This is a genomic window from Vogesella alkaliphila, assembly GCF_014652475.1.
GTDB classification, from domain to species: Bacteria; Pseudomonadota; Gammaproteobacteria; order Burkholderiales; family Chromobacteriaceae; genus Vogesella; species Vogesella alkaliphila.
Genome location: NZ_BMYW01000004.1, coordinates 107,129 through 163,160 on the forward strand (window position 1 = coordinate 107,129; position 56,032 = coordinate 163,160).

The 56,032-nt window shown below is 64.9% G+C and carries 53 protein-coding genes and 1 tRNA gene (1 of these 54 only partly in view); 22 read left to right on the forward strand and 32 right to left on the reverse strand.

Features of this window, described 5'->3' with window-relative positions:
* The 6 genes from pgi to IE100_RS07740 all read left to right on the forward strand — a co-directional run.
* A partial coding sequence (gene pgi, locus IE100_RS16420) for a glucose-6-phosphate isomerase (RefSeq protein WP_229800278.1) occupies nt 1-956 on the forward strand: 956 nt, incomplete at its 5' end.
* Nucleotides 949-1,434 carry a CinA family protein gene (locus IE100_RS07720; protein ID WP_189373528.1) on the forward strand — a complete coding sequence of 162 codons (486 nt, stop codon included), beginning with the start codon at nt 949-951 and terminating at the stop codon, nt 1,432-1,434. The genes pgi and IE100_RS07720, both read left to right, overlap by 8 nt.
* Nucleotides 1,435-1,723: 289 nt before the next feature.
* A complete protein-coding gene (locus IE100_RS07725) occupies nt 1,724-2,677 on the forward strand; it encodes a BMP family lipoprotein (protein WP_229800279.1) in 954 nt (317 codons plus the stop codon).
* A 131-nt stretch (nt 2,678-2,808) separates the two neighbouring features.
* Nucleotides 2,809-4,332 carry an ABC transporter ATP-binding protein gene (locus tag IE100_RS07730; protein WP_189373530.1) on the forward strand — a complete coding sequence of 508 codons (1,524 nt, stop codon included), beginning with the start codon at nt 2,809-2,811 and terminating at the stop codon, nt 4,330-4,332.
* Nucleotides 4,329-5,426: an ABC transporter permease gene (locus IE100_RS07735; RefSeq protein ID WP_189373531.1), complete on the forward strand. Its 1,098-nt coding sequence runs from the start codon at nt 4,329-4,331 to the stop codon at nt 5,424-5,426. The genes IE100_RS07730 and IE100_RS07735 overlap by 4 nt, the downstream gene beginning before the upstream one ends.
* A 12-nt stretch (nt 5,427-5,438) precedes the next feature.
* Complete coding sequence (locus IE100_RS07740; protein ID WP_189373532.1) at nt 5,439-6,386, forward strand: ABC transporter permease; 948 nt, start codon at nt 5,439-5,441, stop codon at nt 6,384-6,386.
* 65 nt (nt 6,387-6,451) lie between these two features.
* Here the strand turns inward: IE100_RS07740 and IE100_RS07745 are convergent, their stop codons facing one another.
* Nucleotides 6,452-7,414 (reverse strand): site-specific integrase, encoded by a 963-nt coding sequence (locus IE100_RS07745; RefSeq protein WP_189373533.1) that lies wholly within the window; start codon nt 7,412-7,414, stop codon nt 6,452-6,454.
* Between the two features lie 386 nt (nt 7,415-7,800).
* Between IE100_RS07745 and IE100_RS07750 the strand changes: the two genes are divergently transcribed.
* On the forward strand, nt 7,801-8,799 hold the full coding sequence (locus tag IE100_RS07750; protein WP_189373534.1) for a DNA-binding protein: 999 nt from the start codon (nt 7,801-7,803) through the stop codon (nt 8,797-8,799).
* A 215-nt stretch (nt 8,800-9,014) separates the two neighbouring features.
* Here the strand turns inward: IE100_RS07750 and trpC are convergent, their stop codons facing one another.
* The 4 genes from trpC to yjgA are packed head-to-tail and all read right to left on the reverse strand — an operon-like array spanning nt 9,015 to nt 11,919.
* A complete protein-coding gene (gene trpC / locus IE100_RS07755; protein ID WP_189373535.1) occupies nt 9,015-9,806 on the reverse strand; it encodes an indole-3-glycerol phosphate synthase TrpC in 792 nt (263 codons plus the stop codon).
* A gap of 12 nt (nt 9,807-9,818) precedes the next feature.
* A complete protein-coding gene (locus tag IE100_RS07760; protein ID WP_189373536.1) occupies nt 9,819-10,784 on the reverse strand; it encodes a YheT family hydrolase in 966 nt (321 codons plus the stop codon).
* Nucleotides 10,781-11,359, reverse strand: coding sequence for a molybdopterin adenylyltransferase (mog, locus tag IE100_RS07765; RefSeq protein ID WP_189373537.1), 579 nt, complete (start codon nt 11,357-11,359; stop codon nt 10,781-10,783). Before mog ends, IE100_RS07760 begins: the two co-directional genes overlap by 4 nt.
* Nucleotides 11,360-11,361: 2 nt before the next feature.
* The gene (gene yjgA / locus IE100_RS07770; protein ID WP_189373538.1) at nt 11,362-11,919 is read right to left on the reverse strand and encodes a ribosome biogenesis factor YjgA; all 558 of its coding nucleotides are present in this window, start codon (nt 11,917-11,919) and stop codon (nt 11,362-11,364) included.
* Between the two features lie 110 nt (nt 11,920-12,029).
* Between yjgA and pmbA the strand changes: the two genes are divergently transcribed.
* The 3 genes from pmbA to IE100_RS07785 all read left to right on the forward strand — a co-directional run bounded on the left by pmbA (nt 12,030) and on the right by IE100_RS07785 (nt 15,161).
* Nucleotides 12,030-13,382, forward strand: coding sequence for a metalloprotease PmbA (pmbA, locus tag IE100_RS07775; RefSeq protein WP_189373539.1), 1,353 nt, complete (start codon nt 12,030-12,032; stop codon nt 13,380-13,382).
* Nucleotides 13,383-13,478: 96 nt separating this feature from the next.
* Nucleotides 13,479-14,609, forward strand: coding sequence for a patatin-like phospholipase family protein (locus tag IE100_RS07780; RefSeq protein ID WP_189373540.1), 1,131 nt, complete (start codon nt 13,479-13,481; stop codon nt 14,607-14,609).
* A 57-nt stretch (nt 14,610-14,666) separates the two neighbouring features.
* The gene (locus IE100_RS07785; RefSeq protein WP_189373541.1) at nt 14,667-15,161 is read left to right on the forward strand and encodes a disulfide bond formation protein B; all 495 of its coding nucleotides are present in this window, start codon (nt 14,667-14,669) and stop codon (nt 15,159-15,161) included.
* 57 nt (nt 15,162-15,218) lie between these two features.
* Here IE100_RS07785 and IE100_RS07790 read toward each other — a convergent pair whose 3' ends face one another.
* From IE100_RS07790 to ptsP, 6 genes are all read right to left on the reverse strand, one after another.
* Nucleotides 15,219-15,389 carry a hypothetical protein gene (locus tag IE100_RS07790; RefSeq protein WP_170152108.1) on the reverse strand — a complete coding sequence of 57 codons (171 nt, stop codon included), beginning with the start codon at nt 15,387-15,389 and terminating at the stop codon, nt 15,219-15,221.
* 159 nt (nt 15,390-15,548) lie between these two features.
* Nucleotides 15,549-15,977, reverse strand: a complete 429-nt coding sequence (locus IE100_RS07795) for a BLUF domain-containing protein (protein ID WP_189373542.1) — start codon at nt 15,975-15,977, stop codon at nt 15,549-15,551.
* Nucleotides 15,978-15,987: 10 nt separating this feature from the next.
* The gene (gene folE, locus IE100_RS07800; RefSeq protein WP_189373543.1) at nt 15,988-16,710 is read right to left on the reverse strand and encodes a GTP cyclohydrolase I; all 723 of its coding nucleotides are present in this window, start codon (nt 16,708-16,710) and stop codon (nt 15,988-15,990) included.
* A 290-nt stretch (nt 16,711-17,000) separates the two neighbouring features.
* Nucleotides 17,001-18,701 (reverse strand): fructose-specific PTS transporter subunit EIIC, encoded by a 1,701-nt coding sequence (locus tag IE100_RS07805; protein ID WP_189373544.1) that lies wholly within the window; start codon nt 18,699-18,701, stop codon nt 17,001-17,003.
* A gap of 53 nt (nt 18,702-18,754) precedes the next feature.
* Nucleotides 18,755-19,714, reverse strand: a complete 960-nt coding sequence (gene pfkB, locus IE100_RS07810) for a 1-phosphofructokinase (protein ID WP_189373545.1) — start codon at nt 19,712-19,714, stop codon at nt 18,755-18,757.
* Nucleotides 19,711-22,215 (reverse strand): phosphoenolpyruvate--protein phosphotransferase, encoded by a 2,505-nt coding sequence (gene ptsP, locus IE100_RS07815; RefSeq protein WP_189373546.1) that lies wholly within the window; start codon nt 22,213-22,215, stop codon nt 19,711-19,713. The genes pfkB and ptsP overlap by 4 nt, the downstream gene beginning before the upstream one ends.
* A 177-nt stretch (nt 22,216-22,392) precedes the next feature.
* Between ptsP and IE100_RS07820 the strand changes: the two genes are divergently transcribed.
* The gene (locus IE100_RS07820; RefSeq protein WP_268245218.1) at nt 22,393-23,355 is read left to right on the forward strand and encodes a LacI family DNA-binding transcriptional regulator; all 963 of its coding nucleotides are present in this window, start codon (nt 22,393-22,395) and stop codon (nt 23,353-23,355) included.
* Nucleotides 23,356-23,575: 220 nt separating this feature from the next.
* Here IE100_RS07820 and IE100_RS07825 read toward each other — a convergent pair whose 3' ends face one another.
* From IE100_RS07825 to IE100_RS07835, 3 genes are read right to left on the reverse strand one after another with little or no spacing between them, the layout of a single operon-like run.
* Complete coding sequence (locus IE100_RS07825) at nt 23,576-24,223, reverse strand: TetR/AcrR family transcriptional regulator (RefSeq protein WP_189373548.1); 648 nt, start codon at nt 24,221-24,223, stop codon at nt 23,576-23,578.
* Nucleotides 24,224-24,225: 2 nt separating this feature from the next.
* On the reverse strand, nt 24,226-25,086 hold the full coding sequence (locus IE100_RS07830; RefSeq protein ID WP_189373549.1) for a mechanosensitive ion channel family protein: 861 nt from the start codon (nt 25,084-25,086) through the stop codon (nt 24,226-24,228).
* Nucleotides 25,087-25,103: 17 nt separating this feature from the next.
* Nucleotides 25,104-26,714, reverse strand: coding sequence for a peptide chain release factor 3 (locus IE100_RS07835; RefSeq protein WP_189373550.1), 1,611 nt, complete (start codon nt 26,712-26,714; stop codon nt 25,104-25,106).
* Between the two features lie 170 nt (nt 26,715-26,884).
* Between IE100_RS07835 and IE100_RS07840 the strand changes: the two genes are divergently transcribed.
* The 7 genes from IE100_RS07840 to IE100_RS07870 all read left to right on the forward strand — a co-directional run bounded on the left by IE100_RS07840 (nt 26,885) and on the right by IE100_RS07870 (nt 32,971).
* Complete coding sequence (locus IE100_RS07840) at nt 26,885-27,493, forward strand: riboflavin synthase subunit alpha (RefSeq protein ID WP_189373551.1); 609 nt, start codon at nt 26,885-26,887, stop codon at nt 27,491-27,493.
* 64 nt (nt 27,494-27,557) lie between these two features.
* Nucleotides 27,558-28,724 carry a bifunctional 3,4-dihydroxy-2-butanone-4-phosphate synthase/GTP cyclohydrolase II gene (ribBA, locus tag IE100_RS07845; protein WP_229800281.1) on the forward strand — a complete coding sequence of 389 codons (1,167 nt, stop codon included), beginning with the start codon at nt 27,558-27,560 and terminating at the stop codon, nt 28,722-28,724.
* A gap of 45 nt (nt 28,725-28,769) precedes the next feature.
* Nucleotides 28,770-29,237: a 6,7-dimethyl-8-ribityllumazine synthase gene (gene ribH, locus IE100_RS07850; protein WP_189373553.1), complete on the forward strand. Its 468-nt coding sequence runs from the start codon at nt 28,770-28,772 to the stop codon at nt 29,235-29,237.
* A 34-nt stretch (nt 29,238-29,271) separates the two neighbouring features.
* Entirely contained in the window at nt 29,272-29,721 is a 450-nt protein-coding gene (gene nusB, locus IE100_RS07855; RefSeq protein ID WP_189373554.1) for a transcription antitermination factor NusB, read from the forward strand.
* A 56-nt stretch (nt 29,722-29,777) separates the two neighbouring features.
* Entirely contained in the window at nt 29,778-30,719 is a 942-nt protein-coding gene (thiL, locus tag IE100_RS07860) for a thiamine-phosphate kinase (RefSeq protein ID WP_189373555.1), read from the forward strand.
* A complete protein-coding gene (locus IE100_RS07865; protein ID WP_189373556.1) occupies nt 30,703-31,194 on the forward strand; it encodes a phosphatidylglycerophosphatase A family protein in 492 nt (163 codons plus the stop codon). The genes thiL and IE100_RS07865 overlap by 17 nt, the downstream gene beginning before the upstream one ends.
* Nucleotides 31,195-31,255: 61 nt before the next feature.
* Nucleotides 31,256-32,971 (forward strand): sensor domain-containing protein, encoded by a 1,716-nt coding sequence (locus tag IE100_RS07870; RefSeq protein WP_189373557.1) that lies wholly within the window; start codon nt 31,256-31,258, stop codon nt 32,969-32,971.
* Nucleotides 32,972-33,032: 61 nt separating this feature from the next.
* On the opposite strand, the gene IE100_RS07875 is transcribed toward IE100_RS07870, so the two are convergent.
* The 3 genes from IE100_RS07875 to IE100_RS07885 form a co-directional block, all read right to left on the reverse strand.
* Nucleotides 33,033-34,352, reverse strand: coding sequence for a DEAD/DEAH box helicase (locus tag IE100_RS07875; RefSeq protein WP_189373558.1), 1,320 nt, complete (start codon nt 34,350-34,352; stop codon nt 33,033-33,035).
* Between the two features lie 299 nt (nt 34,353-34,651).
* Nucleotides 34,652-35,428: a hydroxypyruvate isomerase family protein gene (locus IE100_RS07880; RefSeq protein WP_189373559.1), complete on the reverse strand. Its 777-nt coding sequence runs from the start codon at nt 35,426-35,428 to the stop codon at nt 34,652-34,654.
* A 1-nt stretch (nt 35,429) separates the two neighbouring features.
* Nucleotides 35,430-36,311, reverse strand: a complete 882-nt coding sequence (locus IE100_RS07885) for an NAD(P)-dependent oxidoreductase (protein WP_189373560.1) — start codon at nt 36,309-36,311, stop codon at nt 35,430-35,432.
* A 242-nt stretch (nt 36,312-36,553) separates the two neighbouring features.
* On the opposite strand from IE100_RS07885, the gene IE100_RS07890 reads away from it, so the two are divergent.
* A complete protein-coding gene (locus tag IE100_RS07890; protein WP_189373561.1) occupies nt 36,554-37,312 on the forward strand; it encodes a hypothetical protein in 759 nt (252 codons plus the stop codon).
* Between the two features lie 30 nt (nt 37,313-37,342).
* Here IE100_RS07890 and IE100_RS07895 read toward each other — a convergent pair whose 3' ends face one another.
* Entirely contained in the window at nt 37,343-38,143 is an 801-nt protein-coding gene (locus tag IE100_RS07895; protein ID WP_189373562.1) for a response regulator, read from the reverse strand.
* A 74-nt stretch (nt 38,144-38,217) separates the two neighbouring features.
* The gene (gcvA, locus tag IE100_RS07900; protein WP_189373563.1) at nt 38,218-39,105 is read right to left on the reverse strand and encodes a transcriptional regulator GcvA; all 888 of its coding nucleotides are present in this window, start codon (nt 39,103-39,105) and stop codon (nt 38,218-38,220) included.
* Between the two features lie 185 nt (nt 39,106-39,290).
* Between gcvA and acnB the strand changes: the two genes are divergently transcribed.
* Nucleotides 39,291-41,882, forward strand: coding sequence for a bifunctional aconitate hydratase 2/2-methylisocitrate dehydratase (gene acnB, locus IE100_RS07905; RefSeq protein WP_189373564.1), 2,592 nt, complete (start codon nt 39,291-39,293; stop codon nt 41,880-41,882).
* Nucleotides 41,883-41,993: 111 nt separating this feature from the next.
* Here the strand turns inward: acnB and IE100_RS07910 are convergent, their stop codons facing one another.
* Nucleotides 41,994-42,824, reverse strand: a complete 831-nt coding sequence (locus IE100_RS07910) for a substrate-binding periplasmic protein (RefSeq protein ID WP_189373565.1) — start codon at nt 42,822-42,824, stop codon at nt 41,994-41,996.
* 173 nt (nt 42,825-42,997) lie between these two features.
* Between IE100_RS07910 and IE100_RS07915 the strand changes: the two genes are divergently transcribed.
* Nucleotides 42,998-43,342 (forward strand): hypothetical protein, encoded by a 345-nt coding sequence (locus tag IE100_RS07915; RefSeq protein WP_189373566.1) that lies wholly within the window; start codon nt 42,998-43,000, stop codon nt 43,340-43,342.
* Here IE100_RS07915 and IE100_RS07920 read toward each other — a convergent pair.
* Nucleotides 43,335-44,519: a vWA domain-containing protein gene (locus tag IE100_RS07920; RefSeq protein ID WP_189373567.1), complete on the reverse strand. Its 1,185-nt coding sequence runs from the start codon at nt 44,517-44,519 to the stop codon at nt 43,335-43,337. The two genes, IE100_RS07915 and IE100_RS07920, sit on opposite strands and share 8 nt — an antisense overlap.
* Nucleotides 44,520-44,608: 89 nt before the next feature.
* Between IE100_RS07920 and IE100_RS07925 the strand changes: the two genes are divergently transcribed.
* Nucleotides 44,609-46,039: a coniferyl aldehyde dehydrogenase gene (locus tag IE100_RS07925; protein ID WP_189373568.1), complete on the forward strand. Its 1,431-nt coding sequence runs from the start codon at nt 44,609-44,611 to the stop codon at nt 46,037-46,039.
* A 141-nt stretch (nt 46,040-46,180) separates the two neighbouring features.
* Here the strand turns inward: IE100_RS07925 and IE100_RS07930 are convergent.
* The 11 genes from IE100_RS07930 to IE100_RS07980 form a co-directional block, all read right to left on the reverse strand.
* Nucleotides 46,181-46,270, reverse strand: a tRNA-Ser gene (locus IE100_RS07930).
* Between the two features lie 131 nt (nt 46,271-46,401).
* Nucleotides 46,402-47,562 (reverse strand): LytR C-terminal domain-containing protein, encoded by a 1,161-nt coding sequence (locus tag IE100_RS07935; protein ID WP_189373569.1) that lies wholly within the window; start codon nt 47,560-47,562, stop codon nt 46,402-46,404.
* A gap of 52 nt (nt 47,563-47,614) precedes the next feature.
* Nucleotides 47,615-48,559, reverse strand: a complete 945-nt coding sequence (locus tag IE100_RS07940) for a type II secretion system F family protein (protein ID WP_189373570.1) — start codon at nt 48,557-48,559, stop codon at nt 47,615-47,617.
* Between the two features lie 33 nt (nt 48,560-48,592).
* Nucleotides 48,593-49,567: a type II secretion system F family protein gene (locus IE100_RS07945; RefSeq protein WP_189373571.1), complete on the reverse strand. Its 975-nt coding sequence runs from the start codon at nt 49,565-49,567 to the stop codon at nt 48,593-48,595.
* An 8-nt stretch (nt 49,568-49,575) separates the two neighbouring features.
* A complete protein-coding gene (locus IE100_RS07950; protein ID WP_189373572.1) occupies nt 49,576-50,934 on the reverse strand; it encodes a TadA family conjugal transfer-associated ATPase in 1,359 nt (452 codons plus the stop codon).
* A gap of 126 nt (nt 50,935-51,060) precedes the next feature.
* The gene (locus tag IE100_RS07955) at nt 51,061-52,296 is read right to left on the reverse strand and encodes a CpaE/TadZ family protein (protein WP_189373573.1); all 1,236 of its coding nucleotides are present in this window, start codon (nt 52,294-52,296) and stop codon (nt 51,061-51,063) included.
* A gap of 63 nt (nt 52,297-52,359) precedes the next feature.
* Nucleotides 52,360-52,830, reverse strand: a complete 471-nt coding sequence (locus IE100_RS07960) for a TadE/TadG family type IV pilus assembly protein (RefSeq protein ID WP_189373574.1) — start codon at nt 52,828-52,830, stop codon at nt 52,360-52,362.
* Nucleotides 52,827-53,276 carry a TadE/TadG family type IV pilus assembly protein gene (locus tag IE100_RS07965; RefSeq protein ID WP_189373575.1) on the reverse strand — a complete coding sequence of 150 codons (450 nt, stop codon included), beginning with the start codon at nt 53,274-53,276 and terminating at the stop codon, nt 52,827-52,829. The genes IE100_RS07960 and IE100_RS07965 overlap by 4 nt, the downstream gene beginning before the upstream one ends.
* Before the next feature lie 9 nt (nt 53,277-53,285).
* On the reverse strand, nt 53,286-54,569 hold the full coding sequence (locus IE100_RS07970; protein ID WP_189373576.1) for a pilus assembly protein TadG-related protein: 1,284 nt from the start codon (nt 54,567-54,569) through the stop codon (nt 53,286-53,288).
* A gap of 52 nt (nt 54,570-54,621) precedes the next feature.
* Nucleotides 54,622-54,909, reverse strand: a complete 288-nt coding sequence (locus IE100_RS07975) for a hypothetical protein (RefSeq protein WP_189373577.1) — start codon at nt 54,907-54,909, stop codon at nt 54,622-54,624.
* A gap of 12 nt (nt 54,910-54,921) precedes the next feature.
* A protein-coding gene (locus tag IE100_RS07980) for a type II and III secretion system protein family protein (protein ID WP_229800282.1) crosses the window boundary here: on the reverse strand, nt 54,922-56,032 show its 3' portion. It continues 281 nt past the right edge of the window; only the last 1,111 of its 1,392 coding nucleotides appear in the window; its start codon lies beyond the right edge, outside the window — the gene reads right to left on this strand; the stop codon is at nt 54,922-54,924.

Below are 56,032 nucleotides of genomic sequence, written 5' to 3' on the forward strand. Positions count from 1 at the left end.
CCGCCGGCGACGCGGCGGTGGCGCGGCATTTCGTGGCGATCTCGACCAACCGCCCGGCGGTGCAGGCCTTCGGTATCGATGCGGCCAACATGTTCGGCTTCTGGGACTGGGTCGGCGGCCGCTACTCGGTATGGTCGGCGATCGGACTGCCGGTGATGCTGGCGATCGGGCCCGAGCAGTTCCGCCAGTTCCTGGCCGGCGGCGCGGCGATGGACGAACACTTCTTCAGCGCGCCGTTCGCGCGCAACATGCCGGTGCTGCTGGCGCTGCTCGGCATCTGGTACAACACCTTCTATGGCGCGCACACCCACGCCATCATGCCCTACGACCACGGGCTGCGCCGCCTGCCGGCGCACCTGCAGCAGCTGGACATGGAATCCAACGGCAAGCGCGTCGGCCGCTGCGGCGAGCGGCTGGATTTCGACACCGGCCCGGTGATCTGGGGCGAGGAGGGCGTCAACAGTCAGCACGCCTTCTTCCAGCTCTTGCACCAGGGCACGCGCCTGGTGCCCTGCGACTTCATCCTGCCGCTGAACTCGCACTACCCGCAGGGTGACCAGCATCGCGTGCTGGTGGCCAACTGCCTGGCGCAGACCGAGGCGCTGATGCGCGGCAAAAGCGAGGCCGAGGTGCTGCGCGAGCTGGCGCACCTGCCGGGCGACGAGCTGGACATGCTGCTGCCGCAGAAGCTGTTTCCTGGCAACCAGCCGTCCAACACCCTGGCGCTCGACCGGCTGACCCCCTATACACTAGGCATGCTGCTGGCGCTGTACGAGCACAAGGTGTTCGTGCAGGGCGTGATCTGGGGGGTCAATTCCTTCGACCAGTGGGGCGTGGAGTACGGCAAGCAGTTGGCCGCACAGCTGCTGGCGGAGATGGACGGCAAGGCCTCCGCCCCCCACGACGCCTCCACCAGCGGCCTGATGCAACACTTCCGGGAGCGCTTTCATGGATGAATTTCAGCTGGCGAGCCGCCTTGGCGAACTGCTGCTGGCGCGCGACGAAAAGGTGACCACCGCCGAGTCCTGCACCGGCGGCGGCATCGCGCAGGCGATTACCGCCATCGCCGGCAGTTCCGGCTGGTTCGACATGGCCATCGTCAGCTACAGCAATGACGCCAAGCAGCGCCTGCTGGGCGTGCCACCGCAGCTCTTGCTGCAGCACGGCGCGGTCAGCGAGCCGGTGGTAGCGGCGATGGCCAGCGGTGCGCTGCGGCTGGCCGATTGCCACTGGGCGCTGGCGGTCAGCGGCATCGCCGGCCCCGACGGCGGCAGCGCCGACAAGCCGGTCGGCACCGTCTGTTTCGCGCTGGCCGGGCTGGCACTGCCGCAACCACTGACATACACGCAACACTTTGCCGGCGATCGCGCCGCCATCCGCCAGCAGTCGGTGTGCAGCGCGCTGTCTACACTTTGCGCGCAATTGGCCTTGTGAATGTGGCGCGCCGGCCGCGCCGTTTTACGCATTGCGCGTAATCTGCAGCGACTGGCCCTTTTTTTGCTAATAACTTTTTGTGACTGTGCTTATAATCACGCCCCTGTCGCGAATCGGGCGGCGGCCGGCTGACGCCGGCACCCCGGTCGCCGGCATGCACAACGAATGGCGCGTCCATGCCAAACCGATTATGGTTACCATGATCCGTTCGTTGTAACTACACGCACATTGAGGGAAACATCTCATGCAAATTTCCAAAAAACGGGGTATTGCCGCTGCTGTCATGCTGATGACGGCATCCGCAAGCTGGGCATTTGTACCGGCCGTGGTGTACGACCAGGCCGGCAAGTTCGACAAGAGCTTCAACGAAGCGGCCTACACCGGCGCCGAACGCTTCAAGAAAACCACCGGCATCGCCTACCGCGAAGCCCAGATCGCCAATGAAGCGCAAAAAGAGCAGGTGCTGCGCAACCTGGCGCGTCGCAACGTCGACCTGATCGTGGCCGTGGGTTTCTCCTTCACCCAGGCGGTGCAGACCGTTGCCGCCGAGTTCCCGAAAGTGAAGTTCACCATCGTGGACGACGTGGCCAAGGGCGCCAACGTGCAGTCGATCGTGTTCAAGGAACAGGAAGGCTCCTACCTCGTCGGCATGGCGGCCAGCATGGCCTCCAAGTCGAAGAAGGTCGGCTTCATCGGCGGCATGGACGTGCCGCTGATCCGCGCCTTCGGTTGCGGCTACGCCCAGGGCGCCAAGGCGGTCAACAAGAAGGTGGAAGTGGTCTCCAACATGACCGGCACCACGCCGCAGTCGTTCAACGACCCGGCCCGCGGCGGCGAGCTGGCGCGCAGCCAGTTTGACCGTGGCGTCGACGTGGTCTTCCACGCGGCCGGCGGCACCGGCATGGGCGTGCTGCAGGCGGCCAAGGACAAGAACAAGCTGGGCATCGGCGTGGACTCCAACCAGAACCACCTGTTCCCGGGCTTCGTGCTGACCTCGATGCTGAAGCGCGTCGACAATGCCGTTTACGACATCTTCATGTCCGGCAAGAACAACAGCTGGAAGCCGGGCCTGGTGACCATGGGCCTGAAGGAAGGCGGCGTGGATTGGGCGGTGGACGCCAACAACCGCAAGCTGATCTCCAAGGACATGGAAGCCAAGATCAGCCAGGCCAAGAAAGACATCGTGGCCGGCAAGATCAAGGTGGTCGACTACCGTGCCGGCAACAGCTGCCCGGTGCAGTAACCATTCTTTATTAATCGTCTGAATCCCGGACGACCCGCGCGGCAAGCAGGTTTCCTGCTTGCCGCGCTCTTTCGTGTGCTGCCGTTTTGCAGGCCATGCCGGGATGAGTGTTGATCGAGAGCTGAATCAATATGGCCGAACTCGCTATCGAGCTGACTGGCGTCAACAAGTATTTTGGCGAAGTCCACGCCAACAAGAACATCTCCTTCGCCGTCGCCAAGGGCAGCATCCACGGCATCATCGGCGAAAACGGGGCCGGCAAGTCCACGCTGATGAGCATCCTGTACGGCTACTACCAGGCCGACTCCGGCAGCATCCGCCTGAACGGGCAGGAAGTGCGCATCCGCAACAGCCACGACGCCATCGCTCGTGGCATCGGCATGGTGCACCAGCACTTCATGCTGGTGGACACCTTTACCGTGCTGGAAAACATCGTGCTCGGCGCCGAGCAGGGCGTGGCGCTGAAGCAGAGCCTGCAGGCCGCCCGCGACCACCTGGCCGCGCTGAACCGCGACTACGGCCTGCAGGTCGATCCGGACGCCATCGTCGGCGAGCTGGGCGTGGGCGAGCAGCAGCGCGTGGAAATCCTGAAGGCGCTGTATCGCGGCGCCGACGTGCTGATCCTCGACGAACCGACCGCGGTGCTGACGCCGCAGGAGGCGGACGACCTGTTCCGCATCCTGCGCCTGCTCAAGGCACAGGGCAAGACGGTGCTGCTGATCACCCACAAGCTGCGCGAGGTGCTGGACATCACCGACGCCGTCACCGTGATGCGCGCCGGCGAGATCGTCGGCAATGTCGTCACCGCCGACGTGGGCAAGGAAGACCTTGCCGACCTGATGGTTGGCCGCAAGGTCAACCTGCAGCTGGACAAGGCGCCGGCCAGGCTCGGCAAGACCGTGCTGCAGGTGAGCAATCTGTCGCTGACCGACGCGCGCGGGGTCAAGCTGCTGGACGACGTCAGCTTCGAGCTGCACGCGGGCGAGATCGTCGGCATCGCCGGCGTCTCCGGCAACGGCCAGTCCGAGCTGCTGGAAATCCTGTCCGGCATGCGCGAGGCCAGCGCCGGCTCGGTGCGATACAACGGCACCGAGCTGACCACGCTGCAGACGCGCGAGCCGAAGGCGGCTGCCTACCGTCGTCTCGGTATCGCCCACGTACCGGAAGACCGCTCGCGCGAAGGGCTGGTCAAGGATTTCTCCACCTTCGAGAACGCGATCCTCGGCTATCACGACGATCCGGCGATCCAGCGCGGCCTGCTGTTCAACCGCAAGGCCATCATCGAACGCTGCCGCCGTTTCATCAGCGAGTTCGACGTGCGCCCGGCCAACGCCTTCCGTCGCAGCGGCCTGTTCTCTGGCGGCAACCAGCAGAAGGTGATCCTGGCGCGCGAGATCGACAGCGATCCGCAGCTGATGCTGATCGGCCAGCCGACACGGGGCGTCGACATCGGCGCCATCGAATTCATACACAAACGACTCATGGCACTGCGCAATGCCGGCAAGGCGCTGCTGCTGGTTTCGGTGGAGCTGGACGAGATCCTGGCGCTGAGCGACCGCATCATCGTGATGAACGCCGGTCGCGTCAGCGGCGAGCTGCCGGCGGCGCAAGCCACGGCCACCGAACTGGGCCTGTTGATGGGGGGGCATAAATGAGCCAGCCAAGTAACCTGCCGCGCTGGGCCACCTTGTGGCTGATGCCGGTACTGAACCTGTTCGCGGCACTGTTGGTGTCCGGGCTGGTGATCACGCTGATCGGCGAAGATCCGGTCGAATGTCTGCAACTGATGATCAACGGCGCCTTCGGTTATCCGGAAGGCATCGGCTACACGCTGTTCTACACCACCAGCTTCATCTTCACCGGTCTCGCGGTGGCGGCGGCGTTCCACGCCGGCCTGTTCAACATCGGCGGCGAGGGGCAGATGTACCTCGCCGGCCTCGGCGTGACGCTGGTCTGCCTGGGACTGGATTTCCTGCCCGGCTGGGTGGTGATCCCGCTGGCGCTGCTGGCGTCGATGGTATTCGGCGCGGCGTGGGCGTTCATTCCCGGCTACCTGCAGGCCAAGCGTGGCAGCCACATCGTGGTCACCACCATCATGTTCAACTTCATCGCCAGTGCGCTGATGACTTGGCTACTGGTCGACAAGCTGATCATGCCCGGCTCGCAGACACCGGCGACCCGGCTGTTCGCCGAATCGGCGTGGATCCCGATGCTGCACGAGCTTGCGGCCAACCTTGGCGTCGAGCTGCCGCAGACGCCGCTGAACGCGACCTTCTTCCTCGCGCTGCTGGCACTGGTGCTGTTCTATCTGATGGTGTGGCGCAGCCACTGGGGTTATACGCTGCGCACCGTCGGCCTCAACGAGAAGGCGGCGCGCTACGCCGGCATGCCGGTATCGAAGGTGATCATCGTGGCGATGTGCTTCTCCGGCGCGCTGGCCGGCCTCGCGGCGGTCAACGAGCTGCTCGGCTCCACCCACCGCATGAACCTGGCGTTCACCAACGGCATCGGCTTCGTCGGCATCGCGGTGGCGCTGATGGGGCGCAACCACCCGTTCGGCATCCTGCTGTCGGCACTGCTGTTCGGCGCACTGACCCAGGGCGGCCTGGACCTGTCCTTCGAGAAACCGGCGATCACCCACGAGATGATCATCCTGACCCAGGGCCTGATCATCCTGTTCTGCGGCGCGCTGGAAAACCTGTTCCAGACGCCGCTGGCGCTGGCATTCAAACAGATGACGAAACGATAAGGAGACACTGACATGGACAGCTTTTTCAGTGTGCTGGACGCCACCATCCGCGTCGCCACCCCGCTGGTACTGGCGGCGCTGGCCGGCCTGTTTTCCGAGCGCTCCGGCATCGTCGATCTGGCGCTGGAGGGCAAGATGCTGGCCGCCGCGTTTGCCGCCGCCTGCGTCGCCTACATGATGCAGTCGCCGTGGGCCGGCCTCGCCGCCGGCATGGTCGCCGGGGTGATGGTGGCCTTGCTGCACGGCATCGTGTCGATCGGCTATAACGGCAACCAGCTGATTTCCGGCGTGGCGCTCAACATGATGGTGTCCGGCCTGACGCCGGTACTGGCGCTGGCCTGGTACCAGCAGGGCGGCCGCACCCCGACGCTGGACGACGCGGCGCGCTTTCGTAGCGTCGAGCTGCCGTTTGCCGACGCCATTGCCGCCTCGGCGCCGTTGAAGGCGCTGTTCGGCCACAACATCCTGGTGTATCTGGCCGTGCTGGTAATCGTGGTAGTGAGCTGGGTGGTATACAAGAGCCGTTTCGGCCTGCGCCTGCGCGCGGTGGGTGAAAACCCGCACGCCGCCGACGCCGCCGGCATCAACGTCAAGCTGGTGCGCTATCTGGCGCAGAGCATCAGCGGCGCGCTGTGCGGCGTGGCCGGTGCCTACCTGGTGCTGGCGCAAACCGGCGCCTTCATCCAGGACATGACCGCCGGCAAGGGCTACCTCGCGCTGGCGGCGCTGATCTTCGGTAAGTGGCGGCCGTGGGCAGCGGTGTCCGGCTGCCTGCTGTTCGCCTTTACCGACGCGATCCAGATCCGGCTGCAAGGCTCGGAGCTGCCGCTGATCGGCAGCATCCCGGACGCCTTCATCCAGGCGATTCCGTACGTGTTGACCGTGGTGCTGCTGGCCGGCTTCATGGGCCGCGCGGTGGCACCGAAGGCGATCGGGGTACCGTTCGTCAAATCGCGCTAAGCGGCAATATTGCCGGTCAAAAGCGGACACTCCGGTGTCCGCTTTTTTGTTGCCGGCGCGCCGGCTCAGTCCGCCGATGGCGGCAAGGCTGGCGGCGGCAGGCTGTTTTCGATGCGCTCCCGCGCGAACGGATCGGCGGCGTCGATATAGCGCATCGCTGACTGGATATCCTTCCAGCCGACGTAGGCCATCAGCGTCTTGACATCCCAGCCGTTGGCGCTGGCCCAGTTGGCAAAGCCGCGGCGGAAGGAGTGGCCGCTGAAGCGCGCCGCCTCCGCCAGGCCGGCGACGGCAAACAGGCGGCGCAGCAGCGGGATCAGGCTGTTGATGTGCAGGCCTTGTTCGCCCACCACACCACAGCGGCTGATGCCGCGAAACACCGCGCCCTCGCGCAGCCCGCTGTCGGCCAGCCACTCGCCGTAGGCGCTGACCGGGCAGAGCCGCGACAGCTGCGGCACGCGGAACACGCGCCCCTGCAGCCGGCGGTCGCCCTTCGATTGCGCGAGGAAACAGTTCATACCCTCGCCTGCGACGATCTCGATGTCTTCGATCTGCAGCCGCAGCAGCTCGTCGCCACGAAATCCGCGCCAGAACCCCAGCAGCAGCAAGGCCTTGTCGCGGCGGCAGCGCAGGCGGGTAGCGTGATCCTGCTGCTGTATCGCCAACTCGATGGCCCCATCCAGCCAGGCAAGCAGCTGTTCCAGCTGCCGGATCTGCAGCGGCAGCGCCTGTTTCTGCTGTACCGGATGCAGCGCGCGGATGCCCTTCAGTACCTGGCGCACCACCGGCGCCTTGGTCGGATCGGGAAAACCCTGTTGCAGGTGCCACTGCGCCAGTGCGGCCAACCTTTGCTTCAGCGTATTCACCGATAGCGTCTCGGCGTGCTCCGCCAGGTAGCGCGCCATGCTGTCGGCGGTGGCCGGCAGAAAGCCACCCCATTCCACCTCGAAATGACGGATGGCAGCCGCATAGCTGCGCCGCGTGTTGTCGCGAGTGGCAGCGGCGAGGTAGCGGGCGATTTTTTCCATGGAGACGACGGACTCGGGAGGTGGCGGGCGGAGGTCTGTGTTGCGGCCTTGCTGCTGCAGCCGGCAGGGCCGGCGGCGAATTATAGCAGCGTGGCCCGCCGTTGCCGGCGACGGCTGCAAGCCAAGGTTGGCCGCAACGGTGGTAACCAGGCAGAACGGATGGTCGCCGTGGGTGTCACGCATTTTTCGAGGCCATTTTGACGACGATGAGCGGCCCAGCGGTGAAACGTACGGGGTTGGGCTGATTTCTGAGGCCAAATCATATCAAGGCGTGATAATTCGTGATTATCACGCCTTTTATTTTTGTCATTTAATAATTTTAAACTTACATAATGGTATGTATTATCATGGTACGTAATACGTATCAAATTTCAGCGGAGCACAGTATGGCCAGAAGCGGCATCTACAAATCAGAAGTCCTGCGTGCACGGGACAATCTGCTGGCGCAGGGGCGCAATCCGTCGATTGACGCCATCCGTGCCGAGCTCGGCAATACCGGCTCCAAGACCACCATTCACCGCTACCTGAAAGAGCTGGAAGAAGAAGAGGGCGCCGGCAGCGGCGCGAAGATCGCCGTCAGCGAGGCAATCCAGGAGCTGGTCGGCCGGCTGGCCGCCCGCCTGCACGAAGAGGCCGACGAGCGCATTGCCGCGATGGCGGCGGAGTCGGCCGCACAGCTGGCGCAGTGTCGCGAACAGCTGGCGCAGACCACCGCGCAAGCCGAGGTTTGCCAGCAACAGCTGCAGCAGCTGAGCCAAGCGCTGGCAGCCGAACAGCAGCAGCACGCCGCCGCCCGCGAGGCACTGCAGGCGGCACAACTGCGCGACGGCCAGCAACAACAGCAGATCGTCGGCCTGCAGGAACGGCTGGCAGAAAACCAGGCGCACCGCGCATCGCTGGAGGAAAAGCACCTGCACGCGCGCGAGGCGCTGGAGCACTATCGCCAGTCGGTAAAGGAGCAGCGCGATCAGGAGCAGCGCCGCCACGAACAGCAGGTGCAGCAACTGCAGGCCGAGCTGCGCACCCTTGGCCAGACCTTGATCGTCAAGCAGGACGAGCTGACGCGGCTGTATCAGGACAGCGCCCGTACCGGCGCCGAGCTGCTGGCCGCCAGCCGCGCCTTGCGGCAGCAGGAACAGGAGAGTGCGCGGCAGGCGCAGACCGCGGCGGGACTGCAGGCAAGAATCGCGGAACAGGAACGCTTGCTGGCGGTGCTGAACGAACGGCTGGAGCGGGCGATCAGCAGCCGCGAGGAGGTGTGGCAGCTGTTGCAGCAGGCCAGCACGGCAACAGCGGTCCCGACGGGCGAGGGGGCGGCCGCTGCGACGGAGGCCGATGGTGGGGTAGTGGTAGCCACTGGCGAAGCCGCCGCGCCACCAGCCTAGCCGTGACCTTGCGGCCAACGTTGGCCGCAAGGCACTGCCCGCACGGAAGGCCGCGCCGGTGGCTCACGAAAACCCCACCACTGAGCGCTTTGGCTTGCGCGCCAGTTACCATCCAGTACGGGAGAAAGTGTTCGCCGGCAGCGCCGCCGAATCCAGGCGGTTCGCCCAAAAAAAACCGGCTCTCGCGGAGCCGGTTTGTGTTGTCGTGTTGCGCCTCAGGCGAACAGCTGCTGCAGTGCGGCGCCAGGATCGCTTTCACGCATGAAGGCTTCGCCGACCAGGAAGGTGTGCACCTCGTGATCGCGCATGCGCTGCACGTCGTCACGGGTGACGATGCCGCTTTCGGTGACGGCGATGCGGTCCTTGCCGATCATCGGCAGCAATTGTAGCGTGGTATCGAGGTTGACCTCGAAGGTGCGCAGGTTGCGGTTGTTGACGCCCACCAGCGGCGTGCTTAGCTGCAGCGCCGCTTCCAGCTCCGCCGCGTCGTGCACTTCCACCAGTACCGCCATACCCAGCTCGTGGGCCAGCGCCTCGAAATCCTGCATCTGCGACAGGCTCAGCGCCGCCGCGATCAGCAGGATGCAGTCGGCACCGATGGCGCGCGCTTCGTAGATCTGGTACGGATCGACCATGAAGTCCTTGCGCAGCACCGGCAGGCTGCAGGCGGCTCGGGCGGCGATCAGGTAGTCCTCGTGCCCCTGGAAGTAGGGCGCGTCGGTCAGCACCGACAGGCAGGCGGCGCCGGCCGCCTCGTAGCTGCGGGCGATCGCGGCCGGATCGAAGTCGGCGCGGATGACGCCCTTGCTGGGGCTGGCCTTTTTCACTTCGGCAATCACCGCCGCCAGCTGCTGCTGGTGCTTGCCGCGGATGGCGGCGACGAAGTCACGGTGATCGCCACGCTTGGCCTCGGCGGCGGCGCGCACGCTGGCCAGCGACTGCCGAGCCGAGCGGGCGGCCACTTCCTCGAATTTGGTGGCGCAGATTTTGTTGAGAATGTCGGACATGCGGATTGTCTTTCAGTCGGTGCCGGTACTGCTCGGCAGGTGAAGATCGAAAAAGGTCAGCAGCCGTTGCGGCAGCCATTGCAGGTGGCCGGGGAAGCGGCCACTGACGAAACCGACGTGGCCGCCGTGCTCCGGCTGCTCCAGCGTCACCGCCGGGCTAACTTCGCCGTTGCCGGGCAGCGCCGACACCGGCAGAAACGGATCGTTGCGCGCATTCAGCACCAGGGTTGGCCGCACGATGTCCTTCAGCAGCGGCTTGCTGCTGGCACGGCGCCAGTAGTCCTGCACGTCGCGATAGCCGTGCAGCGGCGCGGTGACCAGATTGTCGAACTCGACGAAGGTCTTACTGTTGCGTACCGCTGCGGCGTCGAACAGGTCCGGGTGCTGCGCCAGCTGGGCCAGCGATTTTGGCTTCAGCGTATTGAGGAACATGCGGGTGTAGACGTGGCGCCCGAAGCCGCGGTCGAGACAGGTGCTGGCCGCGGCCAGATCCAGCGGCGCCGAGATCGCCGCCGCCGCTTGTGGCAGCGCACGGGCGCCGTGCTCGCCGAGGTAACGCAGCAGCATGTTGCCGCCCAGCGACACGCCGGCGACGAACAGCAGGGTATTACCGGCCGCCAGTCGCTGCAGTATCCAGTCGACCTCGGCGGCATCGCCGGCGTGGTAGGCGCGGCGCAGCAGATTGGGCTGGCCGCCGCAGCCGCGAAAGTGCGGCACCACGCCACGCCAGCCGCGCGCCTTGACCGCGTGCATCAGCGCGCTGGCGTAGTGGCTATGGCTGCTGCCTTCCAGGCCGTGGAACAGCACCACCAGCGGCGCACCGGCATCGCCATCGACATGGTCGACGGCGATCTCGCCGCCATCCGGCGTCGGCCAGACCTCGCGGCGATAGGCCGGGGGTTGCGATTTGAGAAACAGCGCCGGCCAGATGGTTTGCAGGTGACTGCCAAGCAGCCAGCGCGGCGGGCAATAACTCATGTGCCGGGCTTGACCGCGGATTTCGGACGGAAGGCCTTGACCACCGCGTCGCGGGTTTCCAGCCAGGGCGCACCGATCAGGTCCAGGCAGTAGGGCACCGCGGCAAAGATGCCGGGCACCAGCACCTGCTCGCCATCGCGCAGGCCTTCCAGCGTCTCGCGGATGGCCTTCGGCTGGCCGGGCAGGTTCAGGATCAGGCTCTGCTTGCGGATCACGCCCACCTGACGCGACAGGATTGCGGTCGGTACGAACTTGAGGCTGATCTGGCGCATCTGCTCGCCAAAGCCAGGCATCACCCGGTCGGCGACCGCCAGCGTGGCTTCCGGGGTGACATCGCGCGGCGCCGGGCCGGTGCCGCCGGTGGTGAGCACCAGGTGGCAGCCGACGTCGTCGACCAATTCGCGCAGCGTGGCCTCGATCAGCGGCTGCTCGTCGGCGATCAGCCGGGTTTCGGTGCTGAACGGCGTGGCGATGGCCAGGCTCAGCCAGTCCAGCAGCGCCGGAATGCCCTTGTCTTCATAGATGCCCTGGCTGGCACGATCAGAGATGGAAACCAGACCGATCTTGATGCTCATGTTCACTCGTCCTGCGTGTCGTCTTGTTCGTCACCGCTGTTGGCCGGCTTGCCCTGTTCCGGAATCAGCTCTTTCAGCAGCTGGAACAACTGACGGTTGGCCTTGGGCGGTTTGCTTTCCTCGCGCTCCTTGCGGGCATTGCGCACCATGGTGCGCAGCTGCTGCACGTCCAGCTGCGGGAAGTCGTTGATCAGCTGCTGCACGTGGCTGTCGTCTTCCACCAGCCGTTCGCGCCAGCGTTCCAGCAGGTGCAGCCAGCGGGTGTGGGCGCTGGAATCGCCGCGCAGCGCGGCCAGTTGCTGCTCGATCGGCTCCGGGTCGATGTCGCGCATCAGCTTGCCGATGTACTGCAGCTGGCGGCGCTTGGCGCCGTTGGCGGTGATTTTCTGGAAATCAAGCACGGCGACCAGCAGGCCGTCGTCCAGATTCATTTTCTTCAGTTTGGCGGCCGGCAGCTCGGTCAGCGCGCGACCGATGTCCTGCAGCGCATCCATGTCGCGTTTGCGTTGCGATTTGCTGGCAGGGAGCGCATCAGCGCCATCATTATGGTATTCAGGCATGGTAAGGCTTGGTTACGGTTTCAAGCTGGTATGATACCGGAAAAGCACAAGCCACGGCCGATCACCGTGCCTTTCCGTGGTGCTATCGTTGACAGATGAAGAAGGCAGCCATGTCAGAACAGATTTTTTCCTACAGCTCGCCCGAGCTGGAGTCCATCGCCAGCCGAGTACTGGAGCTGGCGCGCGCCGGCGGCGCCACCGCCGCGGAGGCCGACATTTCCGAAGGCTGCGGCCACAGCGTGTCAGTGCGCCTGGCGGAAGTGGAGACCATCGAGTACAACCGCGACAAGGGCGTGTCGGTCACGCTGTATCTGGGCCAGAAGAAGGGCCACGCCAGCACCTCCGACTTTTCCGACGCCGCCCTGCAGGACACCGTCAACGCCGCGCTGAACATCGCGCGCTATACCGCCGCCGACGATTGCGCCGGGCTGGCCGATCCGGCGCTGCTGATGAAGGCGGAGCAGGATCGCGATCTCGACCTCTACCACCCGTGGGACCTGCCGGTGGAAACCGCGATCGAGCTGGCGCGCGAGTGCGAGGCCGCCGCGCGCGCGGTGGACGCCCGCATCCGCAATTCCGAAGGCGGCACCGTGTCCACCCACGCCACCCGCCACTGCTACGCCAACAGCCACGGCTTCATCGGCAGCCAGACCACCTCGCGCCACAGCCTGTCGGCGGCGGTGATCGCCGACAGCGGCGACAGCATGCAGCGCGACTACTGGTACAGCGCCGCGCGCTGCGCCGACGACCTGCTGTCTGCGGCCAACGTTGGCCGCATCGCCGGCGAGCGCACCGTGCGCCGTCTCGACGGCCGCCGCATCAAGACCGGGCTGTACCCTGTGGTATTCGAGGCGCCGATTGCCGGCTCGCTGCTCGGCCACCTAGTGCAGGCGGTCAGCGGCGGCAGCCTGTACCGCAAGTCCAGCTTCCTGCTCGATTCGCTCGGCACCAAAGTCTGCGCCGACATCATCACCATCGACGAAGACCCGTTCGTGCTGCGCGGCCTCGCCAGCGGCTGCTGCGACGACGAGGGCGTCGCCACCCACCAGCGCCGGCTGGTGGACAACGGTGTGCTGCAGGGCTATTTCCTCGGCAGCTACTCGGCGCGCAAGCTGGGCATGCAAAGCACCGGCCACGCCGGCGGCCCGCACAACCTGGCGGTACAGCCGACGCTGACCGGCGGCCTGGACGCGGTGCTGCAGCGCATGGGCAGCGGCCTGCTGGTCACCGAGCTGATGGGGCAGGGCATCAATATGGTGACCGGCGACTATTCGCGCGGCGCCAGCGGCTTCTGGGTCGAGAACGGCGTCATCGCCTACCCGGTGGAAGAGCTGACTATCGCCGGCAACCTGCGCGACATGCTGCGGCAGATCGATGCCGTCGGCGACGACGTCGACCGCCGCGGCAGCCGTCATATCGGCTCGGTATTGCTGTCGTCGATGATGGTGGCAGGCGAGGGCTAAGCGCGAACCAACAAGCGCAAACCTAATGATGCCGCCCCCGGTGCGGCATCCGTTTTGGCGCCCGCAGACGGGCGTGTTTCGACAAGGGGGCAGGACATGACAAAACCTGTCGTAGGTCTGGTGCTGGCCGGCGGTGGCGCGCGGGCAGCCTATCAGGTCGGGGTGCTGATGGCGGTGGCGCGCATGCTGCCGCGCCATGCGGCCAGCCCGTTCCAGGTCGTCAGCGGCACCTCTGCCGGTGCCATCAATGCCGTCGGCCTTGCCGCCGGCGCGCAGCATTTCCGCCGCACCACCGCGCACCTGGTGCGGATGTGGCAGTCGGTGCGGGTGCAGGACGTCTATCGCGTTGACGCGCCATACTTCGTCAAGGCCTTCCTGCAGTGGGGCGGTTCGCTGCTGACCGGCGGCAAATTGGTGCACACGCCACCGAGCTTCCTCGACAACCGCCCGCTGCACCATTACCTGACGCGCACGGTGCAACTGGAGGGCATCGATACCGCCATCCAGAGCGGCGCGCTGCGCGCGCTGTCGCTGACCGCCTCCTGCTACACCACCGGCCAGTCGGTGAGCTTCTTCGAAGGCTGCGAACAGGTCGAACCGTGGCATCGCCACCAGCGTTGCGGCCAACGTGAGCGTCTCAGTATCGAGCACCTGATGGCGACCTCGGCGATCCCGCTGCTGTTTCCCTCCGCGCGCGTGGACGGCCGCCACTACTGCGATGGCGCCATCCGCCAGATGGCGCCGCTATCGCCGGCACTGCACCTTGGCGCGCAAAAGCTGTTCGTGATCAACCTGGTCAGCCATCAGGAGCGGCGGCAGGCCCAGCAGACGGCTGCACCCAGCCTCGCGCAGATCTTCGGCCACCTGCTGGACAGCATCTTCATCGACAGCATGTCGGCGGACATGGAGCGGCTGGCGCGCGTCAACCACACCGTGTCGCTGCTGGACGAGCACGCCCGCCACCACAGCACCGCGCTGAAGCGGATCGAGGTGTTCCACATCTCGCCCAGCGTATCGCTGGACAGCATCGCCCACCGCCATTTCGACGGCTTCCCGGCGACGATGCGCTTCCTGCTGCGCGGCGCCGGTGCCATGCGCCAGCGCGGCTCGACACTGGCCAGTTACTTGCTGTTCCACCCGCCGTACGGCAAGGAGCTGGTCGAGCTGGGCTACAAGGATGCGTTTGCCAAAAAGAACGAGATCATGAATTTTTTGTCCGGACGCTAGTCCGATTCACTCCCGTGCCGCCGTCTTGGCGGCAGGGTTACTACCAAGGGGTCATCAATGAGTTTTCTGACGCGACGCCAGCTGTATGGCGTGATTGCGGCAATGTGTGCCGTCGCGATGGGCTATGCCCTGTATGCGCAGTATGTGCTGGAGCTGGAACCGTGCCCGCTGTGCATCTTCCAGCGCATCGGCGTGATCGCCGTCGGCAGCCTGGCGCTGCTGGCTGCCATCTTCAACCCGCAAGGGTTGGCCGCAAAAGTGTGGTCGCTGCTGATCGCCGTGGCGGCGGTGGCCGGGGGGAGCGTGTCGGCGTGGCAGGTGTACCTGCAGCACCTGCCGCCGGAGCAGGTGCCGGCGTGCGGGCCGGGGCTGGACTACATGCTGGAAACGCTGCCGATGACCCAGGTGCTGGAGAAGGTGTTCAAGGGCAGCGGCGAGTGTGCGCAGATCGACTGGACTTTCCTCGGCCAGTCGATGCCGTTCTGGGTCGGTGCCTTCCTGCTGTCGACCTTGCTGCTGGCGCTGTACAACGGCTGGCGCCAGACACGCTAAGCCGACACGACACTCTAAAAAACAAGGCGCCTGATGGTTCAGGCGCCTTTTTGCCGGCTACTGTTCGCGCGACTCGCGCTCCAGGCGGCGGCGCTCGATCTCGCGCCGGGCGTTGGCATTGCGGATGTCGCTGGGGCTGGTGCGCGGCATCGGCTTGCCGGTCAGTTCATTGCTGCGCATCTCGGCGCGGACCTGTACGAAATCGGATCTGGGATGAAAGCGTGCCATGGCGTTTCTCCGAATTGTCTACTGGACGGTGCTGCCGATTAGAGCGGCTGCACATTGCTACTGTATTACACGTTTGACAGAATTTTGGCAATTGGTGCTGCACCGCACTGTTGCCGGTGCGCACAAAAAAGGCCTGCTCCATGGGGCAGGCCTGGCGATTCAGTGACAGCGTCCGACAATGGCGGCGGTGGCGATCAGCTCCTCCAGCAGCGCCATCGATGCGGAGCCGCGCACACTGAACGGATCGAGCTGCGGCTTTTCGGAAAAACGCAGCAACAGCGAGGGATTGACCTTGGCCAGATTGACCTGGCCCATGGTCCAGTTGGCGAAACGGCGTTCGCGGATTTCCTCGAAGTGCAGCAGCTCGACATTCTGGTGGCGCGGGTCGCGCACGATACTGTTGTACAGCGAGGACACCTCGGCGCGGCCGCCTTCGAGCACCTGGATGAAGATGTCGCCGCTATAGCACAGGATGCCGGTCAGGCCGCGCTCCGGGTTGTGCTTGTGGGACTGGGCCAGGATGCTGTCGAGCACTTCCGCGCTGTAGGGCTGGGCGGCGCGGCTGGCGTAGAGCAGGCGAACGAGCATGACGGTTTCCTCAGGCTTTCTTGTTGGGCAGCAGCGCCAGGAACTCGCGGCGCAGGTCCGGGTTCTTCAGGAACGAGCCGCGCATCACGCTGTTGATCATCTTCGATTCCATGTCCTTCACCCCGCGCCAGTTCATGCAGAAGTGGTCGGCTTCCATCACGATGGCGAGGCCATCGGGGTTCATCTTGTTTTGTAGCAGATCGGCCAGCTGGATAACGGCTTCCTCCTGGATCTGCGGGCGGCTCATGGTCCACTCCGCCAGGCGCGCGTACTTGGACAGGCCGATCAGGTTGGAGTGTTCGTTCGGCATCACGCCGATCCACAGCTTGCCGAGAATCGGACAGAAGTGGTGCGAGCAGGCGCTGCGCACGGTGATCGGGCCGACGATCATCAGCTCGTTGAGGTGCTCGGCGTTGGGAAACTCGGTGACCGGCGGCTCAGCGATGTAGCGGCCCTTGAACACCTCGTTGAGGTACATCTTGGCGACGCGGCGCGCGGTGTCCTGGGTGTTGTGATCGCTCTCGGTGTCGATGACCAGGCTTTCCAGCACCGCTTTCATCTTGTCCTGCACCTCGTCCAGCAGCTCTTCCATCTCGCCCGGCTCGATGAAGGCGGCGATATTGTCATTGGCGTGGAAACGCTGCCGCGACTGGCGGATACGCTCGCGGATGCGGGTCGATGCCGGCGTTTTGTACTGGGTTACGGCATCGTTTTTTTGGCTGTCGTTACTCACGCAGGATCTCCTGTGGCGTGGCTACGGCACGCGGGGTAGTGCGCACCAGTGGTGGGTGGCTGCTGCAGGCACGAACGGAGCGGCCGGCAGCCGGATCTGAGATGGCAATCCATGCCATATGGTGCCAATTATGCGTTCTTAAACAGGCGGGTCATAGTTTTCTGTTGCACAGGTCGTGCCGGTGCGCCGCCCCTGTCTGGAGCATAGCCAATAAAATAACGGGCTGACCGCGTTTGGCGGTCAGCCCGGCTGCAACACGCAAGCAAGGGAGAGTAATCGTTACAGGGGGCTCAGTCGGCGCGCGCCTTCTTCAGCACGCCCAGCAGCACGGCGGTCAGCGCGGTACCGGCCGCCAGTGCTACCAGGTACATGCCGAGGTTGGTCACCGCGTTCGGGATCGGCAGCACGAACACACCGCCGTGCGGCACGCGCAGTTCGCAACCGGCAGCCATCGAGATCGCGCCGGCCAGCGCCGAGCCGGCCACCAGCGCCGGAATCACGCGCAGCGGGTCCTTGGCGGCAAACGGAATCGCGCCTTCGGTGATGAAGGAGATGCCCAGCACGCCGGCGGCCTTGGCGCCTTCACGCTCGTCGGCGGAGAAGCGGTTCTTGAACAGCAGCGCGGCCAGCGCGATGCCCAGCGGCGGCGTCATGCCGGCGGCCATCACCGCCGCCATCGGCGCGTACACCTGGCTGGCGAGCAGGCCGGTAGAGAAGGTGTAGGCCGCCTTGTTGATCGGGCCGCCCATGTCGAACGCCATCATGCCGCCGAGGATCATGCCCAGCGCCAGCGCGCTGGAACCCTGCAAGCCCTTCAGCCAGTCGGTGACCACGCCCAGCGCCACCGCCACCGGCTGGCCCAGCACGTAGTACATCAGCAGGCCGACGATGGTGGTGCCCAAGAGCGGCAGGATCAGCACCGGCTTCAGGCCGTCGAAGTTGCGGCCGAGCTGGATCTTCTCGTTCAGGTATTTCACCGCGTAACCGGCGATGAAACCGGCGACGATGCCGCCAAGGAAGCCAGAGCCGATGGCGCTGGCGATCATGCCGCCGGCCATGCCCGGCGCGATACCGGGACGGTCGGCGATGGAGTAGGCGATGTAGCCGGCCAGGATCGGCACCATCAGCGCAAACGAAGCCTTGGCGCCGATGGTGAACAGGGTCCAGCCCAGGGTGCCCTTGAACGCGTCCTCGTAAACGTAGATGCCGCCCAGCGCGAAGCCCAGCGCGATCAGCAGGCCGCCGGTGACCACGAAGGGCAGCATGAAGGATACGCCGGTCATCAGATGCTTGTAGGCGCCGCTGCGTTCCGACGCGGTGGCAACGTTGGCCGCAGCGCTGGCGGCGGCCTTGCCGTTGGCGGCGTGTGCGCGGGCCTCGACCTGCGCGCGCTTGATCAGCGCCTGACCGTCATTGATGGCGGCCTTGGTGCCGCTGCTGAACACGCGCTTGCCGTCGAAACGCGACAGGTCGACCTGGGTGTCGGCGGCGATGACCACCAGGTCGGCCGCGGCGATGTCGTCGGCGGTGAGCGCGTTTTGCGAACCGACCGAGCCCTGGGTCTCGACCTTGATCTGGTGGCCCAGCTGCTGCGCGCCCTGGGTCAGGCCTTCGGCGGCCATGAAGGTGTGCGCGATGCCGGTCGGGCACGAGGTGATGGCGACGATGCGCAGCGTGGTCGCCGGCGCATGCGCACCCAGCGCCTTGCCGATCACCGCGGCGGCATCGGCCAGCACCGCTTCCAGCGACGAGTTGTGCGCAGCCTTGCCACCCAGGCGGGCCAGGTCGGCGTCACCTTCGGCAATTACGATTGCCGCGTCGGCGCCGGCGATGCGGTTGCCGTCCAGCAGGCCCTGCACGCCCTGCGCATTGCGGATTTCGATGCTGATCTGGTGGCCGGCCTGGGTGGCGGCCTTGCGTAGCGCCTCGGCGGCGAGTTGGCCCTGCGCTACCCGCTGCGGGCAGGCGATGATGGCCAGAATGGTGGACATGGTGAATCTCCTCTTTGTGTGTGCCGGATCGGCTTATGTGACGTACGCGCTGCTTACTCGGTGATGCGGTTGACCTGGATGCGCTCCGCCAGCTGGCGGACCTCCTGGCGTGACGGCAGATTGGGTCCGAACTGTCCCAGCTTGGCGGCGGCAAAGGCCATGCCCAGGCGCAGCACCTCCGGCCACGCCAGCTGCGCGTTCAGCGCCGCCACCAGCCCGGCAACCAGCGCGTCGCCGGCGCCGACGCTGCTGTGGATGTCGCTGAGCGTCAGCGGCTCGGCGAACCAGCAGCCGTCGCCGCAGCAGAGCAGGGCGCCGTCGCTGCCCAGCGACACCACCACCACCGCGATGCCGCGCTGTTGCAGCTCGCGGGCGGCGGCGACCAGCTCGTCGCGGCTGGCCAGCTTGCGGCCAAGGTATTGTTCCAGCTCGTGCTGGTTGGGCTTGATCAGCCACGGCAGCTCGTCCGGCGGCAGCGCCAGTGCCCGTTGCAGCGCGGCACCGCTGCTGTCGAGCAGCACGCGGGCGCCGAGGCTGCGCAGCTGGCGGCAGAATTGCGCCCAGCTGTCGTCGCCGATGCCGGCGGGCAGGCTGCCGGCCAGCACCACGTAGCGGTCGGCGTCGGCCTGCTCGTCCAGCAGCAATTGCAGGCGGTCGAGCGCCTCCTCGTTGGCCGTCATGCCCGGCAGGTTGATGTCGGTGGTGTCCAGCGTACTGCGGTCGACCAGCTTGATGTTGGTGCGGGTGCTGCCGGCGACGCGGATGAAGGCGTCGCGGATGCCCTTGTCGGCGAACAGGTTCTCGAACGGCGCGGCGTTGTCGCGGCCGAGCAGGCCGCTGGCGATCACCGGCACCCCCCAGTCGGCGAGGCAGCTGGCGACATTGACGCCCTTGCCGCCGGCGTTGGCGTGCACCGCGCCGGCGAGGTTGACCGCGCCGGGGTGCAGCGCGTCCAGCGTGACGGTCTGGTCGATGGCCGGGTTCAGTGTCACGGTGATGACCGTTGCGCTCATGCTGTGGCTCCGGTCAGCGTGCGCACTTCGGCGGCGCTGTCGCAATCGAGGGCGCGCCGTGCCAGCTGCTGCAGCTCGGCAAGGTTGGCCGCACGGATGCTGGCCTTGGCGCCCGGGATGTCGCGCGGGCTCATCGACAGCTCGGTCACGCCGAGGCCGGTGAGGATGGCCGCGCCCAGCGGATCGCCGGCCATGCCGCCGCAGACGCCGACCCAGCGGCCGTGGGCATCGGCGCCGGCCACGGTCTGCGCGATCAGGCGCAGTACCGCCGGGTGCAGGCTGTCGGCTTCCGCCGCCAGTTCCGGATGCTGGCGGTCGATGGCCAGCACGTACTGCGTCAGGTCGTTGGTGCCGACCGAGAAGAAGTCGACGTGCTCGGCGAGGCGGTCGGCCATGGTGGCGGCGGCCGGCACTTCCACCATGATGCCCAGCGGTACCGCCGGCGCATTCAGGGCCGCGCGCACCTGTTCGCACTGCGCGCGCAGCGCCTTCACCTCGGCCAGGGTGCTGACCATCGGGAACATGATGGACAGCGGGCCGTGGCTGGCGGCGCGGTACAGCGCGCGCAGTTGCGGCAGCAGCAGGTCCGGGCGGCGCAACAGCAGGCGCACGCCGCGCACGCCGAGGAAGGGGTTCTCCTCGTGTGGCAGGTTGAGGTAGGGCACCTGCTTGTCACCACCGATGTCCAGCGTGCGGATCACCAGCGGCTTGCCGTCCAGCGCAGCGAGCATGCCGCGATAGGTCTGGTACTGCTCTTCCTCGTCCGGCGCGTCGTCGCGCTCCAGGAACAGGAACTCGGTCCGCATCAGGCCGACGCCCTCGGCCCCGGCCTGCAGCGCGGCGGCGACCTGCTCCGGACGGTTGACGTTGGCTGCAACCTCGATCCGGCGTGCGCCGTCGGCGGTGACGGCCGGCTGCTGCGCGGCGCTGGCGGCCTGCTGCTGCTTGTCGCGCTGCGCCTGCTGCCACTGCTGCGCGCTGGCGAGGTCTTCGTCGCTGGCGTTGAGGTAGATGGTGCCGCTGTCGCCATCGACGATCAGCGTGGCGCCGTCCTGGATGTCCAACACCGCGGCACCGGCGGCGACCACCGCCGGCAGGTCCAGCGTGCGTGCCAGGATGGCGGTGTGCGAGGTCGGGCCGCCCTGGGCGGTGACCAGCGCCAGCGTCTGTTTCGGATTGAGGGTGGCGGTGTCGGACGGGGCCAGGTCGTTGGCGATCAGGATCTCGTTATGGCCCTGGGTCTTGCTGTTGTCGAGCAGGTTCAGGTCCGGCGCCAGTCGTGCCAGCACGCGGCGGCCGACGTCACGCAGATCGGTGGCGCGGGCGGCCAAGAGCGGGTTGCCCAGCGCAGCCAGGCGGTCGGCGAGGCGTTGCACCGCCTCGTGCCACGCCCAGGCCACGCCGTGGCCTTCCACCATCAGCTGGCAGGTGAGGGTGATCAGGTCGGTGTCGGACAGCAGTTCGGCCTGCGCCAGGAAGATGCTGCCCTCGGTCTTGCCGAGGCGGCGGGTGGTGTCTGCGGCCAACGTTTGCAGCTCTTCGCGGGTGGCCTGCAGCGCGCCCTCCAGCAGGTCGCCGTCGTAGCCCAGCGTGGCCGGGATGTCCGGCACCTGGATCGCCTGCGGCTTCATCACCCGCGCCTGGCCGATCACCAGCCCCGGGCTGGCGCTGATGCCGCGCAGCGCCAGCACCTTGCCCGGCGCCTGCCAGTGCTGGCGCTTGGCGTTGGCGGCGGCCTTGCGTGCCGCTTCGGCGTCGGCCACCTCCTGCGCGGTCAGCTGGTTGGCGGTCGCCAGCAGCGCATCCAGCGCCGCGGCGGCGTCGGGGCCATCGGCGGAGAAGTGCAGCTCGTGGCCGAACTCGGCGCCGATCTGCAGCAGGCCGATCAGGTTCTTGGCGTCGGCCACCTCGTTGCCGTTGCGGATCTGCAGCGTGGCGGCAAAGCGGCGCGCCTGCTCGGTCCACACCCGTGCCGGTCGCGCGTGCAGGCCGTTGGGGTAGTTCATTTGCCAGCTGAGGCTCAGGCTCAGGTCGCTGGCGGCGGTTTGCGGCGCGGCCGGCGCCACCGCGCTGTCGTCCAGCGCGCTGATCAGCGCGTACGGATCGGCGGTGGTGAACAGCTCGCCCAGCCGTGCCTCGTCCTGCAGCAGGCGGGTGAGGCGGCGCAGCAGCGCGATGTGCTCGTCGGATTGCGCGGCGATGGCGATCACCAGGTGCACGCGCTGGCCCGGGTTCCACTCCACGCCTTCCGGCACCTGCAGGATGGCGATGCCGGTTTCGTTGATCAGGTGGCGGTCCTCGATCATGCCGTGCGGAATGGCGACGCCATGACCCAGAAAAGTATTGGCAACGGTTTCGCGTCGCAGCAGGCTGTCGACGTAGGCTGGGGCGATGCGGCCGGCCTTGGCCAGCAATTCGCCTGCAGCCTTGATTGCAATGGTTTTTTCGCTAACGCTGGCGCCAAGCTGGATCAGCTCGTTGCGGATAATCTGGGTGGTCATGGCATCCTGTCTCCGGTGTGTTTTTCTGTATCGCTGGCTGCAATTGAAATCGATACCACTTTTTGTGTCAATATTTGTTGCACGATTGGTGTTAACATTTCGACAAAATTGTCAGACGGGCCAAGCACGGCCTGATGAAATCGATTCCGGAGCAGGCGAGTGGCAAAGATCAAGGATGTGGCAGCAGCGGCGGGCGTGTCCCCGTCAACCGTCTCCAGGGTGCTGTGCAACGGCCCGGTCAGCGACAAGGTGCGCAAGCGCGTCGAGGCGGCGATGGCCAGGCTGGACTACCGGCCCAATCTGGCGGCGCGCCGGCTGCGCTCGCAGCACACCGACACTATAGGATTGATCGTGTCGGATATCCGCAACCCGTTCTTTACCGCGGTCAGCCGCGCGGTGGAGGACGAGGCCTACCGCAACGGCATGCGCGTGATCCTGTGCAACACCGACGAGAACCCGGACAAGGAGGCGATGTACCTGCGCCTGATGCAGGAAGAGCGCGTCACCGGCGTGATCTTTGCGCCGACGCGGCAGATGGTGGCCAGCATCGATCCGCAGGCGCTGGGCTTTCCGGTGGTGATGATAGACCGCGTCAGCGCCGACGCCGCCACCGACGCGGTGGTGCTGGACAACCGCCGCGCCGCCGCGCAGCTGGTCGGCCACCTGCTGCAGCAGGGCTACCGCGACATCGGCGGCCTGTTCGGCAATACCAGCAACACCGGCATGGAACGCCACGCCGGCTTCAGCGAGGCGTTGCAGCAGGCCGGTTTGGCCGCGCCGGCGCGTTTCGTGGCGCCAAGCGTTGAGGCGGCGGAGCAGGCGGTGCTGCAGTGGCTGGCCGAGCCGGCGCGACCGCAGGCGCTGCTGGTCAGCAACGGCGTGCTGCTCTTGGGGGCGGTGCGCGCACTCAAGTCCGCCGGCCTGCACTGGCCGCAGGATGTGGCGCTGGTCGGCTTCGACAACGAGGTGTGGACCGATCTGCTCGGCGACGGCCTGACCGTGGTGGAGCAGCCGGTGAACGAGATCGGCCGCACCGCGATGGCGATGCTGCTGGAGCGGCTGGACGAGCCGGAGCGCAGCCAGCGCATCGTGGTGCTGCAGGGCAAGCTGGTGGTGCGCGGCAGCAGCCTGACGCTGTAAGCGCTTGTTCAATGTCTGCTGCGCTTCGGCGAAACGGCGTTGAAAATGCCTTCGGAATACTCATTTACCCCACGTAAACTCCGCTTCCTCAGTCATTTTCGCCTTGTCTCGCGTGAGCGCGCGAGACTTTGAACAGGCGCTAAGCGATTCCGGCGCATCAAAACCATTGCGGCCAACCTTGTACAAGGTTGGCCGCAGTGGTTTCAGGCTGTCGCGCCGCTCAGTCGCGCAGCTGGCGGGCCAGCAGCTGCTGGAAGGCGGGCTGGAACTCGGGGCTGGCGTAGGGCTTCAGCAGCGCCAGCACCTGGCGCACGCCGCGATGGCCGGACGCCTCGTTGATCGGCTCGTTGGGGCGCGCGGTCTGCTCGAAGGCGAACCAGAACTTCACCACCAGCCAGACATTGACCGACACCGCCTCGATGTCCTCCAGCGCCATCTGCAGCAGACCCAGGCGGATGAACTCGCGGAAGTGGCCCTCCAGGATCGCCTTCATCTCGTTGTGCACGAACTGGTGGTAGTCGCGCTGCAGCTGCGGATTGCGCGCCATCAGCCCGGGCAGGTCGTAGAACATGAAGCGGAAGCGCCACATCGCCTCGAACGCGGTATCGAGGTAGTTGACCAGATCGGCAATGTCCATCGACTGATGCTGCGGCACGGCCAGTCGCTCGGTGATGAAGCCGCGATAGCGCAGGAAGATCTGGTAGACGATCTCTTCCTTGTTGCGGAAGTGGTAGTAGAGGTTGCCGGGGCTGATGCCGAGGTGGGCGGCGATGTGGTTGGTGGTGATGTTGCGCTCGCCGTGCTCGTTGAACAGGGTCAGGCTCTCCTGCACGATGCGGTCGTAGGTCTTGAGGCGGGTTTTTTGCATGGTCAGTCCGCGGCAGGCGCCGCCGTGTGCGGTTCGGTTTCCGGGAAGCACTCGAACATGAAGCGATGCAGGATGGCCTGCTCGACGCGCTGCCGGTCGCGCGGTGGCAGCGCGATGCGGGCGATCAGGCGGTACTCCTTCTCGCTCGCCGGCTGCAGCGAGATGCGCGGCGCCACCGACGGCGTGTCCATCAGCAGCTTGCTTTCCAGCATCGCCATGTGCCGGCGGGCACCGTCCAGATACGGCGCACAGGCCTCGTCGGCGATCTCCTGCAGCAGGCGCTCGGCACGGGCAGGGCGCACGCTGTAGGGTAGCGGGATGGTGATGATGTGCATCACGTAGTCGCCGGTGAAGTTCTCGCGCGCCACCGGCTGGCTCAGCAGCAGGCTGTTGGGGAAGCTCAGCGCGCGGCCGGTGATCTGGTGCGCGTCGTGACGCGGACCGATCTCGATCACGGTGGTGCTGAGCATGGTGATGTCCATCACCCGGCCGCGGATGCTGCCGATCTCGATGATGTCGCCCAGTTCGTAGCTGCCCGACATCGAGCGCACCAGCCCGCCACCCAGGCACATCAGCAGCTCCTTGGTCGCCACCACCAGCGCCGCGGTGAACGCCACCATGGACAGCGCGATGGTCTGCAACTCGCGCGCCCAGATGGTGACGAAGCCGGCCAGTCCGATGATGATCATCGCGTTGCGGATGTTGATCATCCAGCGGCGACGGGTATCCACCGGCACCCGCGGGTTGGCCGCAATGGTGCGCACGATGCTGCCGTAAACCAGCAGCAGCACCACGACCAGCACCGCGGAGCGGAAGAAGTCCGAACCGTAGCTGTGAAACAACGAGACAAGCCAGGCGGGCATCAGCGCATCCCCCGTCATCAATCGTTCAGCTTCACCGCGTGTTCACGCGTCTCGTGGAACACGATGTCCGGCCAGCGCTCCTGCGTCAGCGCCAGGTTGACGCGGTTGGGCGCCAGGTAGGCGAGGTTGCCGCCGGCGTCGGTGGCGATGTTCATCGCCAGCGCGTCGCTGAATTCGTCCAGCTTCTTGCGGTTGTCGCAGCTGAACCAGCGCGCCGACCAGATATTGGACGACTCGAACACGGCGTCCACGCCGTACTCTGCGGCCAACCTGGAGGCCACCACTTCGAACTGCAGCACGCCGACCGCGCCCAGGATCAGGTCGCCGCCGCTGTGCGGCTTGAACACCTGCACCGCGCCTTCCTCGCCCAGCTGTTGCAGGCCTTTCTGCAGCTGCTTCAGCTTCAGCGGGTTCTTGATGCGCACGCTGCGGAACATTTCCGGCGCAAAGAACGGGATGCCGGTAAAGGTCAGCTCTTCGCCGGAGGAGAAGCTGTCGCCGATCTGGATGTTGCCGTGGTTGGGGATGCCGATGATGTCGCCGGCGAACGCCTCTTCCACGATCTCGCGGTCGTGCGACATGAAGGTCACCACCGAGCTGGCCGAGATTTCGCGGTTCAGGCGCAGGTGCTTCATCTTCATGCCGCGCTCGAACTTGCCCGAGCACACGCGCAGGAAGGCGATGCGGTCGCGGTGTTTCGGATCCATATTGGCCTGGATCTTGAACACGAAGCCGGAGAACTTGCCCTCGGTCGGCGCCACGTCGCGCACGGTGGCGTCGCGGTGCTGCGGCGCCGGCGCCCAGTTGATCAGCGCGTCCAGGATCTCGCGCACGCCGAAGTTGTTGATCGCCGAGCCGAAGAACACCGGCGTCAGCTCGCCGGCCAGGAACTCGTCCAGATTCCACTCGTTGGACGCGCCCTTGACCAGTTCGATCTCCATGCGCAGCTGCTCCATTTCCAGCGGGAACAGTTCGTCCAGGCGCGGGTTGTCGATGCCCTTGATCACCTCGATGTCGGTGATCAGCTTCTCGCTGCCGGCCTCGAACAGGATCACTTCATCGGACAGCAGGCTGTATACGCCGCGGAAGGCCTTACCCATGCCGATCGGCCAGGTGATCGGCGCGCAGCGGATCTTCAGCACGTTCTCGACTTCGTCCAGCAGCTCCAGCGAATCGCGCACTTCACGGTCGTACTTGTTCATGAAGGTGACGATGGGGGTGTTGCGCAGGCGGCAGACGTTCAGCAGCTTGATGGTCTGCTCTTCCACGCCCTTGGCGGCGTCGATCACCATCAGCGCGCTGTCCACCGCGGTCAGGACGCGGTAGGTATCCTCGGAGAAGTCCTGGTGGCCCGGGGTGTCCAGCAGGTTCACGGTGTGGTCGCGGTAGTCGAACTGCATCACCGACGACGCGACCGAGATGCCGCGCTGCTTCTCGATTTCCATCCAGTCGGAGGTGGCGAACTTGCCGCCTTTCTTGCCCTTGACGGTACCGGCCATCTGGATCGCGCCGGAGAACAGCAGCAATTTTTCGGTCAGCGTGGTTTTACCGGCGTCGGGGTGGGAGATGATGGCGAAGGTGCGGCGACGGGCAACTTCATCGGCAATACGGATCAGTTCGGCGGACATGGCTTCCAGTAGGGCAAAGATTCGGAAAAACAGGCGATTGTACTGGATTTCGGCCGGCTTTTGCGCGCCGGCATACCGGCTTTCGGCCAACCTTGCCGGCAGCGAGGTCGGATTTTGCGCTGCAACGCGGTACAATCGGCGATCGTTTGTCCTGAAATGAAGGCAAAACCATGTTCACCGGCATTGTGCAAGGCATGGCGCGCATCGTCGCCATCGAAGAAAAAACCGCATTCCGCAGCCACCGGCTGGCGCTGCCGGCCGAGCTGCTGCCCGGCCTGCAGATCGGCGCCTCGGTGGCGCACAACGGCTGCTGCCTGACGGTAACCCGCATCGACGGCGAGGAGGTCAGCTTCGACCTGATGGCCGAGACCCTGCGCCTGACCAATCTCGGCGCGCTTAAGGTCGGCGACTTGGTCAACGTCGAGCGCGCGGCGAAGTTCGGCGACGACATCGGCGGCCACGCGATGTCCGGCCACATCATGGCCACCGCCACCGTGACCGATGTCATCAGCAGCCCGGACAACCGCACCGTGTGGTTCCGCCTGCCGGCGGCACTGAGCAAATACGTGCTGAAGAAGGGCTATATCGGTATTGATGGCTGCAGCCTGACCATCGGCGACGTACAGGGTGACACCTTCTGCGTGCACCTGATCCCGGAAACGCTGCAGCGCACGCTGATGGGCGTGCGCCAGGCCGGCGACATCGTCAACATCGAGATCGACCCGCAAACCCAGGCCATCGTCGACACCGTGGAGCGGGTACTGGCGGCGCGCGCATGACGCGCTGCGGCCAAGGTTGGCCGCAACAACAGATTACAGGCGCGCGGGCGCACCCCGCCCGCGCATGAATGTTACGCAGCAAGTCTGGCACGCACCGCGTGCGGGAGAACACAGCATGAGCATTTCCCCGATCCAAGAAATCATCGCCGACATCAAGGCCGGCAAGATGGTGGTCCTGATGGACGCCGAAGACCGCGAGAACGAAGGCGACCTGGTGATGGCCGCCGAACACGTGACGCCGGAAGCGATCAACTTCATGGCCAAGTTCGGCCGTGGCCTGATCTGCCTGACGCTGACCGAAGAGCGCTGCAAGCAGCTGAACCTGCCGATGATGGCCACCAACAACGGCACCAGCTTCGGCACCAACTTCACCGTGTCGATCGAGGCCGCCGAGGGCGTGACCACCGGCATTTCCGCCGCCGACCGCGCCCACACTACCTTGGTGGCGGTGGCACGCGACGCTCGGCCGACCGACATCGTGCAGCCCGGCCACGTGTTCCCGCTGAAGGCGCAAAAGGGCGGCGTGCTGGTGCGCGCCGGCCACACCGAAGCCGGCTGCGACCTGTCGCGTCTGGCTGGCCTTGAGCCGGCGTCGGTGATCTGCGAGATCATGAACGACGACGGCACCATGGCCCGTCTGCCGGAGCTGCTGGAGTTCGCCAAGGAGCACGGCCTCAAGGTCGGCACCATCGCCGACCTGATCCACTACCGCAGCCGCACCGAGTGCTTTGTCGAGGAAGTCGGCCAGCGGCTGGCGGAAACGCCGTTCGGCGCCTTCCAGCTGCACGTGTTCCAGGACGTATTGACCCGCGCCACGCACCTGGCGCTGGTTTGCGGCCAACCTTCTGCCGATACCGAAACGCTGGTGCGCGTGCACGAACCGCTGTCGGTGATGGACCTGCTCGACCCGATGGGCGGCAAGCACAGCTGGACCATCCCCAACGCGCTGGAGGAAATCGCGGAGAAGGGCTGCGGCGTGGTGATCCTGCTGCACCGTCCGGAATCCGGTGCCGACATCCTGGCGCGTGCGCTGCCGGAACAGGCGGAAAGCACCGTCCGCCAGCGCTGGGACAGCAAGACCTTCGGTATCGGCGCGCAGATGCTGCGCGCGCTGGGCGTGGGCAAGATGAAGCTGATGGCCTCGCCGATCAACCTGCCGTCGATGACCGGTTTCGGGCTGGAAGTCACCGGCTTTGCCCAACCTGAACACGTGCACGTCGATTTGGATTAAAATACGCCCCTTTTCGTGATTGGCTTTCGCCGCAAGGAGAACCGGATGCTGGACCAAGTAAACCGTATTGCCCCCGACCTGTCTGCCAACGGCCTGAAAATCGGCGTCGTCATGGGCCGCTTCAACGAGGTGGTGTGCCACGGTCTGCGCGATGCGTGCTTGTCCGAGCTGGTGGCGCTGGGCGTGAACCCGGCCGACATCACCCTGGCCACGGTGCCGGGCGCGCTGGAAGCGCCGCTGGTACTGCAAACCATGGCCAAATCCGGCCGCTTTGACGCGCTGATCGCGCTGGGCGCGGTGATCCGCGGCGAGACCTATCACTTCGAGCTGGTATCCAACGAATCCGGCGCGGGCGTCACCCGTGTCGGCCTCGATTTCGACATCCCGATCGCCAATGCCATTCTGACCACCGAAACCGACGAGCAAGCCGAGGTGCGCATGTCGGTGAAGGGGCGCGAAGCCGCGCAGGTGGCGATCGAGATGGTCAATCTGCACAAGACCCTGCGTGGCTGAGCCGCGCCTGTTCTTTAAATAAAGGAAGCCGTACATGAAAACCGCACGCCGCCGTGCCCGCGAATACGCAGTCCAGGGCATCTACGAGTGGCAGCTGAATGCTGACCGTCCCGCGTCGCTGATCGAAAAGCACCTGCGCGAGAACGACTACTTCGTCAAGGCCGACGAAGCCCTGTTCCGTGAAATCCTGTTCGGCGTACTGCGCGACGTGACCGAGCTGTCCAAACGCCTGCAGCCGTACTACGACCGCGACGAGCAGGAAGTCAGCCCGGTCGAGCGCGCCATCATGCTGATGGCCGCCTTCGAGCTGTGCTCGCACCCGCAGACGCCGTACCCGGTAATCATCAACGAGGCGATCGAGATCGCCAAGACCTTCGGCGGCACCGACGGCCACAAGTTCGTCAACGGAGTGCTGGACAAGTTTGCCGCCGACGTGCGCGCCGACGAAGTGCAGACCATCCGCAGCCGCCGTCAGGGCGCCTGAGCGCGGTTTGCTTCCGTATCACACCCGCCACGGCGGGTGTTTTTATTTGTCACGCCATGAATGAATTCGAACTGATCCGCCGCCACTTCACTCAGACGGCACCGGACGCCGTGCTCGGCGTCGGTGACGACGCCGCCATCGTGCGCCCCAGCCCCGGCCACGACCTGCACGTGTCGGTAGACATGCTGGTGGCCGGGCGCCACTTTTTCCCCGATGTCGACCCCGAGGCGCTGGGCCACAAGACGCTGGCGGTCAACCTGTCGGACATGGCGGCAATGGGCGCCACGCCGCGCTGGGCACTGCTGTCGCTGGCGCTGCCGGAACTGGATGATGCCTGGGTGGAAGCCTTCGCGCGCGGCTTTTTCGGGCTGGCGGCGCAGCATGGCGTCAGCGTCATCGGCGGCGACACCACGCGCGGCCCGCTGACGCTGTCGGTGACCATCTTCGGCGAAACGCCGCACGGCCAGGCGCTGCGCCGCGACGCGGCGCAAGCCGGCGACGACATCTGGGTGTCCGGCGAGCTGGGGCTGGCCGCAGCCGCGCTGCAACAACGCCTCGGCCGCCTGAGCCTGGACCTGCCGCCCGAATGCCGCCGGCAGCTGGAGTGGCCGCAGCCACGGGTGGCACTGGGCCGGGCCTTGCTCGGCATCGCCCATGCGGCGCTGGATATTTCCGACGGCTTTGCCGCCGACCTGCACCACATTCTCGACCGCTCCGCCTGCGGCGCCGAGGTCTGGCTGGACGCTTTGCCGACCCATCCGGCGCTGCACGGTGTCCGCGCGCAGCTGCTGTCCTGTATCGCCGCCGGTGGCGACGACTACGAGCTGTGCTTCACCGTCAGCCCGGCCCGGACCGCCGAGGTTGAGGTGGCGGCACGTCAGGCCGGCGTGGCGGTGACCAAGGTTGGCCGCATCGTGGCCGAGCCGGGTTTGCGGCTACTGGATGGTCACGGCACGGTCGTGACGCTGGAAAGGCTGGGCTATGACCACTTCGCGTAAACCGGATCGCGCCTTTTTGCTGGCGCGGCCGGCGCACTTTCTGGCGCTGGGCTTTGGCAGCGGCCTGATCACGCCGGCGCCCGGCACCTGGGGCACGCTGGCGGCCTTGCCGCTGGCCGCGCTCTTGCTGTGGCTAGGGGTCAGCGGCGGGGCGCTGGCACTGCTGACGCTGCCGCTGTTCCTGCTTGGCGTCTGGCTGTGCGACGTCACCGGCCGCGCGCTGGGGGTGGCCGATTCCGGCCACATCGTGTGGGACGAGATCGTGGCGATGCTGCTGGTGCTGGCCCTGGTGCCGGCCACGCCGCTGTGGTGGGCGCTGGCTTTTGCCGCCTTCCGCCTGTTCGATATCGTCAAGCCGTGGCCGATACGCTGGCTGGACCGCCACGTGCACGGCGGCTTCGGCGTGATGCTGGACGACGCTGTCGCCGCCCTGTTTGCAACACTATTGTTACGACTGCTGCAGCCACTGCTATAGAAGTCTTGTTATCTCCATGACATATCCGTAATATGCCCGGACTTTTTCCCGGGTTACGGACATGCAGAACGTGCTTGATGATGGCCTGCTGACGCTGCTGCACGGCGCGACAGCGCCCTGGCTGGTACTCGATGCGCAACAGCGGCTGCGCGCCTGCAATCCTGCGGCCGGGCAATTGCTGGGCGAGGCCGCACCCGTCGGCATGACGCTGCCGATTATCCCGCCGGGCGAGTGGCGGGGCGCGCCACTGCCGGCGGACATGCTGCCTTGCCTGCTGGATTCGCGCCTGTTCGGCCTGCTACCCGGCCCGCAGGCGAACACGCTGACCGCCTACCGCCTCGTGCCTCTGCAAGACTGGCACGAGCAGGAGCAGAAGCGCCGCCAGCGCGAACACTACCTGCAAATCCTCTCCGATCTGGCCGCCTCCGGCGAAAAGGATCGCCTGCACCGGCTGGACATCGCCCTGGCTGCCGGCGCCGCGGCACTGGGCATGGAGATCGCCTTTGTCGCCCAGCGCAAGGGCGCGCAGCTGGAGATCATTGCCTGTCACGCCGGCGACGACCTGAGCCGCGGCAAATCCCTGCCGCTGGACCTAACCTATTGCGAACGCACGCTGCAGAACGGCCAGCTGCTGTGCCTGCCGGACGTGCTGGAAACGGCGCTGGCCGACAGCGCCTGCTACCGCGAATTCCGCTTTCGTGCCTATATCGGCGTGCCGCTGCTGGTGCAGGGGCAGATCTTTGGCACGCTCGCCTTCTGTGCCAGCGCACCGCGCGCGCCGTTCTCCAGCGCCGACACCGAGTTCGTGCAGCATCTGGCGCGCTGGGCGGCGGTCGTGGTGGAGCGCAAACTGGCCGCCGACGAGGCAATGCAGACCCAGCAGGCGATGGAAGAGCAGTTGGGCTGGCTGCGGCTGGCGGGGCAGGTGGCCCAGCTGGGGCACTGGAGCTACGCGCCGCAGGACGGGCAGGTGTCGCTGTCGCAAGAGGCCTGCCGCCTACTGGCCGTCGCGCTGCGCTCGCTGTTACCGCTGGTGGAGGTGGAGCGCCGGATGCTGGTGCAGGATCGCCAGCGCTGGCGCGATGCACTCCAGCACAGCCTGCAGCAGCGCACGCCGCTGGCACTGGAAGTACGCCTGCGCCACGGCGACAGTGGTTACGGCTGGCTGGCCTTGCGCGCGCAGGTGGTGGAGCGCGACGGCGAGCCGCTGCTGTTTGGCGTGCTGATGGATGTCACCGACGCCAAGGAGTCGCAGCAGCTGATCCAGTACCAGGCCTCGCACGACGCGCTGACCGGCTGCATCAACCGCACCCTGCTGTTCGACCGGCTGGGGCAGGAGATCCGCCGCGCCGAACGGCTACGCCAGCGCTTCGCGGTGATGTTCGTCGACCTGGATCGCTTCAAGCAGGTCAATGACCGCTACGGCCACGCCGCCGGCGACAAGGTGCTGCAGACCGTGGCCGACCGCCTGATGGCGCTGCTGCGCCGCTCCGACACCGTGGCGCGGGTCGGTGGTGACGAGTTCGTGCTGCTGATCCCGCAGGTCGGCGACGAACTGACCCTGGCGACGCTGGCGCGCAAGGTCGAGATGGCCATCGACCGGCCGGTGCGCGACGAGACCGCGCTGTATCGTGTTTCCGCCAGCATCGGCGTGGCCCTGTATCCGGAGGATGGCGACGAGCCGGAGCTGCTGCTGCGTGCCGCCGACCGCAAGATGTACTCCGACAAGTCGGCCATCGCGCGCGTCACTGAGGTCGTGCCGCCAATCCGGCGGTAGCCAAGGTTGGCCGCAAACAAAAAAATCCCCGATGCAGGCATCGGGGATTTTTCATGTCGCCTTACTCGGCGCGTGGGGCACGGCTACCGCTGTAGCTGCCGCCACTGCCGCTGCGGCGTGGACCGCTGCCGCTGCGACCGGCGTAACCGCCGCCGCTACCCGGCTTGCGATCGCCGTAGCCGCCGCCGTTACCGCGACGCGGGCCGTTGTTGCGGGCGCCGGCCGGACGGCCTTTCGGTGGGCGACGGGTCGGCTCCAGGCCAGGAATCACGGCTTCGGTCAGCGAGCGCTTGATGTACTGCTCGATACGACGCACGCGGTGGAATTCGCGCGATTCGGCGATGGTGATCGCCACGCCGCTACGGCCGGCACGACCGGTACGACCGATACGGTGTACGTAGTCTTCCGCCTGTTTCGGCAGGTCGTAGTTCACCACCAGGCCGATGGCCGGCACGTCGATACCGCGGGCGGCCACGTCGGTGGCAACCAGGATCTTGATGCGACCGCGACGCAGGTCGTTCAGGGTACGGTTACGCCAGTTCTGCGGCATGTCGCCGTGCAGGCAGGCGGCGGAGTAGCCCATGTCCGACAGCTTGTCGGCGATTTCTTCGGAGCCGATCTTGGTGGCGCTGAACACGACCGCCTGTTCGAAGTCGGCTTCTTTCAGGATGGCGTCCAGCAGACGGGCCTTGTGGGAATTGTCGTCGGCGTAGAGCAGGTGTTCTTCGATGCTGCCGCCGTCTTCCTTGCGTGCGATCTCGATGCGCTGTGGCGAACGGGTCATTTTCTCGGCCATGCGGCCAACGATGCCGTCCAGCGTGGCGGAGAACAGCAGGGTCTGGCGCTCGGCCGGGGTGGCCGCAACGATGGTCTCGATGTCTTCGATGAAGCCCATGTCCAGCATGCGGTCGGCTTCATCCAGAATCAGCATTTCCAGGCGGGAGAAGTCGATGCGACCGGAGCGCATGTGGTCCATCAGGCGGCCCGGGGTGGCGACGATGATGTCGACCGGACGCGACAGCGCGCGGGTCTGGAAGCCGAACGAAGCGCCGCCGACCAGAGTCACGGTGCGCAACCAGCGCAGGTGCTCGCCGTAAACCTGGGCGTTCTTTTCTACCTGGGATGCCAGTTCGCGGGTCGGAGTCAGTACCAGAACGCGCGGGCCATTGCCGGAGCCTTTGGAGCGCTCACCCATTTTGGTCAGCGCAGGCAGCAGGAAGGCGGCGGTCTTACCGCTACCGGTTTGTGCCGATACCAGCAGGTCCTTGCCCAGCAGGGCGGCAGGAATGGCTTCAGCCTGAACGTCGGTCGGGCTTTCGTAGCCGGATTTGGTCAGTGCTTGAACGATAGGTTCTGGGAGTCCGAGATCGGAGAAATGCATGGTGATCCTTTCAGTCCGGCTTATGGCCGGTGCGTTAGCCCGCTAAGGGTTACAGGTCATCGAACCAACCTGACAAAGCGGCGAACTGCAGTCCGAACGGAAAGGACGAGGCGAGAAACGAAGCCAAAAACGGTCAGATACGATGAAATCGTGGAAGCTGGCGGCGCGGGTGTTTCCGCTCAGCAAATCAGGAAAGGGCGCATTCTATGGAAATTAATTACGCTTGGCAAGCGTTTTCTGCGAACAACAGCGGCAAGTAGCTGATTTTTAATTATGCTGCGACGCAGCAACAGAAAAAATCAGCGCCGGGAAGCAAGCCAGTGCAGGCTGTCCGCCGTACTGGTGGCCGGTTTGTACTCGGCGGCGCACCATCCGGTATAGCCAAGCTCGTCCAGCAAGGCAAAGACTTGTGCCAGCGGCAGCTCGCCCGTGCCGGGCTCGTGGCGACCGGGGCAATCGGCAAACTGGACATGGCCGGTCTGCGACAGGTACTGCACCAGCGTGGCGGCAAGGTCCAGTTGCATCCGCGCCAGGTGGTAGAGGTCCAGCTGCATGCCGACATTGGGGTGCGCCGCCTCGGCCAGCACCTCGGCCAGCTCGGCCGGTGTGCTCACCACAAAGCCGGGCATATCGAACGTGTTGATCGCCTCGCAGGTGACGCGAATGCCGTGCGCCGCCAACCGCTCGCCCGCCAGCACAAGGTTGGCCGCAAGCGTTTGCCGCGTCAGCGTCTCGTCCTGCCGCGGATCGAAGCGGCCCGCCAGCACATTGACCATGCGCACCCCCAGCACCCGCGCGTAGTGCTCGCCCTCGGCCAGCGCCGCCTGGAATGAGGCGGCGCGCGCCGGGTGGCTGGCCAGCCCGCAGCCGCCGCTCATCAGGTCGCCGGCCGGCAGGTTGATCAGGATGATGTCGACCGCAGCGGCTGCGGCGGCATCGCGCAGCAGCGGCGCCGGGTAGTCGTACGGGAACTGGATCTCGACCGCGTCAAAACCGGCGGCAGCGGCGGCGGCGAAACGCGCCGGCAACGGCAGCTCGGTAAACAGCAGCGACAGGTTGGCGGCAAAACGCGGCATCTCAGCGCTCCTTGTTGTCGGGCAGATAACAGGCAATCACCGTGCTCAGGTCCTGCTCGGCGTAGCCGGCATCGGCATGGACGGCCATCAGCCCGGCCGCGAGGCTGGCCAGGGGCAGGGTGGCGCCGTGTTCGGCCGCCAGCTGGCGGGCATGGCCGAGGTCCTTGAGCAGGGTGGACACCTTCCATTGCAGCGGCTGGAATTGGCGCTGCGCCATGCGCGGCGCCAGGATCTGGAACGGCAGCGAATCGGCGAAGCCACCGGCCAGCGCCGCCGGCAGCAGGCTGGCGTCGATGCCGGCCGCCTCCGCCAGCTGCACCGTTTCGGCGATCAGCATCGCATTGCTGGCCACGATCAGCTGGTTGCAGACCTTGGCGACCTGCCCGGCACCGTGGCCGCCGATGTGGCTCAGCCGCTGCGACAGACAGGCGGCAACGGGCTGCAGGCGGGCGATGTCCCGTGCCTCGCCGCCGGCCATGATCACCAGCGTGCCATTTTCCGCGCCGCGCACGCCACCGGACACCGGCGCATCGACCCAGCCCGCGCCGTGTTCGGCTGCCTGCTGCGCCAGCTGCCGGGTCAGCGCCGGCGAGGTGCTGGAAAAATCGACCAGCAACTGGCCGGGGCGCAGCTGCGCACGGATGCCGTCCTCCGCCTGCCACACCGCCTGTACCGCCTCGTCATTGGCCAGGCACAGCATGACGATGTCACTACCGCGCACCAGTTCGCCAAGGTTGGCCGCAACGCTGCCCCCCGCGGCGCGCAGGCTGTCGGCCTTGACCGCGGAGCGGTTCCACACCATCAGCGGATACCCGGCCGCCAGCAGGCGCCGGCACATCGGCACCCCCATCAACCCCAGTCCGACAAAACCCAGCGCTGCCATCGTTCGCTCCCCGAATCCGGCATCCGCCGCACGAAAAAAAAGCCGGCACGAGGCCGGCCACAAAGCACTTGGTAAAACAAGGGAAGGATGCCTGCACAGCCAGTGCGCAGGCGTCCGCGCCTAGCATTGCAAGCAACTTTCAGCGCGACATCGAGCTTACCCGCTTTCAGATGACATCACAATCCAGGTTCGTGGCGGCGCGGCTTTCCGCTACAATCGCGCCTTTTTTCCGGAGCCATCCCGTGTCTGTTCCGTTCCATCCCGTTCGTTATGCTGCCAGCCGGCCATGGGCCAAGCGGGTGGCGCACCTGTTTGAACATGGCGGCAAGACCGCCGTCGCCGACTGCGACGCCTTGCTGCGTCGCACGCTGCAGGCGGCACCCGGTGGCGCAGGGCAGGATACGGTCCGTCAGGAGGCCGAAGGGCTGCTGGCCCAGGCCTATGGCCACTTCGTGCGTCACGGTCGCCAGTTGCTGCTGTGCGATGCGGCACTGGATGCCGCGCTGGCGGCGACGCACCCGCCCAAGGCATTGCCACCGGCGCCGACCCTACCGCTGGCGGCGTGCTTCATCGCGCTGCCGGATGGTTGCGGCGCCTATGTGCGTCGTGACGAGGAGGGTGCCTGGCAGGTGCTGATGCTGGCCGCCGGTTTTGCACAGGGAAACAGTGCCTGGTGGCAGCAGAACGCCGAGGTGCTGGCGCTGACCCTGCGCGGCGGCGACAGCCTGCAGTTGCCGGACATCCCGGCAGTGCAGCCATGGCGCGCGGCACTGCTGAGCCTGTTCAACCATCTGGCGCTGCTGACGCAGCCACGCTGCCAGCTGGCTGCCGCCATCAGCCCGGCGGAGCAGACCACAGCCTTGCGCCGCGGCGAACTGCCGGCACGCCTGTTGTCGTGGCAGGGAGAACTGGCGCAGTCCGAAGCGTACGGCAAGGAAGGCTATTGGCGCCGCCAAGCGGCCGGCGGCGCAGAACGCCTGGTGTGGGTGCCGCCCCGCTGACACCGGCAGCGCTGGGCGCGACCCTGAGCATTACAGAAACTGGCTGATCAGGCTTTTCAGGGTGCCGATGTCGAACGGCTTGTCGCAGATGGCGGACACGCCGGCCTCTTCGACTGCGGCCAACCTTTGCTCGTCCTGCTCGCCGGACACCATCAGGATCGGCACCGAAACCAGCTGGCTGCTGGTGCGGACATGCTCGATCAGCTCGCGGCCGTCCATCTCCGGCATGTTGTAGTCGGTGATGATCAGGTCGAAATAATTGCCGGCTGCCAGCAGGCCGACCGCGCTGCGGCCGTTGTCGGCTTCGGCGATCTCGCAAAAACCGAAGCGTTCCAGCACACTGCGCATGAAGCCGCGCGACACGGTGCTGTCGTCGACCAGCAGGATCTTCTTCGCGTACAAATCCAGCGACTCCAGTTCGCTGCGGGTGTCTTCGACATTGAGGTAATCGAGCGAACTGCTGATCGCCTTGTCCAGTTGCGCCGGGGTGAACGGCTTGGGCAGGATCGCCATCGCGCCGGCCTGGCGGATCGCATCCAGCTGCTGCGGCCGCGTTTCGCTGGAAACCAGCACGAACGGCATCTCGCGCACCCGCTCGTCGCCGCGCATCGCCATCACCAGCTCCGCGCCGGTCATGTCCGGCAGGTACATCGCGCTGATCACGATGTCCGGCAATGGCGGCAGATGGATGCGCGCCAGCGCCTCGGCGCCGCTCTCGACGCGATCGACCCGCTCGATGCCCAGTTCCTGCAGATGATGCTGGATGATCTGTCCCTGTGCCCGTGAAGGCTCCACCAGACAGACCGTCAGGTGACACATGTCGAAAAGCATAGTCGGTACCCGTTACACAGTGTGCCCCAGCATAGACGACCGCCGCCGGTGGCTGTCAATTGGTAATCCGCACATTATTGATGCATGACAGCCTGCTGCTCCAGCCACTGGCAGAAGGCGTTGATGGCGGTATCGTCGATCGCGGCACGCGGTGCAATCCAGCAGTAATCCCGCACCGGCACAATCGGCAGTGACAGCGGTGCCACCAGCCGGCCGGCGTCGATCTCGCGCTGCGCCATCGGCAGCGGCCCCAGCACCACGCCCAGCCCGTCCAGCGCTGCCTGCAGCGCCAGTGAAAAGCGGTCGAAGTGCAAGCGGCTGGCCGGCTTCAGCTCCGGCACCGCCGCCAGGGTCAGCCAGCGCTGCCACGCGGTTGGCCGCGTATCGGCGTACAGCAGGGTGTGCAGCGCGAGGTCGGCCGGGCTGGTGAGCGGTATCTTTTTCAGCAGTGCGGGATGGCACAGCGGCAGCTCCCACTCTTCCAGGAAGGGCTTGGCGAGATGACCGGGCCAGTCGCCGGGGCCACGACGGATCGCGATGTCGAACGGCGCGTCCAGCCGGCTGATGTCACGATCGGAGGTGACGATGTGCAGATCGATGTCAGGATGGCGGGCGCGGAAATCGGCCAACCGCGGCAGTAGCCAGTACATGGCGAAGGTCGGCGTCGAGTTGATCGACAGGCGGCGCTGGCGATCCGGTTGCAGCAGCTGCGAGGTGGCGTTGGCGATCAGGTCCAGGCCGTCCTGCACCTGCACCAGATAGCGCCAGCCGGTATCGGTCAGCTTGACGCGGCCGCCGGTGCGCTCGAACAGCTGCACCCCCAGCCAGTCCTCCAGCTGCTTGATCTGCTTGCTCACAGCACCGTGGGTCACATGCAGCTCGTTGGCCGCGGCAGAAAAGCTTTCCAGCCTTGCTGCCGTCTCGAAAATACGCAATCCGTTAAGGGGAGGGTAGGCATTCATGGTGTGATTATATCTCACAGGCAATGTTGCGATTACTCGTTTGTGCTCACCCGAGGAACGGCGTAATCTTTCACCATCCCGACCGGCTGCCATCGTCACGATTACGGCCGGGTGGTTGCCGGCAGACATTCACCCGCTGTCGACAGACTAACTTGCACATAACCCCAGCAAAAAGGTCCCAAGCCATGCTAGAAGCTTACCGCCAACATGTCGCAGAACGCGCCGCACTGGGCATTCCACCACTGCCGCTGACCGCCAAACAAGTCGAAGAACTGGTTGAACTGCTGAAGAACCCGCCAGCCGGCGAAGAAGAGACACTGGTCGAGCTGATCACTCACCGCGTGCCGCCGGGTGTCGACGATGCCGCCAAGGTTAAAGCTTCGTTCCTGGCCGCCGTCGCCGAAGGCAGCGTGAAGTCGCCGCTGGTTTCGCGCGAAACCGCCACCCAACTGCTGGGCACCATGCTGGGCGGTTACAACGTCAAGCCGCTGATCGACCTGCTGGGCGACGCCCAGGTTGGCGCCATCGCCGCCGAAGGCCTGAAGAAAACCCTGCTGGTATTCGACTTCTTCCACGACGTGCAAGTGCTGGCCGAAGGCGGCAACGCCAATGCCAAGGCCGTACTGCAAAGCTGGGCCGACGCCGAATGGTTCACCAGCCGTCCGGAAGTGGCACAGAAAATCACCGTGACCGTGTTCAAGGTGCCGGGTGAAACCAACACCGACGACCTGTCGCCGGCACCGGACGCCTGGTCCCGCCCGGACATCCCGATGCACTACCTGGCGATGCTGAAGAACACCCGCCCGGACGCAGCGTTCAAGCCGGAAGAAGACGGCAAGCGCGGCCCGATGCAGTTCATCGAAGATCTGAAGAAAAAAGGCAACCTGGTGGCCTACGTCGGCGACGTGGTCGGCACCGGCTCCTCGCGTAAATCCGCCACCAACTCGGTGGTGTGGGCTACCGGCCAGGACATCCCGTTCGTACCGAACAAGCGCTTCGGCGGCGTGACCCTCGGCGGCAAGATCGCCCCGATCTTCTTCAACACCCAGGAAGACTCCGGCTCGCTGCCGATCGAAGTTGACGTGTCCAAGCTGGAAATGGGCGACGTGATCGACATCTACCCGTACGAAGGCAAGATCGAGAAAGACGGCCAGCTGGTCGAAAAATTCAGCCTGAAATCCGACGTGCTGCTGGACGAGGTACGCGCCGGCGGCCGTATCAACCTGATCATCGGCCGTGGCCTGACCGCCAAGGCACGCGAGGCACTGGGCCTGCCAGCCTCCACCGAATTCCGCCTGCCGAAAGACCCGGCCAATTCCGGCAAGGGCTTCTCGCTGGCACAGAAAATGGTTGGCCGCGCCTGTGGCCTGCCGGAAGGCCAGGGCGTGCGCCCGGGCACTTACTGCGAACCGAAGATGACCACCGTCGGCTCCCAGGACACCACCGGCCCGATGACCCGTGACGAGCTGAAAGACCTGGCCTGCCTGGGCTTCTCCGCCGACCTGGTGATGCAGTCTTTCTGCCACACTGCCGCCTATCCGAAGCCGGTGGACGTGAAGATGCACAAGGAGCTGCCGTCCTTCATCTCCACTCGTGGCGGCGTATCGCTGCGCCCGGGCGATGGCGTGATCCACAGCTGGCTCAACCGTCTGCTGCTGCCGGATACCGTCGGCACCGGTGGCGACTCGCACACCCGCTTCCCGATCGGCATTTCCTTCCCGGCCGGCTCCGGCCTGGTCGCCTTTGCCGCCGCCACCGGCGTGATGCCTCTGGACATGCCGGAATCGGTACTGGTGCGCTTCAAGGGCGAACTGCAGCCGGGCGTGACCCTGCGCGACTTGGTGAACGCCATTCCGCTGTACGCGATCAAGCAGGGCCTGCTGACCGTGGCCAAGGCTGGTAAGAAGAACATCTTCTCCGGCAAGATCCTGGAGATCGAAGGTCTGCCCGACCTAAAAGTGGAACAGGCTTTCGAGCTGTCCGACGCCTCCGCCGAACGCTCCGCCGCCGGTTGCACCGTGCACCTGAACAAGGCGCCGATCGTCGAGTACATGCAGTCCAACATCACCCTGATGAAGTACATGATCGCCGAAGGCTATCAGGACGCCCACACCCTGGAGCGCCGCATCAAGAAGATGGAAGAGTGGATCGTGGGCGGTGAACTGCTGAAGGCCGACGCCGACGCCGAATACGCCGCCGTGATCGAGATCGATCTGGCCGACGTGAAAGAGCCGATCGTGGCCTGCCCGAACGATCCGGACGACGTGAAGTTCATGTCCGAAGTTGCCGGCACCCCGATCGACGAAGTGTTCATCGGCTCCTGCATGACCAACATCGGTCACTTCCGTGCCGCTTCCAAGCTGCTGGAAGGCAAGCGCGACCTGCCGGTCAAGCTGTGGGTTGCCCCGCCGACCAAGATGGACGCGCAACAACTGACCAAGGAAGGTCACTACGGCGTGTTCGGCATGGCCGGTGCCCGCACCGAAATGCCAGGCTGCTCGCTGTGCATGGGTAACCAGGCACAGGTGCGCGAGGGCGCGACCGTGATGTCGACCTCGACCCGTAACTTCCCGAACCGTCTGGGCAAGAACACCAACGTGTATCTTGGCTCGGCCGAACTGGCCGCGATCTGCTCCAAGCTGGGCAAGATCCCGACCCTGGAAGAGTACAAGGCCAACATCGGCATCATCAACGAGAGCGGCGCCGAGGTGTACCAGTACCTCAACTTCAACCAGATCCAGGACTACCAGGATGTGGCGGACACCGTAAAAGCCTAAGGCAGCAGCGGCCACCGCCGCCTTGCCCGCAGCAAGAAGCCCCGCGATTGCGGGGCTTCTTTTTTGCACGGACGACAGGTCAGCGCAAAGGTTGGCCGCAACAGCACCGGCTCAGCCGGGCCGGCGCGCGGCACTGTTTTGCGCCTGCCATACGCGCAGGTACTTCTCCACCAGCGCGTCCATCACCCGGTCGTCGCTGAATTTCTTCATCGCCCGCGACAGACGCTCCGCCAGTTGCTCGTTATTGCAGGCAGAGGCCAGCGCCACGGTCAGGTACAGCTTTTCGCGGCTGACCGGCACCGTGGACGCGCGCAGGCCCTTGATGTTGAGGCTGGTGGCATAGGCAAGGCCCGGTGCATCCTCGTAGATCAGGTAGTCGGCACGGCCCAGGCTCAGCATCCGCAGCGCGTTCTTGACGCTGCCGACCTGCTGCAGCTTGAGGCTGATCGCGGCGAACTGGTCGAAAGCCTGGCCGAAGCTGTTGTTGACCACGGTGATGCCCTCCTGGCCCAGCAGGTCTTCCCAGCGCTGGTATTGCAGTGGGTGCTGCTGCCGCGTCCAGATCAGGGTTTGCGTATCGCGGATCGCCGGTTGCAGGTAACGCAGATAGGTCAGCCGCGGCTGCGTCAGGAAGGCGCCGGCGATCAGGTCGATGCGACCGTTGCGCGCGCTCTCCTGCACCCGGCCCCACGGCCCGGCATAGCGCACCTCGATCGGGATGCCGATCTCGCGGGCCACCAGTTGCATCAGCTCGGCATTGGCGCCGATCAGCTTGCTGTCGTTTTTCGGGTCTTGCCACAGAAAGGGCGGGTACTCGGGATTGCCGGAAGCCACCAGTCGTGTGCACGCCGCATGGGCAGCTGGCGGCAGACCCAGCAATACACCCAGCAACAGGACCGGCCAGCGACGCGGCGGGCATGACGAAAGGAAACCTTGCAACATGAATAACTTTCCTTTCAGTAATATGACGTTTCCGCAGTCTAGAGGCAGGCGCCAGCGCGTAGCAATAGGTTGCGATTGCAAATGGCAGCAGCCAATACTGGCGCCAGCTTATAACATGAAACCATGGCCGACGCGAAGCCGCACGCCAGCAACCCTCACCCGGAGTCCCCAGCATGAACGACGACGCCCTGCAACGCCTGCAAAAACTGGTCGACGGCCCGCGCGACGGTGCGCTGCTGCGCTTCGGCCTGGCCAATGAATATGCCCGCTTGGAACAGTGGCCACAGGCGATACGCGAGGCGAGGGCGGCACTGGCCTTCCAGCACGACTATTCCGCGGCGTGGAAACTGCTGGGCAAGGTCTTGCTGGCCGGCGGCGAGCCGCAACAGGCGCTGCAGGCCTACCGTGACGGCATCGCGGTAGCCGAACAGCGCGGCGACAAGCAGGCCGCGAAGGAAATGACGGTGTTTGCGCGGCGCATCGAGAAAACGTTGGCCGCAAGCGACGACGCTAGCTGACGCTGTGGCGCAGCTGGCGCATAGCGCTGTCTATGCCTTCCACCGTCAGCGGATACATGCGCTCCTGCAGCAGCTGCCGGATCAGGCCGATGGACTGGGTGTGGCCCCAGTGCGCCGGCGGCACCGGGTTCAGCCACACTGCGTGCCGGAACTGTGCCAGCAGGCGGCGCAGCCACACCTCGCCGGACTCTTCGTTCATGTGCTCGACACTGCCGCCGGGGTAGACGATCTCGTACGGGCTCATGCTGGCGTCGCCGACAAAGACCAGCTTGTAGTCGCTGCCGAAGGTGTGGATCAGCTCCCAGGTCGACAGCTTCTGGCCGTGGCGGCGGGCATTGTCTTTCCACACCCCTTCGTAGACGCAGTTGTGGAAGTAGTAATACTCCAGATGCTTAAACTCGCTGCGCACCGCCGAGAACAGTTCCTCGCAGGCGCGGATGTGGTCGTCCATCGAGCCGCCGACATCGAACAGCACCAGCAGCTTCACCGTATTGCGCAGTTCCGGCACCATCTGCAGGTCGAGAAAACCAGCGTTGCGCGCGGTCGCGGCGATGGTGGCATCCAGATCCAGCATCTCGGCGGCGCCTTCGCGCGCGAACTGGCGCAGGCGGCGCAAGACCACCTTGATGTTGCGCGTGCCCAGCTCGACCTGATCGTCAAAATTACGGAATTCCCGCTGGTCCCACACCTTGACCGCGCGCCGGTGGCGTGATGCCTGCTGCCCGATGCGGACACCTTCCGGGTGGTAGCCATGGGCACCGAACGGGCTGGTGCCGCCGGTGCCGATCCACTTGTTACCGCCCTGATGCCGTTCCTTCTGCTCGGCAAGGCGCTCGCGCAGCGTCTGCATCAGCCTGTCCCAGCCCAGCGCCTGTAGCTGCCGCTTTTCCTCGTCGGACAGGAATTTCTCCACCTGCTTGCGCAGCCAGTCCTCTGGGATCGCGGTCTGCAGGTCTTCCAGCTCCAGCGCCAGGCCATTGAAGCAGTGGCCGAACACCTGATCGAAGCGGTCGTAGTACTTTTCGTCCTTGATCAGGATGGTGCGCGCCAGATAGTAGAACTCGTCGACACTGCCAAACGCCAGCTGTCGCGACAGCGCCTCCAGCAGGGTGAGGTGCTCTTTTAGCGACACCGGTAGCCCGGCGGCACGCAGGGCATTGAAGAAGGGAAGCAGCATGACAATTCGCTCGTGACAAATGGGACACAACTGCATAGAGTGCAGAATCTAAACAATTGTTTGACGGCAACCAGAAGGGAGCTTATCACATGCAGCTTGCCGCACACACCGCCGTCACCCTCACCAATCACCTGAGCCAGCTGCGCGATGCGGCCAACCTTTTGCCGTACCCGTCGCTGGCACAACGCCGGCAGTGGCTGGATGCCCTGGCCCGCCTGTTGCAGCAGCACCAGCACGAGCTGGCCGCCGCCATCAGCGCCGATTTCGGCCATCGTAGCGTGGTGGAAACCCGGCTGGCGGAGGTGTTTCCGACGCTGGCCGGCATCCGCCACGCGCGCCGGCAGCTGGCCGCATGGCTGCGTCCGCAGCGGCGGCCGGTCGCGCTGTGGTTCCAGCCGGCACGGGCAAGGTTGCTGCCACAGCCGCTGGGCGTGGTCGGCATCATCGTGCCGTGGAATTACCCGCTGTTCCTGGCGCTGGGGCCGCTGTTGGCGGCACTGGCGGCCGGCAACCGGGCGCTGCTGAAGATGTCGGAGCTGACGCCGCGCACCGGCGCGCTGCTGGCCACGCTGCTGAGCCGCTATCTTGGCGACGACGTGGTCCGTGTCGTGGGTGGCGATGCCAGCGTGGCGCGCGCCTTTGCCAGCCTGCCCTTCGACCATCTGCTGTTCACCGGCTCGACCAGGGTTGGCCGCGAGGTCATGCAGGCCGCGGCGGCCAACCTGGTCCCGGTGACACTGGAGCTGGGCGGCAAGTCGCCGGTGCTGATCGCCCCCGGCGCCGACCTGCAGCACGCTGCCCGCCGCATCGTGGCCGGCAAGTTGCTGAACGCGGGACAGACCTGCGTCGCGCCGGACTATGTGCTGGTGCCGCGCGCGCAACAGGTCGCGCTGGTTGCGGCACTGCGCGCCGCGGTGACGCGCGCCTACCCGACCCTGGCCGGTAACGCCGACTACAGCGCCATCATCAGCGCGCCGCACTACCAGCGCCTGCAAACGCTCGCCATTCAGGCACAGGCGGGCGGGGCGGTGCTCACCACCATCAATCCCGCTGACGAAACGCCGGACGAACTCGCCGCCGCACGCAAGCTGCCGCTGACCCTGATCGAGCAGGCGCCGCCGGACTGCGCCGTGATGCAGGAGGAAATCTTCGGCCCACTGCTGCCCGTCATCGGCTACGACTCGCTGGAGCAGGCCGTCGCGCTGCTGCGGCAGCAGCCACGGCCGCTGGCAATGTATTTGTTCGACCACGACAAGGCGCGCGTCGAGCGACTGTTGCGCGACACCATTGCCGGGGGCGTCACCGTCAACGACACCCTGCTGCACGTGGCCCAGGACGCGCTGCCGTTCGGTGGCGTCGGCGCCTCCGGCATGGGCCACTACCATGGTCACGAAGGCTTCCTGACCTTCTCCAAGCTGAAACCGGTGCTGTACCAGTCACGCCTGAGCGGCACCTGGCTGACCGCGCCACCGTATGGCAACACCATCAATCTGCTGCTGCGCTGGATGATCGGCAAATGAAGCTCAGCTAACGTCGGTTACTCGGCTGCGGCATCGCCGGTGGCACTTCGCAGTTGAGGGAGACAGAACAATGAGAAACAGTTTTTCAACTGCGCAACAAAAAAAGCCCTGAATATTCAGGGCTTTTTTTTTACAGAATGCTGGCGGAAGCGGTGAGATTCGAACTCACGGAAGGCTCACACCTTCGGCGGTTTTCAAGACCGCTGCCTTAAACCACTCGGCCACGCTTCCTTCGTATTGCGCAAGGCAATAACAGGCCGCGATTATATTGATGCCGATGCGTTTTGCCAAGATTTTCTAGTGCGCATCCGGATGCCGCTCGGCGCTGCCCATTGGCAAACAAGCGCCACGGCAACCCTCTCTCAAGGCTTCACCAACTGCTGCGGCGTGCCAAGCGCCAGCTGGGTTTCGTGCGACCTTGGCGTGACGAGTGCAAAGCGAGTCATCACGTCGCGGCCGAGCACCAAGCGGACATCGGTGCTCTGGCGCAGCCCGGCCTTTTCCGTGATGGCTGGTTTCAAGGGCAGGCTGGCACTCAGCCTGGCGGCCACGCCGGCATAACCGGGACGGTATTCAACCACGGTTACCGGCTGACGGAAGGGCTTGCTATTGGTAAGCCGTGCCGACGGGTAGCCTTGGGCAAGCAAGCCCCGATTTACGCGCTTGGCCATGCCGGTAATGCCGTTGCCATTGGACACTTCGTAGCGGGCAGGGCGCGACGATTCCTCTTTCGGTAGCACCGGCGGGGCTGCGGCCAACATGGTGGGGGCTACCGGCTCGACTACCTGCGGCTCGGCTGGAGCCGGCTGCGGCGGGACGACAACGGGGGCCGGTTCCGCCACCAAAGGCGGGGCGGCCGGCTGGGCCGGCGGAGTGGCCGCGTCGACTACAGCCGGTTGGCTGGCCGGCGCCAGGGCAGGCGCTGCCAGCGTGGTTTCTGCTATTGGCTGGGGCACCGGCGGCGCGGCGACATTGCCGGCGGCAGTTGCCGGCGGGCTGGCCGTGGCCGGGGCGAAAGCCTGCTGCTCCAGTTCCGCTTGTGTTTTCTGGGCCAGCGCCAGGTTGAGGTTGGTCGTGATCTTGGCGTCGCCCGGCTTCAGGCTCGCCGCCTTCTCCAGTGCGGCGGCAGCCTCGACAGGGCGGCCTTGCAGGTAGTAGGCATAACCCAAGTTGTTGTAGAAGTGCGCGGTATCCGGTGCGGCGGCCAGTGCCAGCTGGAATTCCGTAATCGCCAGTTCGAACTGGCGCTGGCCGGCGTAGAGGCTGCCGAGCGCGTTGTGGGCTTCGGCGTAGTGCTTGTCCAGCGCCAGCGCACGCTGGAATGCCGGAATGGCGAGGTCGCTCCGGTTCTGGCCCTGGTAGTAGCGCCCCAGCTGATAGAACGCCGCCGGGCTCTCATTGGCATGGCGCACCTTCAGCAGCGGCTGGAAACCCCACGCCTGTTTTGACGGAGGCACCGACTCGCAGCTTTGCAAGAGGGGTAGACAGCACAGCAGCGACAACAGCAGCGGAGTATTCTTCATGGCGTTTTCTCCCATGACATGCTCGATAACAACCTGCGCCAAGCAAACCCGGCTAACCACCACCGCCGAACGATGGCAGCAGCACGCGGTAGATCTGGATGAAGGCCGGCCCCAGCAACACCAGCAACAGGGCAGGGAAGATGCAGAAAATCAGTGGAAACAGCAGCTTCAGCGGGATCTTGGCGGCGGCTTCTTCTGCACGCAGGCGGCGCTTGGTACGCAGGTCATCGGCATGCACGCGCAGCGATTCGCCGATGCTGGTACCGAAGCGATCCGCCTGAATCAGCATCGCCACCAGGGTATCTACCTCCTGCACCCCGGTACGCATCGCCAGGTTGCGCAGCGCACGGTCCTTGCTGCTGCCGGCGCGCAGCTCCAGGTTCACCAGATGCAGTTCGTCGGCCAGGATGGGGCTCTTGATGCGGATTTCCTCGCCGACTTTCAGCAGCGCAGCGTCCAGCCCCAGGCCGGCCTCGACGCAGACCAGCAGCAGGTCGATGGCATCGGGAAAGTTGTTGAAGATTTCCTGCTGCCGTTGTTCGATGCGCCGCGCCAGGATGATGTTGGGCAGGTAGTAGCCTACCGCGGCGGCAAACAGCATCGAGATCAGGAAGTTGTTGCCTTCCATGCGTCCACCGGTCAGGCCGACATACAGAAACAGCACGCCGGGAAACACCAGCGCCAGCAGGGTCTTGGCGCCGAAGTACAGCGGTATTGCCGAGGTGCCGCGGTAGCCCGCATTCATGAAGCGGATGCGGATCGGCGAGCTTTCCCAGCCGTCGCCAGGCACCGACAGCTTGGCCAGCGGCGTGGCGATCTTGATGGCCTTGGCCACCCAGGCCGAGGCGTTGTCGGTGTCCAGTGGCGTATCCGCCTGCACCACCTTTTCCAGACGGGCCTTTACCCGGTTGGGGGCGACTTGCATCGAGATGGTCAGCGCAACGCCAAACACCACCAGGAAGATAATCGCCAGATAGATCCATTGTGAGGTATTCATGACTGTTTCCTCGCCATGACAAGTAGGGGGCCGTCAGACCTTGATCTTGATGATCTGCCGCATCCAGAAAACCCCGACAACCATCATGCAGCCGATCAGCGCAACCATGATGAAGCCGCTGGGGTCTTCCCATAACACCTTCATGAAGCCCGGATTGATCAGCTGGATCACCCCACCCACCGCAAACGGCAGCAGGGTCAGGATCCACGCCGACAGTTTGCCCTCGGCCGACAGCACCCGGATGGTGCCGTACAGCTTCAGCCGCGCCCGGATCAGTGCACTGATATTGCCAAGCAGCTCGGCCAGGTTGCCGCCGGTTTCGCGCTGGATCAGCACCGCGATCACCATATAGCGCAGGTCGGTACTGGGGATGCGCGTCGCCAGGTTCATCAGCGCTTCCTGCATCGAGAAGCCGTAGTTGACCTCGTCGAAGGCAATGCGGAATTCACCGGCGATCGGGTCCTGCATTTCATCGCCGATCATCTTCAGCGATTGCGGCAAGGCATGGCCAGAGCGCAAGGCCCGGCACATCAGGTCTAGCGCATCCGGCAATTGCGCCTCGAACAGCACCAGTCGCTTGTGGCGGGCATTCATGACGAGCAGCCACGGGATGCAGGCGCCCGCAGCCCCGATCAGCAGCGACAGCAGCAACGGCAGCGGGAAAAAGCGGCTGGCAATGAATGCGGCCAACCCTAGCACCAGGCTGAAGCCGAGAAACGCGCCGACATTCAGCTTCAAGCCTGACTGCAGCAGGATACGGTCCAGCTTGTGCACGCGCGGAAACGCCAGCAGCAAGCGCTGCACCACCCGGGTTTCGCTGAGCAGGCGCTCTTTCATCAGCTGCATGGCTTCGCCGTGATGCGCGCCGGCAGACATCGCCTGCAAGCGGCGTTCGATGCGGCTGGCCTCCGGACCTTTGTACGAGTTCCAGGTCAGGAACGCGCCTTCCAGCAAAAAGACCACCGCGACAAAGATCAGCAGGATGAGAATGGCAAAGGTCGTGTCCATGATGGCACCTACTCGAATCGTTTGCTGGGGTCAAACAGCGCGTCCGAAATCTCCACGCCATGGGTCTTCAGGCGCTCGATGAACTTCGGCCGCACACCGGTGGCACAGAAGTAACCCAGTACCGCGCCGTCCACACCGATACCGGTTTGCACAAACTGGAAGATCTCCTGCATGGTGATCACGTCGCCTTCGGTACCGGTGATTTCCATGATGCTGGTGACTTTGCGCTTGCCATCGGTAAGACGCGCCACCTGGATCACCACGCTCAGTGCGGAGCTGATCTGCTGGCGGATCACCTTGGGCGGCAGGTTCATCCCGGCCATGCCTACCATGTTTTCCATGCGGGTGATGGCGTCGCGCGGGGTGTTGGCGTGGATGGTGGCCATCGAGCCTTCGTGACCGGTGTTCATTGCCTGCAACATGTCGACGGCCTCGGCACCGCGCACCTCGCCAAGGATGATGCGATCCGGTCGCATCCGCAGGCTGTTGCGCACCAGTGCCCTTTGCGGCACTTCGCCACGGCCCTCGATATTCGGCGGCCGGGTTTCCAGCCGGATGACGTGCGGCTGTTGCAGCTGCAGTTCGGCCGCATCTTCAATGGTGATGATGCGTTCCGTGTCGGGAATGAAACCGGACAGGATATTGAGCAGGGTGGTCTTACCGCTGCCGGTCCCCCCGGAAATCAGCATATTGACCTTGGCCTTGGCCAGGCCCTTGATCACGGTGCCCATGTCCGGCGTCAGGCTTTTCAGCTCGATGATATCGCTCAGGCGTAGCGGGGTGGCGGCGAAACGGCGGATCGACAGCATCGGCCCGTCAATCGCCAACGGCGGGATGATGGCATTGACGCGGGAACCATCCGGCAGACGGGCATCGACCATCGGGCTGGATTCATCGACACGCCGCCCGACGCGCGACACGATCTTGTCGATGATCTTCATCAGGTGTGCGTCGTCGGTAAAGCGCACATCGGTCTGCTCCAGCTTGCCTCGGCGTTCGACGTAGACCTGCTGGAAAGTATTGACCAGGATGTCAGAGATGGTCGGGTCTGCCAATAGCGGCTCCAGCGGACCGAGGCCCAGCATTTCGTGCTGGATGTCCTTGACCAGGCTGCGCCGCTCGTTGTCGTTGAGGGCCGCGTTTTCTTCGGCCAGCAGCCGCTCCACCAGGATCTTGAGTTCGTCTTTCAAACGCTCGGGGGCAAGGCTTTCCATCACCCCCAGATCGACCCGCTCCAGCAGCTTCTGGTGAATACGGGATTTCAGGTCGTGGTAGGACTCGTAATTGGCCGACGTGGCCGACTTGACGATGGCCTGCAAGGTTTCTGAGCTGGGCTGGATGGATTCGAGCCGATCGCGCAATGACATGATAGCTACCCCTTTGCCGATGATCAGTCTGCTCGGGCCCCGAAGTGGCGGGTTATCAGGCTGATGCGTTAATTGCCGAGAGATTTATCGTTAACAAGCATTCCATTCAGTTGCACGGACCAAGCGTTAATCCGGCGTTTGCGGCGCCGAGGCTCCGCCCAGTACACCGCCGGTGCGAGCAGGCTGCACCCCGCCCTGAATGTGTTGCAGCAGGTTGCCCCACCACGAGGTTTCGCCATTGCCGCCTTGCACCAGCTCCCGCCCCAGCTCTTGCAGCGTGCGCGCCACCGGGTTGTTGGGCGACAGCTTGCTGATCGGAATCCCCTGATTCACCGATGTCGCCACCGCCTTGAAACTGTTGGGGATAGTCTTGTACACCGTCATCCCCAGCGTGCGTTCGACATCTTCCAGCCGGATGTCGCCACCTTTTTCATAACGGTTGACCAAGAGCTTGATCTTCTCTTGCGAGTAACCCAGCGAGCGCAGCACGTCCAGCAGCCGGCGGGCATCGCGAATGAACGGCAGCGTGATCTGCAGCACCGGGAACACCACGTCGGCGTGATCCAGCGCCTTGATGCTGACCGGGTCCAGCGCGCGGCCAACGTCCAGGATAATCACGTCATAGTGATTGCGAGCCAGGTTGATCAGGGTATCGATATGGCTGGGGCTGACCTCCATCGCCTGCACCGGGTCTTCCGGCGCCGACAGGATGCCCAGATTGGGCAGCACCCCCAGCAGGCTGGACGCAAGGAACGAGGCGTCCATACGCATGATCTGTCGTGCCACCTCGGCCAGGTTGGTCGACGGCTTGTGGTCTGAAATGAACAGCGAGGCATCGCCAAACTGCAGGTTGACGTCAATCAGGATCACGTTCTTGCCTTCCTGCGACGCGAGGTTGTAGGCCAGGTTGGTCGACAGGAAGGTCGAGCCGCTGCCGCCCTTGCACGGGATAAAGGCAAACACCTTGCCTTTCTGCCGCGAGGTATTCTGCAGATTGCGCTTTTCTTCGACGCGCACCAGCGCCACATGCAGCGCATCGCGGCCAACCGGGGAGGGCAGCACTTCGCGCACACCGGCACGCATCGCCCGCAACAGCACTTCCGGCGTCTGGTTGCTGGATAACAGAATCAGCGTGATGTCCGGGTGACGCAGGTTTAGCTGCGCCAGTGGAGAGAAGTCCGCCAATGCGTCGTCGGTTGCGCACTCCAGAATGATGATGTCCGGTCGCAACTGATCGGCAACCGGTGCCAGCATCTCCGCTCCACCAGTGAACACCTTCACATCCCGGCTGTTGTCCGTTTCGACGAAGCGGCGCAGTTCGTCCAGGTTCTTGGTGTTGTGCGAAATAATCGAGATTCTCATGATTGCGCCTCAACTAAAAATGGTTGCGCCCGCAAGCGTTGGTTGAAAAAGGTTGTCCAACCATCAGGGCGAACAGTCCGGGTTGGCATCCGCGCCGGTGCCGGTGGCAAGACTTTCCCGCGTCAGGGTGGTGCTGAATGTCGGTATCCGCCACGACTCATTGATAAACGGGAAGACGTAATGAAAAGCCGGCGCATTGGGCGAAATGGACACGGTCACGCTCTGGCAATTCGCCGCGCCGGTACAGCCGCTCGGTGCGTAACTGACCACGATGTCGTTGACGTTGGTAATCGGCAGAAACTTTTGCATCGAGGTCTTGATCGTGGCGACATTCATGTCACACACCACCGCCAAGCGGGCACCGCGTCGCGTCGCCTCCACTGCCGAATTCCAGGCAAACATCAGTCGCCCGAACTCCATGATGCCAAGCAACAGGGAAAACAGAATCACGGCGACCAGGGCAAACTCCACTGCCGCCACGCCACGCTGCGCCTGCCTGCGGGAGAGCCGCCGCTGCCGGAATGAGGTTTTCATAGGTTTGCCTTCATCACAGTGCGGATCGGGTCAAAGGTAATGGTGGACAGATCCGCGGTAACAAACGGTACCAGCGAGACAAACTGGTAATCACTGACCGTGACCGACACCAGATTGACAACCGGTGCCGTGCCTTGGGCAAGGTGATCCGCACAACGCTGCCAGTCACATATCGTCACCGTGGCACTCCCCAGATACGGAGCCAGCAACTGACCCGCACAGGTCGTATTGCCATAGCGCACCAGACAGGTGGCCTCGGTATCTTTCGTGCCGGGCTGCTGTGCCGACAGGTAACGGGCTGCGTCGCGGGTGGCCTTGATCACCGTGTTGTACTGGTAAAACGCCCGCCCGAACTCGGTGATGCCGAAAACGATGAAGATCAGCGGCATCAGCAGGAACGCCATTTCGACGGCAGCAACACCCTGTTGGCGGGAACGCGTTTGCATGGTCGTCTCCTATCGCGCCAACGCCGGCACTTTGGGACCAATACCACCACCGGCCCCCGGCAGGCCCAGCGTGGCGCACGGGTTGCCCGGCACGTCAGCCTGACCACGGTATTCGACAAAGGTCTCTTCCCCAGGCCCTTCCATCGGCTGCAACATCAGCACGCAGGCAAACTTCTGGATGGGGACAGTTTGTGAGCTGCTCCAGCCATCACAGTTGACAATCGGCATCAGTGCCAAGCGCCGGTCGGCACCATTGCTATCCAGCTGCGCCGAGGTAGCGCTGCTTGGGTTACCAGTCAAATCAAGGCCCGCAGCAACATCGCCTTGGTAAATGGTATTGGCAACCCTTGCCGCCAGAAAATTGGACGTTGTACCGGATGTGCCGTTGTAGGCGTTGAACTGACTGGTCCAGGATGTCGCGGTGTAGGCAAAGCCAGTGAAATCTGGCGGCGCATTGCCAACGTTATCGCTGCCCTGGTACAAGCCGAAGCGGGTATTCCAGGCCTTGGCAATGGATTGCTGCATACCAGTCTGGCCTACCGGATTGCTGACGGTCAGGTCGCACTGCCCCGATCCGGTCAACAGGTTGGACAGTTCAACGGCACCGCCATTAGGTGGCGAAAAATCAATGAGATTGAAGCTGCCGGTAAAGCCGCCTCCGGCAGTGAAACGGCTGCCATACCACTTGCCGACACAAAAGCCATGACTGTCAGGCGTCGTGCCATCAGGGCAAGTAGTAGGTGTGGATGGCAAATAAGGCGGGGTTTGTGAACACAGCCCCACCGGAATGGCGCAATTGGTCTGCGATGGCGACAGGGCGGCCACCGCATGGGCAGTCACCGTTTGCGCGCCAGCCCCCATGACCTGCATGAACCAAGGCATGATGCCGGTCTGTGGCAGGGTGCACTTGGCATACTTCATGTTCGGAATGCTGGCTGCCGCCACCGCATTTTTGGTGAAATAGGTGCCGGTCAGCGTTTCACTGAAAGTGACGTCACTATTGACCAGGATTGAAACTGCATCGCCCTGGAAGTCGACATTATTACGCTGCCCGACGGTGATGCCGGCACTTTCCGCCCGGTTGAGCGACTCGGCATCGCCTTTCAGCTCCGCCGCCGCCGCCAGCGCACAAGCATCTGCTGCGTTGCTCAGTTCGGTCTTGGTGATGAACAGCCGCCCGAGGTCAGCGACCAGCCCCAGAAAGCCGACCAGCACAACAATACATAGCCCGACGATGATGGCTACCGCGCCCTTCTGATATCGCCGGCCCGGTAGCTTGCCTGTGCGTTTCATAACGCCACCTCATGCATCTGATCCTGAAACCAAATGGGGAAACAAGGCGGGGCTATTTGCCTCCGCCACCCAACACGTCAATGGTGAGAATGCCGGCTGTGGAAGGCGGCTTCTGGAACGACTCGTGGTAGCGATCCACGCTGTCTTTGGCCGCCACACCGTCGATACCGGTAACCGGGTCCATATTCTGGGACGCATCCGGATTGATGGTCTGCTGCGCCTTGGCCATGTTGACGGCTTCGCCGAAGCGGCTATCCAGATACGGTGTCGACGAACAGGCCGTCAGCAGGGAGGCCAGCAATACGGTGCGGGTAATCATCACCAGTTTGTAAGTTTGCATGACTTGGCCTCCTTATTTCACTTCAAAGCCGGATGGCGCTTGAGGAGCTTGTGGCGGGGCTGCCGGCGTAGCGCTTTCGCCGGAACTGCTGCCTGCGGCGGCGGGCGGCTTGCCCTCCATCTTGCCGCCGAGGAAGAACTCAGCCCGGTTTGGCGGGGTGTAGTTGTCGGTCGGCAAGGCGTAGTTTGGTGGCAGCGGTTTCACCAGCCGCGGGGTGACCACGAAGATCAGCTCGGTCTTGTCGGTCTGGAAGCTGCTGCTGCGGAACAGGGCACCCAGGATCGGGATTTCACCCAGCAGTGGGAAGGCGCTGATATTGGTGGTGACGTTGTTCTTGATCAGGCCGCCGATGGCGAAGCTCTGGCCATCGCGCAGTTGCACGGTGGTCGCGGCGCGGCGGGTGGTGAACGACGGCAAAATGGCGGTGCCGTTGAGACCGGTGATATTAACGCCGCTGGCATTCAGCTCGGACACCTCCGGCGCGACCTTCAAGTTGATCCTGCCGCCATCCAGCACGGTCGGGGTAAAGCGCAGGGCCACGCCGAACTCTTTTTCTTCCAGGGTAATGGTCTGGCCACCGGTGCCACTGTTCTGCGCCACCGGGATGAATATCTTGCCACCGGCGAGGAAGCTCCCTTCCTGGCCACTGATCGCCATCACGGTCGGCTCGGCCAGTACCTTGACCAGGCCATCATCGTGCTGGCCATCGATCTTGAAGCTGCGCGGGTTGGAGGTACTGCTATTGGAGCCGCCCAACAACAGCCCGATAGCGTTGGACGCGTTGCCGGACAGGAAGTTGGTGTCCCAGTTAAAGCTCCAGCCGCCGTGGTTCAGCACCCCGGCCAGGTTGATGCCGACCTGGTCCAGCAGCTTTTTCGAGATTTCCGCCACTTTGACTTCCAGCATCACCTGCTGCGGCGCATCCACCGACAGCATGTTGATGACCTTGGATTGACCGGCATAGGCTGCGGCCAACGTCATGGCCTTGTCGACGCGGGTCGAGTCCGCCACGCTACCGGTCAGCACCAGAGAATCGGAGGCGGCGCTGACCTTGATGCGGCTACCCTCGCCAGCCAGCATGTCGTTGAGCGAGCTTTGCAGCGAGGCGGTATCCACCCCGACG

Excerpts from the sequence above, each read along its gene's own strand:
- IE100_RS07720 (WP_189373528.1), top strand. The coding sequence starts at position 949 with ATGGATGAATTTCAGCTGGCGAGCCGCCTTGGCGAACTGCTGCTGGCG.
- IE100_RS07725 (WP_229800279.1), top strand. The coding sequence starts at position 1,724 with ATGACGGCATCCGCAAGCTGGGCATTTGTACCGGCCGTGGTGTACGAC.
- IE100_RS07730 (WP_189373530.1), top strand. The coding sequence starts at position 2,809 with ATGGCCGAACTCGCTATCGAGCTGACTGGCGTCAACAAGTATTTTGGC.
- IE100_RS07735 (WP_189373531.1), top strand. The coding sequence starts at position 4,329 with ATGAGCCAGCCAAGTAACCTGCCGCGCTGGGCCACCTTGTGGCTGATG.
- IE100_RS07740 (WP_189373532.1), top strand. The coding sequence starts at position 5,439 with ATGGACAGCTTTTTCAGTGTGCTGGACGCCACCATCCGCGTCGCCACC.
- IE100_RS07745 (WP_189373533.1), bottom strand. The coding sequence starts at position 7,414 with ATGGAAAAAATCGCCCGCTACCTCGCCGCTGCCACTCGCGACAACACG.
- IE100_RS07750 (WP_189373534.1), top strand. The coding sequence starts at position 7,801 with ATGGCCAGAAGCGGCATCTACAAATCAGAAGTCCTGCGTGCACGGGAC.
- trpC (WP_189373535.1), bottom strand. The coding sequence starts at position 9,806 with ATGTCCGACATTCTCAACAAAATCTGCGCCACCAAATTCGAGGAAGTG.
- IE100_RS07760 (WP_189373536.1), bottom strand. The coding sequence starts at position 10,784 with ATGAGTTATTGCCCGCCGCGCTGGCTGCTTGGCAGTCACCTGCAAACC.
- mog (WP_189373537.1), bottom strand. The coding sequence starts at position 11,359 with ATGAGCATCAAGATCGGTCTGGTTTCCATCTCTGATCGTGCCAGCCAG.
- yjgA (WP_189373538.1), bottom strand. The coding sequence starts at position 11,919 with ATGCCTGAATACCATAATGATGGCGCTGATGCGCTCCCTGCCAGCAAA.
- pmbA (WP_189373539.1), top strand. The coding sequence starts at position 12,030 with ATGTCAGAACAGATTTTTTCCTACAGCTCGCCCGAGCTGGAGTCCATC.
- IE100_RS07780 (WP_189373540.1), top strand. The coding sequence starts at position 13,479 with ATGACAAAACCTGTCGTAGGTCTGGTGCTGGCCGGCGGTGGCGCGCGG.
- IE100_RS07785 (WP_189373541.1), top strand. The coding sequence starts at position 14,667 with ATGAGTTTTCTGACGCGACGCCAGCTGTATGGCGTGATTGCGGCAATG.
- IE100_RS07790 (WP_170152108.1), bottom strand. The coding sequence starts at position 15,389 with ATGGCACGCTTTCATCCCAGATCCGATTTCGTACAGGTCCGCGCCGAG.
- IE100_RS07795 (WP_189373542.1), bottom strand. The coding sequence starts at position 15,977 with ATGCTCGTTCGCCTGCTCTACGCCAGCCGCGCCGCCCAGCCCTACAGC.
- IE100_RS07805 (WP_189373544.1), bottom strand. The coding sequence starts at position 18,701 with ATGTCCACCATTCTGGCCATCATCGCCTGCCCGCAGCGGGTAGCGCAG.
- pfkB (WP_189373545.1), bottom strand. The coding sequence starts at position 19,714 with ATGAGCGCAACGGTCATCACCGTGACACTGAACCCGGCCATCGACCAG.
- ptsP (WP_189373546.1), bottom strand. The coding sequence starts at position 22,215 with ATGACCACCCAGATTATCCGCAACGAGCTGATCCAGCTTGGCGCCAGC.
- IE100_RS07825 (WP_189373548.1), bottom strand. The coding sequence starts at position 24,223 with ATGCAAAAAACCCGCCTCAAGACCTACGACCGCATCGTGCAGGAGAGC.
- IE100_RS07830 (WP_189373549.1), bottom strand. The coding sequence starts at position 25,086 with ATGCCCGCCTGGCTTGTCTCGTTGTTTCACAGCTACGGTTCGGACTTC.
- IE100_RS07835 (WP_189373550.1), bottom strand. The coding sequence starts at position 26,714 with ATGTCCGCCGAACTGATCCGTATTGCCGATGAAGTTGCCCGTCGCCGC.
- IE100_RS07840 (WP_189373551.1), top strand. The coding sequence starts at position 26,885 with ATGTTCACCGGCATTGTGCAAGGCATGGCGCGCATCGTCGCCATCGAA.
- ribBA (WP_229800281.1), top strand. The coding sequence starts at position 27,558 with ATGAATGTTACGCAGCAAGTCTGGCACGCACCGCGTGCGGGAGAACAC.
- ribH (WP_189373553.1), top strand. The coding sequence starts at position 28,770 with ATGCTGGACCAAGTAAACCGTATTGCCCCCGACCTGTCTGCCAACGGC.
- nusB (WP_189373554.1), top strand. The coding sequence starts at position 29,272 with ATGAAAACCGCACGCCGCCGTGCCCGCGAATACGCAGTCCAGGGCATC.
- thiL (WP_189373555.1), top strand. The coding sequence starts at position 29,778 with ATGAATGAATTCGAACTGATCCGCCGCCACTTCACTCAGACGGCACCG.
- IE100_RS07865 (WP_189373556.1), top strand. The coding sequence starts at position 30,703 with ATGACCACTTCGCGTAAACCGGATCGCGCCTTTTTGCTGGCGCGGCCG.
- IE100_RS07870 (WP_189373557.1), top strand. The coding sequence starts at position 31,256 with ATGCAGAACGTGCTTGATGATGGCCTGCTGACGCTGCTGCACGGCGCG.
- IE100_RS07875 (WP_189373558.1), bottom strand. The coding sequence starts at position 34,352 with ATGCATTTCTCCGATCTCGGACTCCCAGAACCTATCGTTCAAGCACTG.
- IE100_RS07880 (WP_189373559.1), bottom strand. The coding sequence starts at position 35,428 with ATGCCGCGTTTTGCCGCCAACCTGTCGCTGCTGTTTACCGAGCTGCCG.
- IE100_RS07885 (WP_189373560.1), bottom strand. The coding sequence starts at position 36,311 with ATGGCAGCGCTGGGTTTTGTCGGACTGGGGTTGATGGGGGTGCCGATG.
- IE100_RS07895 (WP_189373562.1), bottom strand. The coding sequence starts at position 38,143 with ATGCTTTTCGACATGTGTCACCTGACGGTCTGTCTGGTGGAGCCTTCA.
- gcvA (WP_189373563.1), bottom strand. The coding sequence starts at position 39,105 with ATGAATGCCTACCCTCCCCTTAACGGATTGCGTATTTTCGAGACGGCA.
- acnB (WP_189373564.1), top strand. The coding sequence starts at position 39,291 with ATGCTAGAAGCTTACCGCCAACATGTCGCAGAACGCGCCGCACTGGGC.
- IE100_RS07910 (WP_189373565.1), bottom strand. The coding sequence starts at position 42,824 with ATGTTGCAAGGTTTCCTTTCGTCATGCCCGCCGCGTCGCTGGCCGGTC.
- IE100_RS07915 (WP_189373566.1), top strand. The coding sequence starts at position 42,998 with ATGAACGACGACGCCCTGCAACGCCTGCAAAAACTGGTCGACGGCCCG.
- IE100_RS07920 (WP_189373567.1), bottom strand. The coding sequence starts at position 44,519 with ATGCTGCTTCCCTTCTTCAATGCCCTGCGTGCCGCCGGGCTACCGGTG.
- IE100_RS07925 (WP_189373568.1), top strand. The coding sequence starts at position 44,609 with ATGCAGCTTGCCGCACACACCGCCGTCACCCTCACCAATCACCTGAGC.
- IE100_RS07935 (WP_189373569.1), bottom strand. The coding sequence starts at position 47,562 with ATGAAGAATACTCCGCTGCTGTTGTCGCTGCTGTGCTGTCTACCCCTC.
- IE100_RS07940 (WP_189373570.1), bottom strand. The coding sequence starts at position 48,559 with ATGAATACCTCACAATGGATCTATCTGGCGATTATCTTCCTGGTGGTG.
- IE100_RS07945 (WP_189373571.1), bottom strand. The coding sequence starts at position 49,567 with ATGGACACGACCTTTGCCATTCTCATCCTGCTGATCTTTGTCGCGGTG.
- IE100_RS07950 (WP_189373572.1), bottom strand. The coding sequence starts at position 50,934 with ATGTCATTGCGCGATCGGCTCGAATCCATCCAGCCCAGCTCAGAAACC.
- IE100_RS07955 (WP_189373573.1), bottom strand. The coding sequence starts at position 52,296 with ATGAGAATCTCGATTATTTCGCACAACACCAAGAACCTGGACGAACTG.
- IE100_RS07960 (WP_189373574.1), bottom strand. The coding sequence starts at position 52,830 with ATGAAAACCTCATTCCGGCAGCGGCGGCTCTCCCGCAGGCAGGCGCAG.
- IE100_RS07965 (WP_189373575.1), bottom strand. The coding sequence starts at position 53,276 with ATGCAAACGCGTTCCCGCCAACAGGGTGTTGCTGCCGTCGAAATGGCG.
- IE100_RS07970 (WP_189373576.1), bottom strand. The coding sequence starts at position 54,569 with ATGAAACGCACAGGCAAGCTACCGGGCCGGCGATATCAGAAGGGCGCG.
- IE100_RS07975 (WP_189373577.1), bottom strand. The coding sequence starts at position 54,909 with ATGCAAACTTACAAACTGGTGATGATTACCCGCACCGTATTGCTGGCC.